53 protein-coding genes (2 of these 53 only partly in view) are annotated in these 57,001 nt (G+C 65.0%); 26 read left to right on the top strand and 27 right to left on the bottom strand.

Features of this window, described 5'->3' with window-relative positions; all coding sequences use genetic code 11:
• Positions 1-844, top strand: partial view of a UxaA family hydrolase gene (locus OSH05_RS03675; RefSeq protein WP_266352042.1) — the 3' portion only. The gene continues 356 nt to the left of window position 1, outside the view; 844 of the gene's 1,200 nt are visible here — the last part of the coding sequence; its start codon lies beyond the left edge, outside the window; it ends in the stop codon at positions 842-844.
• 10 nt (positions 845-854) lie between these two features.
• A complete protein-coding gene (locus OSH05_RS03670; protein ID WP_104217526.1) occupies positions 855-1,502 on the top strand; it encodes an RraA family protein in 648 nt (215 codons plus the stop codon).
• Here OSH05_RS03670 and OSH05_RS03665 read toward each other — a convergent pair whose 3' ends face one another.
• Positions 1,503-2,453, bottom strand: coding sequence for a GGDEF domain-containing protein (locus OSH05_RS03665; protein WP_407660341.1), 951 nt, complete (start codon positions 2,451-2,453; stop codon positions 1,503-1,505).
• 206 nt (positions 2,454-2,659) lie between these two features.
• Between OSH05_RS03665 and OSH05_RS03660 the strand changes: the two genes are divergently transcribed.
• Positions 2,660-4,591, top strand: coding sequence for a hybrid sensor histidine kinase/response regulator (locus OSH05_RS03660; protein WP_266352339.1), 1,932 nt, complete (start codon positions 2,660-2,662; stop codon positions 4,589-4,591).
• Between the two features lie 7 nt (positions 4,592-4,598).
• On the opposite strand, the gene OSH05_RS03655 is transcribed toward OSH05_RS03660, so the two are convergent.
• The 5 genes from OSH05_RS03655 to OSH05_RS03635 form a co-directional block, all read right to left on the bottom strand.
• Positions 4,599-5,699: an alpha/beta hydrolase gene (locus OSH05_RS03655; protein ID WP_266352041.1), complete on the bottom strand. Its 1,101-nt coding sequence runs from the start codon at positions 5,697-5,699 to the stop codon at positions 4,599-4,601.
• Positions 5,700-5,809: 110 nt separating this feature from the next.
• A complete protein-coding gene (locus tag OSH05_RS03650) occupies positions 5,810-6,895 on the bottom strand; it encodes a Gfo/Idh/MocA family protein (RefSeq protein ID WP_104217527.1) in 1,086 nt (361 codons plus the stop codon).
• A gap of 61 nt (positions 6,896-6,956) precedes the next feature.
• Entirely contained in the window at positions 6,957-7,721 is a 765-nt protein-coding gene (locus OSH05_RS03645; protein WP_104217528.1) for an ATP-binding cassette domain-containing protein, read from the bottom strand.
• Complete coding sequence (locus tag OSH05_RS03640; RefSeq protein WP_104217529.1) at positions 7,718-8,719, bottom strand: ABC transporter permease; 1,002 nt, start codon at positions 8,717-8,719, stop codon at positions 7,718-7,720. The genes OSH05_RS03645 and OSH05_RS03640 overlap by 4 nt, the downstream gene beginning before the upstream one ends.
• A complete protein-coding gene (locus OSH05_RS03635) occupies positions 8,716-9,708 on the bottom strand; it encodes a sugar ABC transporter substrate-binding protein (protein WP_104217530.1) in 993 nt (330 codons plus the stop codon). Before OSH05_RS03635 ends, OSH05_RS03640 begins: the two co-directional genes overlap by 4 nt.
• Between OSH05_RS03635 and OSH05_RS03630 the strand changes: the two genes are divergently transcribed.
• The 8 genes from OSH05_RS03630 to OSH05_RS03595 all read left to right on the top strand — a co-directional run bounded on the left by OSH05_RS03630 (position 9,707) and on the right by OSH05_RS03595 (position 16,312).
• Positions 9,707-9,841 (top strand): hypothetical protein, encoded by a 135-nt coding sequence (locus OSH05_RS03630; RefSeq protein WP_266352040.1) that lies wholly within the window; start codon positions 9,707-9,709, stop codon positions 9,839-9,841. The two genes, OSH05_RS03635 and OSH05_RS03630, sit on opposite strands and share 2 nt — an antisense overlap.
• Before the next feature lie 412 nt (positions 9,842-10,253).
• Positions 10,254-11,066, top strand: a complete 813-nt coding sequence (locus tag OSH05_RS03625; RefSeq protein WP_104217531.1) for a sugar phosphate isomerase/epimerase family protein — start codon at positions 10,254-10,256, stop codon at positions 11,064-11,066.
• A gap of 33 nt (positions 11,067-11,099) precedes the next feature.
• Positions 11,100-12,176 carry a Gfo/Idh/MocA family protein gene (locus OSH05_RS03620; RefSeq protein ID WP_104217532.1) on the top strand — a complete coding sequence of 359 codons (1,077 nt, stop codon included), beginning with the start codon at positions 11,100-11,102 and terminating at the stop codon, positions 12,174-12,176.
• Positions 12,176-12,997, top strand: coding sequence for a sugar phosphate isomerase/epimerase family protein (locus tag OSH05_RS03615; RefSeq protein WP_104217533.1), 822 nt, complete (start codon positions 12,176-12,178; stop codon positions 12,995-12,997). The genes OSH05_RS03620 and OSH05_RS03615 overlap by 1 nt, the downstream gene beginning before the upstream one ends.
• Positions 12,997-13,824, top strand: coding sequence for an alpha/beta fold hydrolase (locus OSH05_RS03610; protein WP_104217534.1), 828 nt, complete (start codon positions 12,997-12,999; stop codon positions 13,822-13,824). Before OSH05_RS03615 ends, OSH05_RS03610 begins: the two co-directional genes overlap by 1 nt.
• On the top strand, positions 13,821-14,546 hold the full coding sequence (locus tag OSH05_RS03605) for a ribulose-phosphate 3-epimerase (RefSeq protein WP_104217535.1): 726 nt from the start codon (positions 13,821-13,823) through the stop codon (positions 14,544-14,546). The genes OSH05_RS03610 and OSH05_RS03605 overlap by 4 nt, the downstream gene beginning before the upstream one ends.
• A gap of 1 nt (position 14,547) precedes the next feature.
• Entirely contained in the window at positions 14,548-15,483 is a 936-nt protein-coding gene (locus OSH05_RS03600) for an ROK family protein (protein ID WP_104217703.1), read from the top strand.
• 7 nt (positions 15,484-15,490) lie between these two features.
• Entirely contained in the window at positions 15,491-16,312 is an 822-nt protein-coding gene (locus OSH05_RS03595) for a DeoR/GlpR family DNA-binding transcription regulator (protein WP_165801463.1), read from the top strand.
• A gap of 33 nt (positions 16,313-16,345) precedes the next feature.
• Here the strand turns inward: OSH05_RS03595 and OSH05_RS03590 are convergent, their stop codons facing one another.
• From OSH05_RS03590 to OSH05_RS03575, 4 genes are all read right to left on the bottom strand, one after another.
• Positions 16,346-17,227 (bottom strand): carbohydrate ABC transporter permease, encoded by an 882-nt coding sequence (locus OSH05_RS03590; RefSeq protein ID WP_104217537.1) that lies wholly within the window; start codon positions 17,225-17,227, stop codon positions 16,346-16,348.
• Between the two features lie 83 nt (positions 17,228-17,310).
• Positions 17,311-18,588 (bottom strand): extracellular solute-binding protein, encoded by a 1,278-nt coding sequence (locus OSH05_RS03585; protein WP_104217538.1) that lies wholly within the window; start codon positions 18,586-18,588, stop codon positions 17,311-17,313.
• A gap of 75 nt (positions 18,589-18,663) precedes the next feature.
• Complete coding sequence (locus OSH05_RS03580; protein ID WP_104217539.1) at positions 18,664-19,461, bottom strand: carbohydrate ABC transporter permease; 798 nt, start codon at positions 19,459-19,461, stop codon at positions 18,664-18,666.
• Positions 19,462-19,476: 15 nt separating this feature from the next.
• Positions 19,477-20,607 (bottom strand): ABC transporter ATP-binding protein, encoded by a 1,131-nt coding sequence (locus OSH05_RS03575; RefSeq protein WP_104217540.1) that lies wholly within the window; start codon positions 20,605-20,607, stop codon positions 19,477-19,479.
• Positions 20,608-21,110: 503 nt separating this feature from the next.
• Between OSH05_RS03575 and OSH05_RS03570 the strand changes: the two genes are divergently transcribed.
• Positions 21,111-21,911 (top strand): BtpA/SgcQ family protein, encoded by an 801-nt coding sequence (locus OSH05_RS03570; RefSeq protein WP_104217541.1) that lies wholly within the window; start codon positions 21,111-21,113, stop codon positions 21,909-21,911.
• Between the two features lie 57 nt (positions 21,912-21,968).
• Here OSH05_RS03570 and OSH05_RS03565 read toward each other — a convergent pair whose 3' ends face one another.
• The 5 genes from OSH05_RS03565 to lsrA all read right to left on the bottom strand — a co-directional run bounded on the left by OSH05_RS03565 (position 21,969) and on the right by lsrA (position 27,865).
• Positions 21,969-23,222 carry a class II aldolase gene (locus tag OSH05_RS03565; protein ID WP_104217542.1) on the bottom strand — a complete coding sequence of 418 codons (1,254 nt, stop codon included), beginning with the start codon at positions 23,220-23,222 and terminating at the stop codon, positions 21,969-21,971.
• Between the two features lie 76 nt (positions 23,223-23,298).
• Positions 23,299-24,330, bottom strand: a complete 1,032-nt coding sequence (gene lsrB, locus OSH05_RS03560; protein WP_104217543.1) for an autoinducer 2 ABC transporter substrate-binding protein LsrB — start codon at positions 24,328-24,330, stop codon at positions 23,299-23,301.
• 13 nt (positions 24,331-24,343) lie between these two features.
• Positions 24,344-25,345 (bottom strand): ABC transporter permease subunit, encoded by a 1,002-nt coding sequence (locus OSH05_RS03555; RefSeq protein ID WP_104217544.1) that lies wholly within the window; start codon positions 25,343-25,345, stop codon positions 24,344-24,346.
• On the bottom strand, positions 25,342-26,370 hold the full coding sequence (locus tag OSH05_RS03550; protein ID WP_104217545.1) for an ABC transporter permease subunit: 1,029 nt from the start codon (positions 26,368-26,370) through the stop codon (positions 25,342-25,344). Before OSH05_RS03550 ends, OSH05_RS03555 begins: the two co-directional genes overlap by 4 nt.
• On the bottom strand, positions 26,363-27,865 hold the full coding sequence (gene lsrA, locus OSH05_RS03545) for an autoinducer 2 ABC transporter ATP-binding protein LsrA (protein WP_104217546.1): 1,503 nt from the start codon (positions 27,863-27,865) through the stop codon (positions 26,363-26,365). The genes OSH05_RS03550 and lsrA overlap by 8 nt, the downstream gene beginning before the upstream one ends.
• Before the next feature lie 239 nt (positions 27,866-28,104).
• On the opposite strand from lsrA, the gene OSH05_RS03540 reads away from it, so the two are divergent.
• The 3 genes from OSH05_RS03540 to OSH05_RS03530 all read left to right on the top strand — a co-directional run bounded on the left by OSH05_RS03540 (position 28,105) and on the right by OSH05_RS03530 (position 30,986).
• Positions 28,105-29,058: a sugar-binding transcriptional regulator gene (locus OSH05_RS03540; RefSeq protein WP_104217547.1), complete on the top strand. Its 954-nt coding sequence runs from the start codon at positions 28,105-28,107 to the stop codon at positions 29,056-29,058.
• 4 nt (positions 29,059-29,062) lie between these two features.
• Positions 29,063-30,625, top strand: coding sequence for an autoinducer-2 kinase (gene lsrK, locus OSH05_RS03535; RefSeq protein ID WP_104217548.1), 1,563 nt, complete (start codon positions 29,063-29,065; stop codon positions 30,623-30,625).
• A 61-nt stretch (positions 30,626-30,686) separates the two neighbouring features.
• Positions 30,687-30,986 carry an antibiotic biosynthesis monooxygenase gene (locus OSH05_RS03530; RefSeq protein WP_104217549.1) on the top strand — a complete coding sequence of 100 codons (300 nt, stop codon included), beginning with the start codon at positions 30,687-30,689 and terminating at the stop codon, positions 30,984-30,986.
• A gap of 16 nt (positions 30,987-31,002) precedes the next feature.
• On the opposite strand, the gene OSH05_RS03525 is transcribed toward OSH05_RS03530, so the two are convergent.
• Positions 31,003-31,623, bottom strand: a complete 621-nt coding sequence (locus OSH05_RS03525; RefSeq protein WP_266352039.1) for a TetR/AcrR family transcriptional regulator — start codon at positions 31,621-31,623, stop codon at positions 31,003-31,005.
• A gap of 114 nt (positions 31,624-31,737) precedes the next feature.
• Positions 31,738-32,682 (bottom strand): nucleoside hydrolase, encoded by a 945-nt coding sequence (locus OSH05_RS03520; RefSeq protein WP_104217551.1) that lies wholly within the window; start codon positions 32,680-32,682, stop codon positions 31,738-31,740.
• A gap of 100 nt (positions 32,683-32,782) precedes the next feature.
• Between OSH05_RS03520 and OSH05_RS03515 the strand changes: the two genes are divergently transcribed.
• The 5 genes from OSH05_RS03515 to OSH05_RS03495 all read left to right on the top strand — a co-directional run bounded on the left by OSH05_RS03515 (position 32,783) and on the right by OSH05_RS03495 (position 38,020).
• On the top strand, positions 32,783-33,796 hold the full coding sequence (locus OSH05_RS03515; RefSeq protein ID WP_104217552.1) for an isopenicillin N synthase family dioxygenase: 1,014 nt from the start codon (positions 32,783-32,785) through the stop codon (positions 33,794-33,796).
• A 53-nt stretch (positions 33,797-33,849) separates the two neighbouring features.
• Positions 33,850-35,160 (top strand): NAD(P)/FAD-dependent oxidoreductase, encoded by a 1,311-nt coding sequence (locus tag OSH05_RS03510; protein WP_104217553.1) that lies wholly within the window; start codon positions 33,850-33,852, stop codon positions 35,158-35,160.
• 173 nt (positions 35,161-35,333) lie between these two features.
• Positions 35,334-36,194 (top strand): ABC transporter substrate-binding protein, encoded by an 861-nt coding sequence (locus tag OSH05_RS03505; protein WP_104217554.1) that lies wholly within the window; start codon positions 35,334-35,336, stop codon positions 36,192-36,194.
• A gap of 81 nt (positions 36,195-36,275) precedes the next feature.
• A complete protein-coding gene (locus OSH05_RS03500; RefSeq protein WP_104217555.1) occupies positions 36,276-37,220 on the top strand; it encodes an amino acid ABC transporter permease in 945 nt (314 codons plus the stop codon).
• Positions 37,221-37,267: 47 nt separating this feature from the next.
• Positions 37,268-38,020, top strand: coding sequence for an amino acid ABC transporter ATP-binding protein (locus OSH05_RS03495; protein WP_165801477.1), 753 nt, complete (start codon positions 37,268-37,270; stop codon positions 38,018-38,020).
• A gap of 178 nt (positions 38,021-38,198) precedes the next feature.
• Here the strand turns inward: OSH05_RS03495 and OSH05_RS03490 are convergent, their stop codons facing one another.
• The 9 genes from OSH05_RS03490 to OSH05_RS03450 form a co-directional block, all read right to left on the bottom strand.
• On the bottom strand, positions 38,199-39,311 hold the full coding sequence (locus tag OSH05_RS03490; protein ID WP_266352038.1) for a hypothetical protein: 1,113 nt from the start codon (positions 39,309-39,311) through the stop codon (positions 38,199-38,201).
• Between the two features lie 271 nt (positions 39,312-39,582).
• Positions 39,583-40,821 (bottom strand): metal-dependent hydrolase family protein, encoded by a 1,239-nt coding sequence (locus OSH05_RS03485; protein WP_104217557.1) that lies wholly within the window; start codon positions 40,819-40,821, stop codon positions 39,583-39,585.
• Positions 40,822-40,951: 130 nt separating this feature from the next.
• Positions 40,952-43,921 (bottom strand): FAD-dependent oxidoreductase, encoded by a 2,970-nt coding sequence (locus OSH05_RS03480; RefSeq protein WP_104217558.1) that lies wholly within the window; start codon positions 43,919-43,921, stop codon positions 40,952-40,954.
• A gap of 2 nt (positions 43,922-43,923) precedes the next feature.
• Positions 43,924-44,820, bottom strand: a complete 897-nt coding sequence (locus tag OSH05_RS03475; protein WP_207778688.1) for a dihydrodipicolinate synthase family protein — start codon at positions 44,818-44,820, stop codon at positions 43,924-43,926.
• Between the two features lies 1 nt (position 44,821).
• Positions 44,822-45,889: a phosphotriesterase family protein gene (locus OSH05_RS03470; RefSeq protein WP_104217560.1), complete on the bottom strand. Its 1,068-nt coding sequence runs from the start codon at positions 45,887-45,889 to the stop codon at positions 44,822-44,824.
• A complete protein-coding gene (locus OSH05_RS03465; protein ID WP_323181353.1) occupies positions 45,886-46,680 on the bottom strand; it encodes an amino acid ABC transporter ATP-binding protein in 795 nt (264 codons plus the stop codon). Before OSH05_RS03465 ends, OSH05_RS03470 begins: the two co-directional genes overlap by 4 nt.
• The gene (locus OSH05_RS03460) at positions 46,677-47,420 is read right to left on the bottom strand and encodes an amino acid ABC transporter permease (protein WP_104217561.1); all 744 of its coding nucleotides are present in this window, start codon (positions 47,418-47,420) and stop codon (positions 46,677-46,679) included. The genes OSH05_RS03465 and OSH05_RS03460 overlap by 4 nt, the downstream gene beginning before the upstream one ends.
• Positions 47,421-47,496: 76 nt before the next feature.
• Complete coding sequence (locus OSH05_RS03455; protein WP_104217562.1) at positions 47,497-48,360, bottom strand: ABC transporter substrate-binding protein; 864 nt, start codon at positions 48,358-48,360, stop codon at positions 47,497-47,499.
• 52 nt (positions 48,361-48,412) lie between these two features.
• Positions 48,413-49,735 carry a M20/M25/M40 family metallo-hydrolase gene (locus OSH05_RS03450; RefSeq protein WP_104217563.1) on the bottom strand — a complete coding sequence of 441 codons (1,323 nt, stop codon included), beginning with the start codon at positions 49,733-49,735 and terminating at the stop codon, positions 48,413-48,415.
• A gap of 386 nt (positions 49,736-50,121) precedes the next feature.
• Between OSH05_RS03450 and OSH05_RS03445 the strand changes: the two genes are divergently transcribed.
• Positions 50,122-50,901 carry a DUF1989 domain-containing protein gene (locus OSH05_RS03445; protein ID WP_104217564.1) on the top strand — a complete coding sequence of 260 codons (780 nt, stop codon included), beginning with the start codon at positions 50,122-50,124 and terminating at the stop codon, positions 50,899-50,901.
• 28 nt (positions 50,902-50,929) lie between these two features.
• On the opposite strand, the gene OSH05_RS03440 is transcribed toward OSH05_RS03445, so the two are convergent.
• A complete protein-coding gene (locus tag OSH05_RS03440; RefSeq protein WP_104217565.1) occupies positions 50,930-51,607 on the bottom strand; it encodes a GntR family transcriptional regulator in 678 nt (225 codons plus the stop codon).
• 570 nt (positions 51,608-52,177) lie between these two features.
• On the opposite strand from OSH05_RS03440, the gene OSH05_RS03435 reads away from it, so the two are divergent.
• The 5 genes in view from OSH05_RS03435 to OSH05_RS03415 are tightly spaced (at most 18 nt apart) and all read left to right on the top strand, a layout consistent with a single transcriptional unit that may run on beyond the window.
• Positions 52,178-53,758, top strand: a complete 1,581-nt coding sequence (locus OSH05_RS03435) for an ABC transporter substrate-binding protein (RefSeq protein ID WP_104217566.1) — start codon at positions 52,178-52,180, stop codon at positions 53,756-53,758.
• Between the two features lie 18 nt (positions 53,759-53,776).
• Positions 53,777-54,829 carry an ABC transporter permease gene (locus OSH05_RS03430; protein WP_104217567.1) on the top strand — a complete coding sequence of 351 codons (1,053 nt, stop codon included), beginning with the start codon at positions 53,777-53,779 and terminating at the stop codon, positions 54,827-54,829.
• Positions 54,826-55,707: an ABC transporter permease gene (locus OSH05_RS03425; protein WP_207778689.1), complete on the top strand. Its 882-nt coding sequence runs from the start codon at positions 54,826-54,828 to the stop codon at positions 55,705-55,707. The genes OSH05_RS03430 and OSH05_RS03425 overlap by 4 nt, the downstream gene beginning before the upstream one ends.
• The gene (locus OSH05_RS03420) at positions 55,707-56,696 is read left to right on the top strand and encodes an ABC transporter ATP-binding protein (RefSeq protein ID WP_323181352.1); all 990 of its coding nucleotides are present in this window, start codon (positions 55,707-55,709) and stop codon (positions 56,694-56,696) included. The genes OSH05_RS03425 and OSH05_RS03420 overlap by 1 nt, the downstream gene beginning before the upstream one ends.
• Positions 56,693-57,001, top strand: partial view of an oligopeptide/dipeptide ABC transporter ATP-binding protein gene (locus tag OSH05_RS03415; RefSeq protein ID WP_104217568.1) — the 5' portion only. It continues 639 nt past the right edge of the window; 309 of the gene's 948 nt are visible here — the first part of the coding sequence; the start codon lies at positions 56,693-56,695; its stop codon lies off the right edge, out of view. Before OSH05_RS03420 ends, OSH05_RS03415 begins: the two co-directional genes overlap by 4 nt.

Genomic DNA, 57,001 nt, shown 5'->3' with positions numbered 1-57,001 from the left:
CCGCGCCTTCATCGCCGAGCAGCGCGCGATCCTCGACGCCGCGCCGACGGTGCCGATGGATCCGAGCGAACTCGTCATCGGCACGGTCTGTGGCGGTTCCGACGGTACCTCCGGCATATCCGGCAATCCGGCGGCCGGCCGCGCCTTCGACCTGTTTGTCGAGGAAGGGGCGGCCTGTATTTTCGAGGAGACCGGCGAACTCATCGGCTGCGAACACATCATGGCCGACCGCGCCGCGACGCCGGAACTGGGCGTCGAACTCGAGGCCAGCGTCGCCAAGGCGGCGCGCTATTACGCGACGCTCGGCTATGGTTCCTTCGCCGCCGGCAACGCCGATGGCGGGCTCACGACCATCGAGGAGAAGTCGATGGGCGCCTACGCGAAGTCGGGCACCTCGCCGATATCCGGTCTGATCAAGCCCGGCGACGTGCCGCCGCGCGGCGGGCTCTACCTGCTCGACGTGGTGCCGGACGGCGAGGTTCGGTTCGGCTTCCCGAACATTAACGACAATGCCGAGATCGTCGAATTGATCGCCTGCGGCAGCCATGTCGTGCTGTTCGTCACCGGCCGCGGCTCTGTCGTCGGCTCGGCGATCTCGCCGGTCGTCAAGATCTGCGCCAATCCCGAGACCTACCGGCGCATGGAGGACGACATGGACGTCGATGCTGGCCGGATCCTGGAGGGGAGGGCGGGACTTGCTGAAGTGGGTCAGGAGATCCACGATCTGGTGCTGTCGCTGGGGGCCGGTGGCCGCACCAAATCGGAGGAACTGGGTCACCAGGAGTTCGTCCTAACCTACAAATCGTTCGAGCCGATCGGCCCCGCCTGCCTGCCCGCCGCCTGAGGAGACCACCTTGCCGACGATCACCGAGCGCCTCGAGGCCTGCTATACGGGCGTCGTCCACGACGTCATGCGCGCGATGGGCCTCAAGGCTTTCACTTTGCCGGCCGATCTGCGGCCGATCCACCCGGAGCGCACGCTGGCTGGCCCGGTATTCACCATTCTCGGCAAGGTCGACGTCTCGGCGGACCCGCATGAAACGCTGCTCGCCTGGACTGGGCTGCTCTCCAAGGCGCCGGCCGGGTCGATATGGACCTGCCAACCCAATGATGACCGCGTCGCCCATATGGGCGAACTCTCCGCCGAGACGCTGAAGAACAAGGGCGTGCGCGGCTGCGTCGTCGATGGCTATGCGCGCGACGTCAATTTCCTGCTGCAGATCGGCTTCCAGACGTGGTGCCGCGGTCATACGCCGCGCGATATCGTCGGCTATTGGCTGCCGGTCGCGACCGAGGTCGAGATCGAAATCGGCGATGTCGTCATCGCGCCGGGCGACTATCTGGTGGGCGATCGCGACGGCATGATACGCATCCCGGGCGCCATCGTTCTTGAAGTCGTCGAGAAATCGGAAGCGGCGATCGCGACCGAGAATCTGGTCCGCAAGGCGATCCTCGAAGGCATCGATCCGCAAGAGGCCTATCTGCGCTACGGCAAGTTCTGATCAGCCGCTGGCCGCGGGCGGGTGCGGCGGATTGTAGAGGCGGATGCGGTTCCGACCGCCGAGCTTCGCCCCATAGAGCGCATTGTCGGCCCGGCGGATGACATCCTCGGGATGATCGCCCGGCATGGCCTCGGCAAGGCCCGCGGAGAAAGTGTAGCCGACCTCCGGCAATTCGGGCACGGGCCGCGCCCGCCGCGCGACGGCGAGCATGCGTTCGAGGATCAATGCCGCCTGATCGGGCGGCGTTGCCGGCAGCACCAGCACGAATTCCTCACCGCCAATGCGCCCGAAGCAATCGCCGCGGCGTAACTGATCCTGCATGCGGCGGGAAAAATCGCGCAGGAGGATGTCTCCCGTTGCATGGCCATAGTGGTCGTTCACGTCCTTGAAATGATCCAGGTCGAACAGGGCCACGCACCCGACGAAGTCATCCAGCCCCCGCGGCGTCTCGACCATCGCCGTGATGCGTTCGGTCACGAAGCGCCGATTGGCAATTCCGGTGAGTTCGTCCGTATAGGCCGCACGGATGGCGAGATCGCGATCCTGCCGCACGGTGCGCTCGTCGGCCCGGATCGACGTCACGTCGCTTGCGATGCACAACATCCAGCCATCCGGACGCACCGTCTCCGCCATCCAAATCCAGCGCCCATCGGCGAGGTCGGTTTCATAGGCCCGGAAGCCGACCTTGCCGCGACGCGACTGGGTCGAGGTCAGCCAGGCGTCGAAATCTGGATTGAGGATCACCGTGCCACGGCCTGCACGATGGTTGCGCCGCATGATTTCGGACCAGAGTGGTGTTTCTTCCGGCTCGATGAAGAACGCGCTTCGGAAGGCGGCATTGGCGATGCGCAGGCGATCGGACGGATCATAGGCGGCCACCAGAACCTGGGCATCCTCGACGAGCCCGAACAGCAATCCGCGAACATCCACCGCCGAAAGCAGGTCCTTCACCACTCACCCAGTACGCTGACATGAATTGCATTCTTGCCGCCCTCGCATGGGCTGGTCAAGTTTTGCGACCGGCGAGGCCGCATATTGCTTGTCGCCGCGGCGGCGCGCCGGAACCCGGATTGTCCCCACGCGTTGATCGAGTGGCAGGTTCGGGCTAAGCCGGGTCAGGATGGCGTCGGCAGGGCGATCGGTACGGAGTGCCCAACATTCAATCCTCAGTCCTCAAAGATGCCCCTGCGAACGATGAGAGCCGCTATCGGCTCCTGGTCGATTCGATTGCGGACCACGCCATTTGCATGCTGGATGTCGACGGCCGGGTGGTCAGCTGGAATCGCGGCGCGGAACGTATCAAGGGATATCGTGCGGACGAGATTATCGGTGAGCATTTTTCCCGCTTCTACGTCGCGGAGGATCGTCAGTCCGGGCTGCCGGCGCGCGCCTTGGCCGAGGCTGAGCGCGAGGGACGTTTCGAGACCGAAGGCTGGCGTTTGCGCAAGGATGGGACGCGCTTCTGGTGTCATGTCATTCTCGATCCGATGCGTTCTCCTGACGGCGAACTGATCGGCTATGCCAAAATTACAAGGGATCTGAGCGAGCGCCGTGAAGCAGCCAGCGCCCTGCTTCGATCGGAAGAAGAGTTTCGTCTTCTGGTACAGAGCGTTACGGACTATGCGATCTACAGGCTCGATCCCATCGGCCGCGTTGCGACGTGGAATCCCGGCGCCGTGCGCATCAAGGGCTATGCGCCGGAGGAGATCATCGGACGCAGCTTCTCCCTGTTCTATACGCCCGAGGATCGGGCGGCGGGCGAACCCGAGCGCACCTTGTCGATCGCTCGCCGCGAGGGACGCTTCGAAAAAGAGGGCTGGCGCCTGCGCAAGGATGGCACGCGGTTCTGGGCCAATGTCGTCGTCGACCCGATCCGTGACGATGCCGGCGAGATCGTCGGCTTCGCCAAGGTGACGCGCGACATCACCGAGCGCCGCTCGGCACAGCGTGCATTGGAAGAGGCGCGCGAGGCGTTGTTTCAATCCCAGAAGCTGGAGGCGATCGGCCAACTGACTGGCGGCATCGCCCATGATTTCAACAATCTCCTGATGGCGATCCTTGGCAGCCTCGATCTGCTCCGCAAGCGCATTCCCGACGATCCCAAGCTCATGCGCCTTGTCGAGAATGCAACGCGCGGCGCGCTGCGAGGTTCGGCGCTGGTGCAGCGCATGCTCGCCTTCGCCAGGCGGCAGGTGCTCGATACCGGGCCGGTCTCGCTGGCAGAGCTCGTTGGCGGCGTGGCTGAACTCCTGGAGCGGTCCATCGGGCCGTCCATCGTGATCGAGCAGCGTTTCCCGGCGGGACTCCCGCAGGCCAACACCGACGCCAACCAGCTCGAATCGGCGCTGATCAATCTTGTGGTCAATGCGCGCGATGCCATGCCCCAAGGTGGCTCCATCGTCATTTCGGCGCGGGAGGCGAATGTCGGGAACGACGAGGATGTGTCGCTGCGAGGCGGGGCCTATGTCGTGCTGGCGGTCGAGGATTCCGGCGAAGGAATCGACGAGGCGACGCTGCTGCGGGTCATGGAGCCGTTCTTTACCACCAAGGGCCCGGGCAAGGGCACGGGCCTTGGCCTGCCGATGGTTCGCGGCCTTGCCGAGCAATCTGGAGGCACGTTGAAGATTCGTTCGGAGACCGGAAAGGGAACCGTGGCCGAGATCTGGCTGCCGCGAGCCCTGGGCGAGGCGTCTGAGGAGGGGCCGATCGAGGCGGAGGCGCCTCCGATCCGCCGCCTCCGCGTTCTGGCCGTCGATGACGATTTCCTGGTGCTGATGAACACCGAAGAAATGCTGTCCGAACTCGGACATGATGTCGAGGCGGTGAATTCCGCCGCCGAGGCGCTCGACCGCCTGCGCGCCAGCGCTTTCGATCTCGTCGTCACGGATCAAGCCATGCCGGGCATGACCGGCATGGAAATGACCAGGGCGATTGTGGCGGCAGGCCTCTCGATCCCTGTGGTGCTGGCAACGGGCTATTCGGATGTGCCGCCGGATCCGGAACTTAACCTCGTCCCTCTGAGCAAGCCGTTCCGCGAGCGCGATCTCGCCGAGGCGATCGATCTGGCGTTGCAGGCAAGGCCGGCCTGAATCGACGTCATGCGGCGAGGTGCCTGTCGAAGAAGCGGGCGATCTCGCCGAAGGCTTCCGCGGTCTCTGGCACGAAAGGCGTCAGGAACTGCGCGTGGCTTTGTGCCTCGAACACCTGCAGCGCAGCATCGATGCCGGCCTCGCGCAGCTTTCGGTGCGTGCGCACAGTGTCGCTGAGCAGGAGGTCTCGCGTCCCGGAGGTCAGGATCGCGGGCGGCAATCCGGCGAAGTCGCCATGGATCGGCGAGATCAGCGGATCGGCAAGGTCCGCCGAACCGGCATAGAGCTTGGCCGCGGCGCCGACCCATCCCTCGAAGGAGACCAGCGAATTGTCGGTGAACTGGTTGGCGAGGATCGAATCGCCTTGGCCCTGCAGATCGACCCATGGGCTGCCGGGGGCGATCACCGCCGGAAGCGGCAATTTTTCGGCCTTCGCCCGCAAGAGCGTCGCCAGTGTCAGTCCGCCACCGGCCGATGTTCCGAACATGCCCATCCGGCTCGGGTCATGCTCGGCAAGGAGAGACTTCCAGACGGCGAGGGCGTCGTCGAGCGCCGCTGGAAAAGGATGATCCGGCGGCATCCGGTAATCGACCGAAATGACACGGAAGCGGCCATAGCCCGCCATGAGCATGCCTTCGCCCGCACCGATCTCGCCGGGAAAAAGCACATAGCCACCGCCGTGAAAGTGCACCAGGAGACGATCCCGATTGGCCTTAGGCAGGGGATCCGGTGTCGAGATGAAGACGGGGACGCCGGCGATCCGGCTACGCTCTAGGCGCACCCCGAGCCGCTGGCGGATGGCTTCCAGAGCCGGACCGGCGCCCTCGCTCGTTGCCTTGACGAGCGACCGCCAGGCCTCGTCGGAGCCCGGTATCGCGTCCCAGCCGGGCGGCAGCGGAGCGCCGACGACCGGACGCAACTCGGCGCTTATCGTGTCCGGGACAGGAAGCCGGTGGGCCGGGATTTCGCGCGCGACACTGGCTGCGCCTCCTGTCCGTGCTATGGCGGGCGCGACACCGGCGAGCCACATCGGCGCGAACAAGAGCGCGGCCGAGCCCAGCATCATGCCGCGACGTGATGCGTCCAAGCCCTTCAATTCTGCCGACATGGGAGCCCCTTTGCGCCGATTACAATCCGGCGCAAGGCCGGTACGTGATCATAGGCGCAAGGTCGCAGGCCGCGAAAGCGTCGATCGCTCGCCGCCCGAACGGCCTGCCTTCAGGCGCCACCGATCTCGCGCATCTTCTCGATCGCCCGGGCCATGAGCGCCAGATCCTTCCTTGAGTCCTGGAGGTCGGTCAGCGGCTTCGTCCCGTTGAGGATGTGGCCGTGGAAGACGACGAGTTCGTTCGAGAAGGCGTCGGCATAGATCGGATCGAAACTGCGGCTGACCGGGCCGGTGGGGCTGGCCTCGGTGATTTCCAGCCGGGTCGGCAGGCTGCGGATATAGGGCGTGTCGTAGATGATGCGCACGCGCTTGGTATTGGAGCGCACCTCGATCATCGCGTCGAACAGGCCGAGATCGTCGACGACGGCGTCATAGTTGCAGACGAAATGGCCGTAGTCGAACATCACGCTCGTATTGGCGCCGCCATTGGTGCGATGCGCGGCGAGAACATCCCTGGGCTCGCCGATCAGGCCGCGCATCGCCGAGAGATGATGCGAGGAAAGCGCCGTCAGCCCGCGATAGGCGCGGACCAGGCTCGGCGAGGCGTCGGTCCCGACGACCTCGCGGATCAGCGTCTCCCGCGCGATCGCGCCGCTCTTCAGCAGTTCCGGGTCGATGTCGTCCGGATAGAGGATGTTCTGGCTCTTCGAAAGGAAGTGCCGTCCCTCGGAGATGAGATCGAAGATGCGCGCATGGGTGATCTCGTTATGCGCCGGGAGTTCGGCCTTGGCCGCGATATAGGCCGAGGCGTAGCGGCGCATATAGGCGACGAAGAGCGTCTTCTTGTAACCCTCGCTGACCGCCAGCAACTCATCGACCTCGCGCACCGTGAGGCAAGCGGGCTTTTCCAGCAGGATGTGCTTTCCGGCAAGGACAGCCTCGCGCACGAACCGGGCATGGGTGTCGTCGGAGGAGAGGATGAAGACGACGTCGATCCCGGGCGAGCGGATCAGCGCCTCTGCCGACTCATAGGCCTGCGCTTGCGGATTCTGCGACGTCGCGAGGTCCACCAGCTTCTTCGAGACGTCGAAGACGCCGGCAACGCGCCAGCGGTCGCGCTGGTCGCGCAGGACGGGCAAGTGGATCGACTGGGCGACTTCGCCGAGGCCGATGAGGCCGACATTCAGGATGGTCACGGGGAAAGCTCCGCGGGCGGGGAAGGGGAGAGCGCCGCGCCGGCCTGGCGCGGCCGCCGGATCATTGGGCGCCGGTGACGAGCGCGACGAGTTCGTTGCCGCTGGTCTCGGCGGCGCGGACGGAGGCGACGACGCGTCCCGCGCGCATGACCCAGACCTGGTCCGAAAGGCGTCGGACCTGATCGAAATTATGGCTGACCAGGATGACGCTGACCTTCTCGTCTTTGAGCTTGCGGATCAGCGCCTCGACATTGGCGGTTTCCTGGACGCCGAGCGCGGCCGTCGGCTCGTCCATGACGACGAGCTTGGCCCCGGCACCCACGGCCCTGCAGATCGAGATCGCCTGGCGCTGGCCGCCGGAAAGCCGCCGCACGCGCTGCGTCACCGCCGGAACGTTGATCGAGAGCCGCTCCAGCATCTGCTGGGCGCCGCGTTTCATCGCGCCCCGGTCGAGGAAGCGGAACGGCCCGATGCCGCGAACGATCTCACGGTTCAGATAGAGATTCTGCGCCACCGTGAGCTCGTCCACCAGAGCGAGGTTCTGGTGCACGGTCTCGATGCCGGCCTTGCGCGCTTCGTCGGGGGTCGAGAACGGATTCTCCTTCCCGTCGAAGCGGATCGTGCCTTCGCTCGGCTGGTGGACGCCGACGAGGCAGCGGATCAGCGTCGACTTGCCGGCGCCATTGTCGCCGATGACCGCTGTCACCTCGCCGCGCCGGGCGAAAAAGGAGACGTCCGCCAGGGCGCGTACGGCACCGAATTGCTTGCCGAGCTTGCTGCAGGAGAGCACGGCATCCTTGGGGATCTCGCTCGGAACAGGGCTCATTTCTGGTACCGCATGACGAGGGCCGCGAGGACGACGATGAAGCCGACCGCGAGCGGTTGATAGAAGGCCGATACGCTGAGCAGCGTCAGTCCGTTGACCAGCGTCGTCAGCATCAGTGCGCCGAGCAGCGGGCCGAGAATGCTGCCGCGTCCGCCGAACAGGCTGACGCCGCCGAGCACGACCGCCGCCACTGAATTGAGCAGGAGATTGGTGTTGATCGTCGGTTCGGCGGATCCGATGCGGGCGACGAGCAGGATTGAGGCAATGCCGCCGCAAAGGCCCGAAATCGTGTAGGCGGCGATGCGGATGCGGTTGGTGCGGATGCCGAGCGAGCGGGCAGCTTCCTGCTGACCGCCGGTCGCCATCAGATGGATGCCGAAGCGCGTGTGATAAAGGACGATATGCGAGACGATCGCGACGGCGGCGGCGATCAGGAACGGATAGCCGAAGATCCAGATCGAGCCGGAGGCGAGGTGCAGCAGGAACGGGCTGCCGACCATCGTCGGATTGCCGCCTGAAAGGATGAGCGCGAAGCCGGTTACGGCCGAGAGCGAACCGAGGGTGACCACGAAATCCGGGATCTTACCGGCGGTGATGAGCCAGCCATTGATAAAGCCGAGTCCGCTTGTCACGAGGAGCGCCAGCACGCAGGCCGGGAAGATGCCGTAGCCCGCCTGGTAGGTGAGCCCGAGGACGATCGCACCCAGCATCACCAAAGCGGCGAGCGACAGGTCGATGCCGGCGGTCATCACGACGAAGGTTTGGCCGATCGAAAGCACGATCAGGATGGCCGCGGCGAGCAGCAGAGCCTGGATATTGGGGAGGGTCAAGAAGACGGGCTGAAGGATCGAGAAGACGATGACGAGCCCGATGAGCCCGACCGCCGAAGCCCAGTCCGCCCAGAAGGACGGCGACAGGACAGCCGCCGCCCAAGATGGGCGGCGGCCTTCGGCTGTGCTTCGCGCCCCGACCGAGGAGGAGCGGGACGGCGTGTTCATTTGGCGAGGAGGTCGCGGAGGGCGTCGGGATAGTCGCCGCCGGGAGCCGGGAAGTTCTTGAGCGAGGCCGTCGCGTTGTCCTTGTTCACGACGAGGACCGGCGCGTCGACCTTGGCCGGCATCGTCGCTCCCTTGGCCGCGGCGACGCAGCCCTCGACGCCCATGGCACCCACGACATAGGGATACTGGGCGACGGTGGCTGCCATGCCGCCGGCTTCGACCGACTTCATGGCATCGACGATGCCGTCGAGACCGATGACCTTGACGTTCTTCTTGTCAGCCGCTTCCACGGCGCGCTGGATGCCGAGCGCCATGATGTCGTTGGCGGCGAAGAAGCCGGCGACATCGGGATGGGCGCGCAGAATGTCGGTCGCGGCCGTATAGGCCTTCTCGCGGTCCCAGTCGGCGGACACCATGACGACCGCCTCGAGCTTGCCTTCGGTCGCTTCCTTGAAGCCCTTGATGCGGGCGTTCGAGCCGAGATCGCCGACGATGCCGGCGACGAGCGCCACCTTGGAGCCCGCGGGCACCAGCTTCAGCATCTCTTCGCCGGCGAGACGCCCGGCGGCGACATTGTCGGTGCCGACATAGGTCGTGACGGAGAAGCCGGCCGCCTTGGCCTGCTCGGTGTCGACCTGGCTGTCGATGTTGATGATCGGCGTCTTCTTCTGGCCGACCGGCACCAGCGCCTGAACGAGGTTCGAAACGCTGATCGGATTGACGATGTAGCAGCTGAAATCCTGCAGGGCGAGTGCGGAGAGGCGATCCGCCTGGCCGGTCGCGTCGCCCATGTTCTGCGCCGCCTGGACGGTCAGCGAGACGCCAAGTTCCTTGGCTTTGTCTTCGATGCCCTTCTGCATGGTCTGGAAGAAGGGGTTGTCGAGACCCTTGATGACGGCAGCGACCTTCTCGCCTTCGGCATTGGCCGGTCCGGCGACCGACAGGGCTGCAAGGCTCGCGCCGAGCAGCCAACCCATGGAAATACGCATGAAGCTTATCCTCCTTCCCTCGGCATCGCGGTTCGGCGCCTTTGGCCCGGTCGCGGATGCGTTTATGGCAGCGACCCCACCCGATCTCGGCGAAAACGCGAAGATTGCCGGGCTGGAAGCCATGTTTTCTTGAACATGCGAGCCATTCTCCTCCGCTCGCCTCTGCTTTATGCGGCGACGTTCCGATGCTGTCAATCTATCGCGCGTTATTTTGCGTTATTGTGCTGCAATCTCGCATTTGCGTTGCTGCATTGCGGCAGAAATATTGTCGAATGCACCGCATGTGCAGCATTGAGATTCTACTTGCCGGCATGGTGGTCGGGGCATTGAATGGTCCGGAAATGGCGGGATTTGGCGGAATGTTGGAGGGCCAGGCTCGGTCGCATGGATGGCTTGCGAGCTCTCCCAGGATAGGGAGAGGATCATGGTCGCAAATTCATGCGTGTTTATGCGCATATATGCTTGACCATTGCGCGCGAACTGGCGCAACTAGGGCCGCAAGGATCGGGGCCGGCAAGAGCCTCGCGGGAGGAAGAGAGCGTGCAATGACCATTCGGGCCGGCTGTCAGACCTTTACCTGGGAAATGCTGGGGCCGCGCTGGACGGGGGGCGCCGACGATCTCCTGGCAGCGATTTCGGCTGCCGGCTATTCGGGCATCGAAATCACCGACACCATGATCGGCGACTATGCCGGCCGTCCTGCCGCCTTCGCTGAGGCGCTCGCGGCGCATGGGCTTGCGCTCGTCGCCTTTGCCTGCGGCTCGGCGTCCGGCTTCACCGAGCCCGCCGCAGTCGCGGAGGATCTGGAGATGGTCGAGCGGACGCTCGATTTCGTCGCCGCATTTCCGCGTGCCCTTCTTTCGCTCGGCAGCGCCACGGTCATGTCGCCCGGCGAATTGTCGGCCAAGTTCGAAGCCGCGGCGGCGTTATACAATGCCGCCGGCGAGCTGGGTCGCCGTGCCGGCGTCGATGTCGCCTTCCATCCGAGCTCGCATCACGGCACGCTGCTTTCGACGCGCCCCGACTATGATCGCATCATGGCGCTGACCGATCCCGCCGCCATAGGCTGGGTGCCGGATACCGGCCATATCCTGCGCGGAGATCAGGACATCCTGGATACGCTGAAGACCTATCTTGACCGCATCCGTTATCTGCATCTGAAGGATGTCGACGCTGAAGGACGCTGGGCGATGCTCGGCGAAGGCGTATGCCCGACCGATGCCGTGATCGAGAGCGTCTCCGCCGCGCCGAATTTCAACGGCTGGCTGGTGGTCGAGGAAGAATCGCAGACGGCCGCCTCCGACCCGGCGGCGGCTGTCGCCCGCAATCGCGAGACGCTGCGGAAATGGGTGCCGTAAGGCTCAACGCATGAACGCTGAAGGGCGTAGACGATGATCAAGAAGGAAGCGCGGCGGCTCAGGATTGGCGTCTTGGGTTGCGGCCCGATCGCGCAGTTCGCGCATCTCGAATCCTGCGTGAAAGCGGCGAATGCCGACCTCTACGCGATCTGTGATGCCGCGCCCGACCTGCTCGCGCGCATGGCGGCGACCTATGAGCCGGAAAAAACCTATTCCGACTATGACGCGATGCTCGCCGATCCGCAGGTCGAGGCCGTCATCGTCGCCATCTCCGACACATTCCATGTGCCGATGGCGATCCGCGCGCTCGAAGCGGGCAAGCATGTGCTTTGCGAAAAGCCGCTTGGCACGAATGTCGCCGAGGTTCTGGCGCTGCGCGATCTCGTCAAGAAGACCGGCCTCGTGCTTCAGGTCGGCCATATGAAACGCTTCGACCCTGGCCTTGAGGCGGCACGCGATTTTATCGACGACGGCATGGGCCAGCTCCTGGCGCTCAAGGCCTGGTATTGCGATAGCACGCATCGCTACACGATGACCGATGCGGTGCAGCCGAAGCCGATCTCCTCGAAGTTCGCGAAGAAGCCCAGCGTCGATCCGAAGTCCGATCTCGGTCGCTACTACATGCTGGCCCATGGCAGCCATCTCGTCGATACGGCGCGCTTCTTGTGCGGGCCGATCACCGAGGTGTGCGCCCGGCGGTCCGAGCGCTTCGGTGCCTATTGCTGGTTCGTCGAGACGGCGTTCGAGAATGGCGTGCTCGGCCATCTCGACCTGACCGTTGCCGTGCGCATGGACTGGTTCGAAGGCTTCCAGCTCTATGGCGAAAAGGGCAGCGTGATCGCAAAGACCTATAACCCCTGGTATTTCCGCGCCAGCGACGTCGAGATCTTCTCCGAGGTTGATGCCACCTACCGTCGGCCCCTTGGGGCCGACGGGCATTTTTTCCGGCGTCAGGTCGAAGGTTTTGCCGAAACCATTCTGGACGGCGTGCCGATGCGCGGTGCCGACATCGAAGACGGCCTCGCCTCGGTGCGGGCCATGGCGGCGATTGCCGAGTCGGTGCGGACCGGTGAAAGCGTGCGCGTCGCTGAATTTGCAGGAGAGGTTTGATGCGTCTCGGTATTTTCGCCAAGATTTTTCCCGGCAACAACGCTGGCGAAATGATGGCTGCGGTTCGCGCAGCTGGCTACGAATGCACGCAGTTCAACATGACCTGCGTCGATCTACCCGCCATGCCGGATGAAATCCCGGCATCGGCGATCGCGGAGATCGCCGCGGCTCGCCAATCCAGCGGCGTCGAGATCTCGGCGCTTTCCGGCACCTACAACATGATCCATCCGGATCCGGCGGTGCGGGCAACCGGTCTGCGGCAGCTCGGCGTCATGATCAATGCGGCGCGCGATCTGGGGGTGCCGCTCGTCACGCTCTGCACCGGGTCGCGCGATGCCGAGGACATGTGGCACCACCATCCTGACAATGCCACGCCGGAAGCCTGGTCGGACCTATTTACCGAAATGGAAAAAGCCGTCGCGCTGGCGGAGGCGGCTGGCGTCGACCTCGGCATCGAGCCGGAACAGGCCAACGTCATCACCTCGGCTTCTGACTCGCTGCGGCTGATCGGCGCCATGGGCTCCAAGCGGATCCGGATCATTCTCGATCCTGCCAATCTGTTCGAGCAGGCGGATCGCGACGAAGCGAGGGCCATCGTCGCCGCGGCGATCGACGCCCTCGCGGACCGCATCTCGATGGCGCATGGCAAGGATCGTCGGCTCGACGGCAGTTTCGCGACGGTGGGGACCGGCGTCGTCGATTTCCCTGATTTCATCACTCGGCTTCGTGCGGCTGGTTTCGACGGTCCGCTGGTTACCCATGGACTGACCGCCGAGGAAGCCCCCGGCGTCGCTAACTATCTGTCGGGTCTCCTGAGGTGATGGACACCACCAGCCTCCTCCGCGACGATGCGCTGCTGCGTGTCTTCGACAGCGGCAGCGGCTATCCGGTGGTGTTCCAACACGGCCTTGGCGGTGACGAGGCGCAGGCGCGCGGCAATTTCCCGGATGGCCCCGAATTCCGAAGGATTACGGTCGAATGCCGCGGGCAGGGGGCCTCCTGCGCCGGCAGCATCCGGCCCTTCTCGATCGCCATGTTCGCCGACGATGTCCTCGCGGCTGTCGACGCACGCGGCATCTCCCATTTCGTTGTCGGGGGCATATCGATGGGTGCCGCGATCGCGCTACGCGTTGCGATCCGTCATCCGGAACGGGTCGCGGCGCTGATCCTCGCCCGGCCCGCCTGGGTTCAGCAGCCGGCGCCCGAAAATATGCAGGCCTATGCGGAGGTGGCAAGCTGGCTGCGCCGTTTGCCGCCGAAGGGGGCGCGTGCCGCCTTCGCCGCATCGCCGATCGGCGAAAGGCTGAAGCGCGAGGCGCCGGACAATCTCGCCTCGCTGCTCGGCTTCTTCGACAGGCCCGATGCCAAGCTGACCGCAGACCTGCTTGCCGACATCGCCGCCGACGGCCCCGGCATTTCGGATGCTGACATCGCGGCGATCGCCGTGCCGACGCTGGTCATCGGCCACGGCATCGACATCGCCCATCCGCTCGCCTATGCGCAGGACCTTGCCTCGCGCATTGCGGGCGCGACCCTCGTCGAGATCACCCCCAAGGCGACGGACAAGGCCCGCCACACGGCCGAGTTCCGTTCCGCCGTTCAATCCTTCCTGACCCTAGTCATTCCTGCCATGGAGCCCCTGTCATGACCGCGCCCCGGACCGCCCTGAAAGGCTGGCTCGCCGCCCTGCCCAAGGACCGGCTCATCGCTGAATTCTCGCTCTGGTCGGCTGATCTCGCTAACCTCGAGCGGGATCTGGCGCGGATCGAGGCCCATGCCGATATCCTGCACGCCGATGTCGCCGACGGACGCTTCGCGCCATCCTTTCTCTTTTTCCCGGACCAATTGGCCCGTGTTCGCGCACTGACGGCAAGGCCGTTGCATGTTCATCTGATGGTCGAGGGCGATATCGTTCTTGACCAGATCCGCCAGTTCGCGGCCGCCGGAGCCGATCTGATCACGATTCATGCCGAGAACGGCCCGATCGTCGCCGAAGCGATCGAACTGATCCGTTCGCTCGGCTGCGAGGCCGGGATCGTGCTGCGCCTCGAAACGCCGGTCGAGGCGATCGAGCCTTGGGTCGGTCAGGTCTCGTTCGTGACGCTGTTGGGTACGGCAATCGGCGTCAAGGGGCAGGGCCTCTCCGAACAGGCGATCCCGCGGCTTCAGGCGGCGCGGACGATTCTCCGGGCCGCCGGCCGCGAGGGCGCGGTCGTGCTGGCCGCCGATGGCGGCATTCGCGCCGAGACCGTTCCGAAGTTGCGCGCGGGCGGCGCCGAGACCGTGGTTCTGGGATCGCTCGCCTTTGGCGATCCCGATCTCGCCGCCCGCATCGCCTGGCTGCACGGCCTTCCCGGTCCGGCCGCCTGACATGCGCACGGCGCTTGCCATCGATCTCGGCGGCACGGAAACACGGGCGGGTCTCGTCGGCGCCGATGGCCAGGTTCTGGTCGAGGCGCGCTCTCCCACGAACGCCGCCGGCGGACCGGACGCCGTGATCGGCGAGCTTGTGCGCCTGGTCGAAATCATACGGGAGGCTCGGCCGGACGCCCGGTCGGTAGGACTGGGCGTCGGCGCGCCGGGCCCGCTCGATTCGAACGCCGGAATCGCGATCGCTCCGCCGACGCTCGCCGGCTGGCACGACGTGCCGCTGGCCGCGCGCCTGCGCGAGCGGCTTGGCGTGGAAGTCCAGCTCGAAAATGATGCCAATGTCGCCGCGCTCGGCGAATGGCGGTTCGGCGCCGGTGTCGGCACCCAGTCGATGGTGTTTGCGACGATCTCGACCGGCATCGGTGGGGGCATCATCGCCGATGGTCGCCTGTTGCACGGCCGGCGTGGCCTGGCGGGCGAGATCGGCCATATGACGATCGCGGAGGGCACGGAGCGCTGCGCCTGCGGCGCGCTCGGCTGCTGGGAGGCGCTTGCCTCGGGTACGGCACTGGGACGCGAGGGCGAGAGGCTGGCGGCGTCCGGCGGTTCGCCGATGCTGCGCGCGATGGCCGGTACCGGGCCGGTCACGGCCCGCCATGTCGGCGAGGCGGCTCGTGCCGGTGATGCGGGTGCGCTGGCGCTCCTGGAGCAGGAGGCCCGCTGGCTCGGCGTCGGCATCGTGAATTTGCTGCATCTCTATTCGCCGGAGGTGGTGGTGCTCGGCGGGGGCGTTTCGCAGCTGCTGGACCTGCTACGGCCGGAGATGGAGCGAACGGTCCGGTTGCGCGCCATGTCCGCCTATCGCGACATTCCCATCGTCTCCGCGAAGCTCGGCGGCCATGCAGGCCTTGTCGGCGCCGCGAGCCTCGTGCTTTAGAGAGATAATGAGCAAGCGCGGACGACAACCACATGGCGAGGACGATGCGGCTTCCGGCCGTGGCGCGCTCCCGGCCCTGCGCCATAATCGTCTGATCGAGACGCTGCAGGAACATGGACAGGCGACCGTCAACGAACTGGTCGATCTCTTCGACGTTTCGCGCGACACGATCCGCCGCGATCTCGACCTGCTGGAGCGGCGCGGCCTGTTGGTGCGCACCCATGGCGGCGCCGTCAACAATGATCGTCTGGTACGGTTGGATTCGACGCTCGGCCGCCGCATGGACGAGCATGTCGACGCCAAGCGACGGATCGGCGAGACCGCGGCAACCCTCGTTCGCGATGGCGAGACGCTGATCATCAATGGCGGATCGACGGTCTATCATTTCGCGTCGGCCCTCGGCGACCGGCGCAATCTGACCGTCGTCACCAACAATCTTCGCGTCCCGCCTGCGGTTCCCGAGAGCGCAGTGCAGGCGATCCATATCCTTGGCGGCACCTATTGGCCGCAGTTTCAGGTGACGATTGGCACGATCGGCTTTTCGCCCGTCGCCGGCATCAATGTCGATACCGCCATTCTCGGCTGCACCGGCATCTCGGCCACCGGTGTATCGATGACCAAGCTCGACGAGGCTGCCCACACCTCCGGCATGGTCGACGTCGCAAAGCGCACCATCGTCGTCGCCGACCAGAGCAAGTTCAACGTCAAGGCCTTCGCCAATGTCGCGACGCTGGAGCGGATCGATCATCTGGTCACCGACCACGCTCCCCCGCCCGACCTGGCGGCCGCGCTCGACCGTGCCGGCGTTCATGTGACGATCTGCGGCTGAGGCCCGTCGCGAAGGCGCGGCCCGGAGCCGCCGTCAGCGCTGCCGTTCGAGGCTTGCGAAGAAGGCGATCGTCAGGCCGAGGATGATCAAGAGCAGCACGAAAGCCGCGGCGGCACCCTCATTGAGCGACAATCCCAGGAAAGCCCGCCGATAGGCGAAGAAGCTCAAGACTTCCGTCGACGTCCCCGGCCCGCCCTTGGTCAGCACATAGGGCAGGTCATAGGTACGGAATTCGTTGATGAGCTGGATTATGACGGCGATCGCCGCGACCGGGCGCAGCATGGGCAGCGTGATGTACCAGAACTGCTGCAGCGGGTTGGCGCCGTCGACTTCGGCGGCCTCGTAGGGATCGCGCGGCAGGGCGGCGAGCCCGGCGGCGAGGATCAGCACGACGAACGAAGTCTGCTGCCAGATGTCGATTCCCGCCATCGTCCACAGCGCCAGGTCGGCCGAGCCGAGCCAGTCGATGCGCGGCAGGCCAAACGTTTCCATGAGCTGGTTGGCGATGCCGAGATTGGGCTGCAGCAGCATGCGCCAGATCAGCGCCACGCTCACCGGCGACATCGCCATCGGGATGGTGAGCACGGCGAAATAGACCGGCTTCATCTTCACCGTGCGGTTCAGCATCAGCGCAATCGCGAGCCCGATGACGAATTCGCCGAGCACGGTGACGACCGAATATTTGATCGTCAGCCAGAGCGCACCCCAGAACAGCGGGTCGCTCATCACGACGGCGAAGTTCTTGAAGCCGACAAAAGGCTGAAGCATCGGCTTCAGCAGCGTCAGCGACGAGATCGAGATCAGCATCGCATAGACGAGCGGGAAACCCATCACGACGGCGAGCGTCAGGAGACCCGGAAGGGCGAACGCCCAGCCATTGCGCCAGTCGCGATCGGCGAATGCAAAACGGTGCATCGCTGGGCTTTCCTACTGATCGTCGTGGGAGACATTGGGTGCGCCGCCTTGGGACGGCGCACCTTGGGCGTGGCAGTTCCGGTTTACTTCGCCAGCAACTGGCCGAGGCCGTCGGCCGCCGCCTTCAGCGCCTCTTCGGGCTTGGCCTGGCCGCCGGCGGCGAGCGAGAGCTGCGCGCCGAGCACGTCCTCATACTGCGCCGAATAGGCGAAGATCGGGAACGACTTGCCGGAGGCAACCACGTCGAGGCCGGTACCGTAGAAGGGGTACTTCTTCAGCACGGCAGCATCGGTGTAGACGTCGCTGCGCACCGGAGCGTGGCCTTCGAGCGCGCGCTGGACCGACACCTTCTGGCTCTGCACCCACTGGATGAAGGTCCAGGCTGCCTTCTGGGATTCTTCCGACGTGTTCTTCGGAATGCCCCAGCCCCAGCCGCCGCTCTCGCCATGCCCGCCTGGCATCACGGAGAGCGCCACCTTGCCGGCGACTGCCGGGCACTTCTCGGCATTGTCGATCTGCGGCAGCATCCACCAATAGGTGACCATGCTGAAGGCCTGGCCGCTGCACATCAGCCGCATCGTGTCGTCGAGCGTCGCCGACAGCGCGCCCTGCTGCGCGCCGTTCTGGACATTGTCGGCATAAAGGCTGAGCGCCTTCACGCCAGCCGGGCTGTCGAGCGCCACCTTGCGGTCCGCGCCAAGATATTCGCCGCCGGCCGAGAACAGGTAATTGGAGAACTCCATCGAGTTCGGATCGCCGCGCTGGCCCTGCATCGCCGCACCGGCGACACCGGCATTCGCCTTCATGAACTTCGACAGGCGGACATAGTCCTCCAGCGTCGTCGGCAGCGCCAGTTCCGCGCCCGTCTCTGCCTTGAAGGCGGCGGCGAGCTTCGGATCAGACAGGAGGTCCGTCCGGTAGATGAGACCCATGGAGTAGTTATACATGGGGATCAGCGGCAGCTGATCGGCCGTCTGGCCGAGCAGGTCGAGCATCGAGGGGATGAACGGCTTCAGATCATAGCCCGACGCTTCGACGAACGGCTTGAGGTCGGCCAGCCAGCCCGCGGCCGGAAACTCGCCGGCCCACAGGAAGTCGACTTCGAGGACGTTGTAGTAGCTTTCCGGCGAGACGAGCTGGGCGACCAGCTTGTCGTGCATGTCGCCATAGCCGATCTTCTCGAACTCGACCTTGATGCCGGTTTCCTTCTCGAATTCCGGCAGCAATCCCTCGATGATCTTGGTTTCGGGGACGTCTTCCATCAGAGCGCGGAGCGTGATCGTGTCCGCTAGGGCCGGATGCGCGGTCGCGAGCATGGTCGCACCGAGCAGGGCCATCGTCAGGGCATGCTTCATCTTCATGTCGTTCTCCTGTTCCTTCTTGGACGGGTCTTTTTCAGCCCGCTTGACTGGCTCATGCCGGACGGCATGGCGGGATCACTTCACGCTGCCGAAAGTGAGGCCCTGCACGATGAAACGCTGGATGAAGCGCGAGGCGACGACCAGCGGCAGGACGGCGAGCACCACGCCGGCGGAAACCTTGGCTATCTGGACACCATTGGACGTTTGAAGCGAGGCGAGGGCGACCGGAACCGTCGCAGTCTTCGGCCCGCTCAGCACCAGCGCGAACAGGAACTCGTTCCACGTCAGGATGAAGCCGAGCACGCCCGCCGCCGCGAGGCCCGGCAGCGATACCGGCACGACGATGCGCCAGAACGCGCCCCAGGCAGTGGCCCCGTCCGTCATCGCGGCCCATTCCAGATCGACCGGGATGCCTTCGAAGAAGCCCATGAGGATCCAGATCAGGAAGGGCAGGTTGATGGCGGAGTAGACGATGATCAGCCCGGTCAGCGAATTGGTGAGCCCGAGCATCCGGAACAGCGCGAAGGTTGGCAGCACGATGGCGACCGGCGGCAGCATCTGAGTCGCCAGAACGGCGAAACGGCCTCCCCGGCCACTGGTCTTGAACCGCGCGAAGGCATAGCCAGTCATCGCCGCGAAGGGCAGCGCCACGATGACCGAGCCGATCGCGACGATCAGGCTGTTCAGATAGGATTGGCCATAGCGCGTCGAGGTGAAGAGCTCGGTATAATTATCGAGCGTCACCGCCGGCAGCAGATCGGACGAATAGGACATCGATTCGGGCAGGAAGCTCGTCCTGACCACCCAGAGCACCGGCAAGAGGATGACGGCGCAAACGATGAGAAGGCCGAGGTGAAGTCCGATGCGCCTCATGGCTGCCTCCTCACCTCAATTTGCCAGCGGGCCGAGGCGCGGCCGCGGCAGCGCCCTGGTCGTCTCCGGATCGAACAGATGCATCGGCCGCGCATCGACATACAGCGTCACCTTGGCCCCGACCGGCGCGGTGAAGTGCCGGCTGAGCCGCGCGGAAATCTCCACCGGCTTTTCGCGGCCGATCTGGCCGATCAGGATGTTCTCGACGCCGAGCGCTTCCAGCGCGACGACGGTGACGTCCAGTTTCTGCCGGCCTGGCTGGGCGTCCTCGTGCAGATCCTCCGGCCGGATGCCGCAGATCACATCGCGCCCGGCCTCTGGAGCATAGGCGGCGCGATGCATGTCCGGCACGTCGACGGCGAGGCCGTCGGCGACCACGGAAAGGCCACCCTCGGTATCGCCCTTCAGGCGCGCTGGGATCAGGTTCATCGGCGGGGTCGCGAGAAAACGCGCGACGAAGGTGTCTACCGGGTCGGCGTAGACTTCGAGCGGCTTGCCGACCTGGATCATGCGGCCGTCGCGCATGATGCAGATCCGGTCGCCCATGGTCATGGCCTCGACCTGGTCATGCGTCACATGGACGATGGTGCGGCCGAGCCGGCGATGCAGCTTGACCAGTTCCAGCCGCATTTCGGCGCGGAGTTGGGCGTCGAGGTTCGATAGCGGCTCGTCGAGAAGGAAGGCGACAGGATCGCGGACGATGGCGCGCCCGAGCGCGACGCGCTGGCGCTGGCCGCCGGAAAGTGCGGCGGGCTTGCGGTCGAGATAGGGTGTGAGGCCGAGAAGAGTGGCCGCTCCCTGGATCTTCTCGCCGATTTCGCTGGCCGCGACGCCGCGCATCTTCAGCCCGAAGCCCATGTTCTGGCGCACGGTCATGTGCGGGTAGAGCGCATAGGACTGGAACACGACGGCGATGTTGCGATCACGCGGCGCCATGTTGGTGACGCTGCGCCCGCCGATCTTGAGATCGCCCGAGCTGATGCTCTCAAGCCCGGCGATCATGCGAAGCGTCGTGGATTTCCCGCAGCCCGAGGGCCCAAGGAAGATCATGAACTCGCCGTCCTCGATCTTCAGATCAACGTCGCGAACGCCATAGGCGCCGTTGGCATAGAGCTTGGTGACGCGATCGAGCTCAATGGACGACATTAATGTTCCTCTGGTCGCTCGCCTCGGCGCGATCCGGCACGCTGGGGCAATCTTGCTTTCCGCTGCCATTCACAAGGCAGGCCTTCGCGGCAAGCGCTGGATAGTAAAAGGACAAATTCGAACATTGCAAGCGATAAGATCGAGGGTCGGGAGGCGGCATTCGTCCGGACTGGGAATCCGGAATCATGCGGTCCTGCGCGAATGTCATTCGCACATACTCACGACCTACCAGCTCACAATTGCGCCCCGCCGTCGGGTGGAGGCGGCGGGGTTCGCCCGGTGCGGCCATCGTCAGTCTCGTCATATCAACAGAAACGCACAAATCGGCGATTTGTATGTTTGAAATTGTTTGCCATCTGCGCTACGAGGCGGGAGAATAAGGTCCGGCGCCGGATGCCCGTTGCTGCCCGGATTGTCTCATGGGCGCGGAACGATGCAGCGCTTCTGTAGCCCCGGTCCCGCCTGCGTGGCGCATGCTTTCGTCCCCAAGAGGAGTCGTTCCGATGGTTTTCGAGTGTTTCGGCGAGAAGAAGAAGGTCGTCATCGCCATGGCCCATATCGGTGCGCTGCCCGGCGCGCCGCTCTATGATGCCGATGGCGGCCTCGACAAACTGATCGAGGGCGTCCTCGCCGATGTCGAGAAGCTGCAGGCCGGCGGCGTCGATGCCATCATGTTCGGCAACGAGAATGACCGTCCCTATGTGTTCAAGGGAACGCCCGCCTCGATCGCCGCGATGTCGGCCATCGTGCAGGCGGTGAAGCCGTCGCTGAAGGTGCCGTTCGGCGTCAACTATCTCTGGGATCCGGCCGCCAGCGTCTCGATCGGCGCGGTCACGGGCGCAAGCTTCGTGCGCGAGATCTTCACCGGCCTGTTCGCCTCGGACATGGGCCTCTGGGAGCCGGATGCCGCCGAGGCGCTGCGCCTTCGCCGCGACCTCGGCCGAAGCGACATGAAGCTGCTCTTCAACATCAATGCCGAATTCGCCCATTCGCTCGACCAGCGGCCGATCGAATTGCGGGCGAAGAGCGCGGTGTTCTCGTCGCTCGCCGACGCGATCCTCGTCTCCGGTCCGCTGACCGGGCAGCCGGCCGACCAGTCACATCTGCGCAGCGTCGCCGAGACGGTGAAGGACGTACCGGTATTCGCCAATACCGGCGTCAATATCGACAATATCCGCGACATATTCTCGGTCGCGAGCGGCGTCGTGATCGGCACCCATTTCAAGGTCGACGGCAATACGTGGAACGCCGTCGAAGCCGGCCGCGTCGCCCGCTTCATGGATGTGGTGAATTCGATCCGCTGATCGGGTCGATCCTTCCTTCCTTTCCGCGCTGGCTGTTCGGTGCGGAAAGGAAAGACTTCAGCCGGACAAAGCCACCTTCAGCTTCGCCTGTTCCAGCGACCAATATTCCATGTCGAACAGGTCAGCCTCCGAGATCGGCTTGAAGCGGCCATAGGCTTCGGCGCTGTTCATCACCCGCGCCGATTGCTCCAAGAGGTCCGCCGCGATCCGGGCCGCCTTGGCGTTTGCGCCGAGCCCGATCACGCCTTCGCCGAGAACGAGCACCGCGCGCGGATAGGCGTCGAGCATCGTTTTCGGCTCGCTCGCGCGCGCCGCGTTGCGTTCGAAATAGTCGGTGTAGCGCTCGATATATCCGGCCAGCGCCTGGTCGATCTCGGCGGAAGTCGCGCCGGCCGGGATGACGAGCGGAAATGGCTTGATGCGGATGACATGATCCGGCGTGACCGTGCCGCGCGAGACAATTTCGCCAGCATCGGCCTTGGCCGCGTGGCGGCGGATTGCCGGCGTCGATCGAAAATCCATCGCCAGTCCCTTGGCGAAGGGCGAGCCGCCCTGCGACAGCGCCGAGCCCAGCCGCTCGAGAAGTCCGGCATCGCTGTCGCGGTCGCTAGCCTGCGGTCCATCCGGCGTGGCGCCCGCGCGGGCGAGTTCCGCCTCCGCCAGCGTGACGAATTCGATCATCAACTCATAGGAAGCCTTCGCCGTCGCCGCGAAGGTGAAGAGGCCGTGGTTTTCCAGCCAGAGGCCCTCGCAATCGGGGTTCTCGCGAAATATGCGGTCGCCCTCGATCGAGAGGTCGAAGCCCGGCATGACATAAGGAACATAAGCGAGGCGGGAGCCATAGATCCGCGCGACCGTCTCGCGCATGTCGGCCTGGTTGGCGAGCGCGAGGATGGCCGTCGCGTGAGTATGATCGACGAAATTGAAGGGCAGGTAGGCGTGCAGCAGCGCCTCGACCGACGGATTGGGCGAGGTCGGGTCGAGAAGGTTGGCGCGCAGCAGCGCCACCATCTCCGGATCGGAAAGCTTGCCGCCGGAGCGGGCGGGAAGCAGTGGCGCGATGCGGACAGCGGGCAGGCCCGGCGCCTCGATCGTGTCGAGATCCCAGCCGCTGCCCTTGACGTGCAGGATGGCTTCGCCGCCGCTATCGACCTTGACCGAAGTATTGCCGCCGCCATGCAGGACGAGATCGGGATCCTGGCCGATGAGACGCGACGTATAGATGCGAAGCCCGAGGGCTTCGCTCCAGCCGGCCCCGACGGCGTCCTGGATGAAGCGGTCGGCGTCTTGGCTGTTCCAGCGGCTCTGCATGAAGGTCGATCCGTCGTCTTGATACGAAGACGGGGCGGCCCCGCGCGGGCCGCCCCCTGTTTCGGGTCGGAAACTATCAGAAATTGAAGTTGCCGATATTCTCCTTGGTGAACACGGTGCGTTCGGGCAGCAGCACGATGCCGTTGCCGTCAGCCTCGTAGTCATAGCCCTGGACGCTGTTAGGCGAGACGGTCACGGTGCCGACACCGGGGATCTCCAGCTTGTCGCCGACCTTCATCGGACCGTTCTTCAGGACGTGATCTGCGACATAGACCGAGATCTTGCCCTGCTGCGTCACGTCCCAGAGGCCGAACTGCTTGATCGTGCCGCGCTCGACATAGGGGCGCATGACGTTGGGCGTCGAGAATCCGACGATGGTGACGCTGTCGGCGCGCTTCAAATTCTCCGCCGCCTGGGCCGCTGCCGGCAGGGCGTTGGCGTCGGGGGCGATGATCGCGTCGAGGTCGGGATAGGTCTGCAGGATGCTTTCGGCCGTCTGCAGCGACTTCTGCGCGTCATTATAGCCATATTGGGTGGTGACGATCTCCCAGCCCGGATGTTCGGCGGCGATCTTCTTCTTCGCAGCTTCCGCCCAGGCGTTCTGGTCGGTCACGGTCGGGCTCGAATAGAAGAAGGCGATCTTGGCCTTCTCCTTGGTGACGTCCTTCGCCGCCATGTCGACAAGCAGGCCGCCGAGCTGATCCGGGGTTCCCTGGTTGATATAATAGCTGCGGCAATCCGGATTGACGTCGCTGTCCCATGTCATCACTAGCACACCGCGCTCCTTGGCACGCTTCAGCGCCGGGCAGAGGCCGTCGGGCGAGACCGAGGAGATGACGATCGCGTTGTAGCCCTGGTTCACATAGTTGTTGATGAACTGGACCTGAGCCGAAACGCTGGGCTCGGTCGGGCCGTCATAGGTCACCTTCGCGCCGAGTTCCTCGCCGGCCTTGACCGCGCCGGCGCCGCCGCTGGTGAAGAAGCCGACACCGACCAGCTTGGGAATGAAGGCAATCTGCGATTCGGCGCTGGCCGAGCCGGCGGCGAGCATAGTGCCGGCCAGGATGGTTGCCGCCATCATGGCGGATTTCAGCATTTTCTTGGTCATTCTCGTTTCCTCCTCAAGATGCCGTGGACCGGGCATTTCTCTTCTGCCGGGCGACAGCGATGAAATCGGCCAGCACTGCGCTTCCGTGGCGCAATGCGACCGCCACAACCAGCAAACCTCCCGAAAGTGCGCTGGAAATCTGGCTGGGAACTCCGCTCGCCTGCAGCCCTTGCTGCAGGTAGCCGATGACAAAGGTGGCAAGCAGCGTCCCGACGATGGAGCCCTGGCCGCCATAGATGGAGGCGCCACCGAGAACGGCCGCCGTGACAGCCGGCAGCAGCGTCGCGGCGCCGAGATCGACACGGGCCGAGCCGAAATAGGCCGACATGACGAGGCCGGCGATCGCGGCGCAGAGGCCCGTGACGACATAGGTGATGGTCTGGACCCGCACGACCGGGAGGCCCGAATAGCGCGCCGCCTCTTCGGACTGGCCGACAAGAAACACCATCCGGCCGAAGCGGGTGAAATGCAGCAGCACGACGAGCACGGCGGCAAGCGCCAGAAAGATGGCGAGCGGCGCCGGCAGGCCGAGAAATTCGGCATAGCCGAAGGCGGTGAAGCCCTCCGGGAAATTGCCGATCCCCTCATAGCCGCCCGCGCCGACCATGCCGGAAAGCACGGTCGCCCCGCCCTGGAAGAGGTAGAGGCTGCCGAGCGTCACGACCAAGGGCTGGATCTTGGAGAGATGCACGACAGTCGCATTGAGCAGCCCGGCCAGCGCGCCGGCGATCAGCGCCAGGCCGATCGAGACGGGAAGGGGAATCCCGAAGAAATTCGAGACGCCGAAGACGATCGCGCACAAGCCGATCGAGGCCGCGAAGGAGACGTCGATGCCGCCGGCGATGATCACCAGCGTCAGCGGCAGGGCGACGATGCCGATCTGCACGAAATCCGACGTGCCATAGATGAGGTTGGCGACGTTGAGGAAGCGCGGATTGACGATGCCGAAGATGGCGAGTTCGGCCACCAGCATCGCGAACAGCGCGGTTTCCCAGCGTAGGAGGGGGTGTTTCATCGGCTGGCCTCCGCAAGGCGCGGCGTGGACGGGGTCTCCGGCTGCGGGGTGCGGGCATGGACGGCGTAGCGGCGCGCGCGGATGCGGCGGTCGATCGCGAGGCGGATACGGCCATCGAGCAGGAGCACGGTGAGCAGGATGGCGCCGGCGATGAAGTCGTTCCAATAGGCGGGGATCTTCAGGAAGACGAGTGCGCTGTCGATCGAGGTCAGGAAGATCGCCGCGGTGAAGACCCCCGCGACCGAACCGGTGCCGCCGAGCAGGCTGACGCCGCCCAGCACATTGACGGCGATGGCCTTGAGTTCGACGCCGTTGCCCGCTTGGTTGGGGATGAAGCCGATCTGGGCGGCGAAGATGATGCCGGCCACCGAGGCGCAGGCGCCCGCCGCGACGAAGGCGAGGAACTGCACTCGCCGTACCGGCACGCCGAGATGGCGCGCCGCCTCGCGATTGTCGCCGACGGCGTAGAAATAGCGGCCGAACTGCGACTGTCGCAGGAAGATCCAGGCGAGCGCCAGAATGGCAAGCGTCACCAACGCCAGCAGCGAGACGCCGAAGTCGAGGCCGCCCGCGAGCGCCTTCAATTCCTGTGGCAGATCCTCGATCCAGCGGCCGCCGGTCGCGATCAGCATGATGCCGCGATAGAGCCCGAGCGTGCCCAGCGTCGCCACGATCGAGGGAATCCCCAGCAGCGCGACCAGCGCACCATTGAGTGCCCCCGCCGCCAACCCGGTGAGCAGGCAGAGCGCGATGGCGAGCGGCAGGCTGACGCCGGCGTTCATGGCAAGGCCGAGCACCGCCGCGCTGAGGCCGAGGATCGAGCCGCTCGACACGTCGATGTTGCGCGTCAGGATCACCAGCATGGTGCCGAGCGAGATCATCAGCAGCACGAGGCTGTTGGAGAGGATAACCGAGGCGGTGGCGAGCGATAGATAGCCGGGCGCGGCAAGGCCGATCGCCATGCAGGCAATCGCCATGACCAGGACGAGCACGATGGCGCGGTGGCGCGCGACGAGACTAAGCATGAGGGGTCTCCGCGGCGCCGAAGGCGAGGCGCGCAATGGCGTCGACGCTGATGTCGTGGGTGAGTTCCCCGCCGAGCCGGCCAAAGGCCATGACGCAGACGCGGTCGGCCAGAAGCTCGATCTCGTCGAAATCGGAGGAGATCAGCACGACCGCGACACCGTCGGCGGCGAGCTGGCGGATGAGGCCGTAAATGTCATTGCGGGCGGCGACGTCGACGCCCCGTGTAGGCTCGTCGAGAATGAGCACCTTGGGCTTGGCGGAAAGGCACTTTGACATCAGCACCTTCTGCTGATTGCCGCCCGAGAGCGCCTTGGCGGCCTGGCCGGCGCCGGTGCAGCGTATGCCGAGGCTGCGCTGGAACTCGCCAAAAAGGCTGCGCTCCTGCCGCGGACGCAGAAGGAACGGCAGTCGGTGCGTAAGATAGGACGAGGTGTTCCAATAGAGGGGCGCCTCGAGAAAGAGCCCGTTCTGCTGACGGTCCTCAGGCAGGTAGACCAGCCCGGCCTCGATGCAGCGCTTCGGCGAGCGGCCGCGAAATTCGGTGCCGTCGAGATGCACCGATCCGCCGCTGGATGGTCGGAGGCCGAACAGCGTCTCCGACAATTCCGTCCGGCCGGCGCCGACGACGCCCGCGAGCCCGAGCACTTCGCCGGCCCGCACATCGAAGGATACATCGCGGAAGCCTTCGCCGCTGAGCCCACGAATGGAAAGGCGAACCGGCCCGGCCTTGGCGGTGGTCCGCGTCGCCTCGCCCGCCACTAGGTTGGCCGGAACCGCAACCCGGCTCATCGCATCGATGATCTCGGCGTCGCTGAAATCACCCAGCGGACCGCTGAGGACGATGGCGCCGTCGCGTAGCACGCTGATGGTGCCGCAGATCTCTCGGATCTCGCGCAGCTTATGCGAAATGAAGAAGATGCCGACATCCTGCGACTGCAGCTTGCGAACGCGCTCGAACAGGGCACGGACCTCGAACGGCGTCAGCGCCGAGGTCGGCTCGTCCAGGATCAGCACGCGCGCCTCGCGGATCAATCCGCGCAGGATTTCGACCACCTGGCGCTCGGCGATTTCGAGCGTCGCCGCCTGGGCATCGAGGTCCAGCGTCACGGAGAGCTCGGCAACGAGTTGCTCGACGCGGCGGCGCAGCGAGCGCGGCGAGGCTTTGAGCCCGAGGCAGATATTCTCCAGCACCGACTGGTTGCCGAGGATATGCGCTTCCTGCGGAACGAGATAGAGGCCGAGCTGCTGGGCCAGCGCCGGCGACGCCTGCGTCAGCGGCCGGCCATGGATTTCGACCGAGCCGGAATTGGCCGCGATCAGTCCGGAGAGAATTTTCATGAGCGTCGACTTGCCGGCGCCATTGCCGCCGAGCAGGGCATGGACCTCGCCACGTGCGAGCCGCAGCGACACGCCCTTGAGGACGGGCGCGGCGCCGTAGGATTTCCAAATGTCGGTGAGCAAGGCGGCTGTCGTGGCCGCTGGTTCCGCGCTCATTCCTCACCTGTTCATATGTTATTCGTTCCTATCATGTGATCACAACGATTGAGGGTCGTCAATATGCTCACGACAGGGTTGATCTCGACTCCCTCCATATGCTGCAGCGCAATGCTGAGATTTATAGAGAAATCCAGCATTCCATGGATATGGGTATGGTAGGGATCATCCGGGCATTGACGGATCAAATGTCTTTGCGATATTCATTTGATCAAGCCACACGAGGGATCGGGCGCAGAATGGGTTCGGAAACCGGCGACTGGAGCTATGCGGAGGCCGATGAGGAAATCCTCACGCGCATCGCCTGGTACTATTACAATGATGGCCTGACGCAGAACGAGATCGGCGAAAAGCTGAACATGTCGCGCATCAAGGTGTCGCGACTGCTCGAAAGCGGCCGTCGCTCGGGCATCATCCAGGTCCGGATCAATTCCCGCTATCAGGGCTGCCTGTCGCTGGAGCGCGAGATCCAGAGCCGCTACGGCCTTCTGGAAGCCTATGTCGTGCCGGAACTGCCGGGCCAGAGCGCCAGCGATCGGCTTGGCCAGGCGGCGGCGCAGTTCCTGATGCAGAGGTTGCAGCCGGACGATCTACTCGCCGTCGGCTGGGGCGCGACGGTCAGCAATGCGATCCAGCGCCTCGGCCATCTCGCCAATGAGCGCAATATCGGGCTCGTCAGCCTGACCGGCGGCGTCGGCACCTACGTCGACGGCATGCGCACGGCCAATTGGGGCAGCAGCGTCCATCTCGTCCCGGCGCCGCTCGTCGTCCGCGATCCGGCCGTCGCGCAGAACCTGTCCCTCGAGCCGGCCGTCGCCAATCTGCTCGACATGGCGCTGAACGCCTCGTTTCAGCTCGTCGGCATTGGTGAACTCTCGGCGACGTCGACGGTCGTGCGGTCGGGCTATGTGACGCCGGACGAAATCGAGCCGCTCCGCCGCAAGGGCGCGGTCGGCGACATTCTCTGCCAGTTCCTCAACGAGAAGGGCGAGGTCCTCGACCTGCCGCTGCATGACCGGGTGATCGGCGTGAAGCTCGCGGCGCTGTCGAAGGCGGAGAAGGTCGTGGCTGCCGCGGGCGGGCTGCAGAAGGTGCAGGCGATCCATGCCGCGCTCAAGGGCCATTTCGTCGGCATCCTGATCACCGACGAGACCACCGCGCTCGGCCTGCTGGAACTTGGAAAACAGGAATAACGCCATGGCCGCAGGCTGTCTCCTCGCGATCGATGCCGGAACCGGAAGCGGACGGGCTGTCCTGTTCGACGCTCATGGCCATCAGCTCGCCGCTGCCCAGCATGAATGGTGGCACAAGCCGGATCCACGCTTCGAAGGCTCGATGGATTTCGACGTCGAGGGCAATTGGTCCCATCTTGCCCGCGCCATCCGCCAGGCGATCGCCAGCGCCGGAATATCGGCGTCGGATATCGTCGCGGTCAGCGCCACCTCAATGCGCGAGGCGCTGGTCGTCTATGACGAGGGCGGCAACGAGATCTGGGCATGCGCCAATGTCGACAGCCGCTCGAACAGCGAGGTTCGGGAACTGAAGCAGGCCTTTCCGGGCCTGGAAGAGCGGATCTATGAACGCTCCGGCCAGACCTTCGCCCTCGGCGCGCTACCGCGGCTGCTCTGGCTCCAGCGCAACCTTCCGGATGTCTATCGTCGCATGCACCGGATCGGCATGTTGTCGGACTGGGTCCTCGCCCGCTTGTCGGGCGTGCTCGTCAGCGAGCCGTCGAACGCGGGGACCACCGGCCTCTTCGATCTGAAGAGCCGCCGCTGGCTGCCCGAGGCGATGGCATGGGCGGGCCTGCGCGACGACATCTTTCCCGAGATCGTCGAGCCGGGAACGCCGATCGGCAAGGTGACCGCGAAGGCTGCCGAGGAGACCGGCCTTACGCCCGGCACGCTCGTCGTCGCCGGCGGCGGCGATTGCCAGATCGGCACGGCCGGCCTCGGCGTCGTCAAGCGCGGCGACTGCGCCGTCCTCGGCGGAACCTTTTGGCAGCAGATCGTCAATGTCGACCAGACGCTGACCGATCCGTCGATGGATCTGCGGATCAACCCGCATGTGATCGAGGGGCTAAACCAGGCGGAGGCGATCAGCTTCTTCGTCGGCCTCGTCATGCGCTGGTTCCGCGACAGTTTCGGCGCGGAGGAGGTGGCCGCTGCCGGTCCGAACGGCGATGCCTACAGCCTGCTCGAACAGAAGGCGGCGCATGTTCCGCCAGGCGCCCATGGCATCATCCCGATCTTCTCGGACGTTATGCATTACGGCAAATGGTATCACGCCGCGCCGTCGCTGCTGAACCTCTCGATCGATCCCGAAAAGTCCGGCAAGGCGGCGATCTTCCGCGCGCTGCAGGAGAATGCGGCGATCGTCGCGGCCCGCAATCTCGCCGCGATCTTCCGCCTTTCCGGCCTCGCCCCGACGCAGATCGTCTTCGCGGCCGGGGCGGCCAAATCCGCGCATTGGGCGCAGATCCTTTCCAGCGCGACCGGCCTGCCGGTGGTGACGCCGGTGGTCAAGGAGGCGACGGCCATGGGCTGCGCCGCCGCTGCCGCCATCGGCGCCGGCCTGCTGCCGGATTTCGTCTCCGCCGCCGAAAACTGGGTCCGCTGGGACCGCCACTTCGAACCCGATCTGGCGCACAAGGCCATCTACGATGAGGCTGGCGAGCGCTGGGCGCACGCCTATGCCGTGCAGCGCCAACTGGTCGATGACGGCGTCACGCGCTCGATGTGGAAGGCCCCCGGACTTTAGGTCGACGGCCCCTAATCGCGGTTGTCCGGCCTTGTCGAAAATCTGTCTCAGAGGAATGCGAATGCTAATTCAGATGGTCACTATAGTCGTGAAGCCGGGCCATGCCGACGAATTCATCGATGCGTTCCGCATCAATTATGAGGGCACACGCCAGGAGCCGGGAAATCTGCGCTTCGACGTGCTACGCGATCCGGACGACGGCAATCGCTTCCTGATCTACGAGGTCTTCGCCTCCGAGGCGGCGCTCGATGAGCATCGGCGGACGCCACACTACCAGACATGCGTCAGCCTGATCGATCCGATCATCAGCGGCCCGCGCACCAAGGTATTCTACAACGCCGAAATGGCGGACTTCCTATAGGGATTGCATCGAAGGCCTAGTCGGGCCGATCCCCGAGCGGGCCGAGCAGCACCTTGCCATAAAGTGGCTGGTAGCGCTTGCGGTCGGCAGGCGCTTCCTTGAACGAGAGCGCGTAATAGCCGATCTGGTGGAAATAGGTGATGCGGGCGCGGACCAGACTTTCATCGCCGGTGTAGCCCATGGCGCGAAAGGCCCGCGTCAGCAGCGAGATCCTGAGTTCGTCAACCGCTGCAACTTCGTTTGCCAGCTGGAGTGAGGCCCGCGACCAATCCCGAACCGCGAGATCCAGCAACGGCCGGAACGGCGCTTCGTCGACCCAGATTCGTACGATCCGTTCGAAAAAGGCGAGGCCGTCCGGATCGTCTGCCTCCGCCAGTGTCTCGAACGGCCGGCAGTTGCAGGCTCGCCATTCCTCGAGCAAGGCCTCGTGCAGATCGGCGAGGCCGGCAAAGTGGAAATAGAAGCTGCCGCGTGTGACGTTCAGCTGCCGGGCGAGTACGTCGATCTTCACATCGGCGATGCCGCGCGTTTCCAGAACCCGCCGCGCCGGTGCGATCCAGCTATCCCGGCTCAGCGTCTGCCGCCGCGGCTCGCGTGCGTCTGTGCCGATGTCCTGGGTTGGGTCGCTTTCAGACAAGATGCGCCTCTGCCGCTTCTTCATCCTCGCATGGAACCATAGCGAAGTGCGCTTCGGCGGGAAGCGTTATTTCGCAGCTGCGAGACGGGCGCCGCGAGCCGATCGGCATTGCCGTCAGGGCAAGGTTCCGATCCGCTCCAGCATCAGCGCGAAGAAGGGCGCCGGATCGATCCGTCGGAGCACGTTGCAGTTCTTGCGCCGGCCGGTGACGTGCCACCAGTCGACGATCGTCATGCCGATCGTCTCCGGCGAGACGATGTCGATGGTGACGTTGCAGAGGCGCTGCTCATAAATCTCGGGCGCCAGGAGATAGCCGGTGACGCAGGCATCGTGGATCGGCCGGGCGCTGGTCGGGAATTTGAAGCTGCCATATTGGCGGTAGAAATCGGCCATGTTGGCCGCCTCGATCGCCGAGCGTCTGCCGGTGGCGCGCAGCCTGTCGAGCCATTCCACGGTCATTTCTGCCGTATAAGTGCAGTCGATCGGGCACATGGTGACCGGCGCGCCGGACTCGAACACGATATGGGCCGCGTGTGGATCGACGAAGATGTTGAATTCCGCCGCCGGGGTGGCATTGCCGCCCTGGAAGAAGCCGCCGCCCATCAGCACGACCTCGCGGATGCGCGGAATGACCCGCGGCTCCATAATCATCGCCATGGCGAGATTGGTCATCGGCCCAAGGGTGCAGACGGTCAGTTCGCCTTCCGGCGCCGCCATCAGCGTGCGGACCAGATAGTTGACGGCATGTTCGCTTTGCAGTGGCGTCACCGGCGTGGGGAGATCGGCGCCATCCATGCCGGTCGGGCCGTGAACATATTCGGCGGTCTTCAGCTTCTTGACCGTCGGGCCGGGGCATCCGGCATAGACCGGGATGTCGGGCCGGCCGGCGAGCTCGAGGACCTTGAGCGCGTTCTCCGAGGTCAGCGTGAGGGGAACATTGCCGCCAACCGTCGTGATCCCAACCACTTCGAGCTCCGCGGGCGAACCCAGCGCGAACAGGATGGCGAAGGCGTCATCCTGGCCCGGATCCGTGTCGATGATGATCTTGCGCGGTGCCACGGTGTCGCCTCCAGGGTTGTGGGAACGGGCGCCGGCTATTGCCTAGCGAATGGAGCGAGCATACAGTTCTGTATCTTATGTTCAAGGTGGGATGGTTGCCATGAATGCCGAGGCGCGCGGGGACTTCTCGCAGATTCCGATCCTCGATGTTTCGCGGCTTTACGACGGCGATCCGGCCGCCATCCGCGATGTCGCCGAGACGCTCCGCGGCTATCTGGAGACGGTCGGATTCCTCTATGTCGCCGGCCACCGCGTGCCGCGCGCCGATGTCGAGGCGGTGCGAAGCATGAGCCGGGCTTTCTTCGCCCTGCCGGACGAGCAGAAGCTCGAACTGAAGATCGACAAGAATTTCCGTGGCTATCTGCCTTTCAACGGCTCGACCATCGTCACGTCCTCGGTCGCCAAGGTCAGCAAGCCGAACCAGAGCGAGTCGATCTTCTTCATGCATGAAGTCGCTCCGGACGATCCGGAGGTCTTGGAAGGCAAGCCGCTGCAGGGGCCGAACCAGTGGCCGGACGAGACGCGTCTTCCGGGATTCCGCCAGACCATCGATCGCTATGTCGCCGAGATGAGCGAATTGGCGAGAAGTCTCGTGCGGGCGATCTCGATCTCGCTCGGCATGCCGGAATCGAGCATGGACCGTTACTTCGAGAAGCCGACGACGTTTCTCCGCCTCCTGCATTACCCGACCCAGCCGGAGGAGGCTGGCCTGTTCGGTTCGGCGCCGCATACCGACTACGGCTACATCACGCTGCTCGCGCAGGACGATGTCGGTGGGCTTGAGGTCAAGAACAAGGCCGGCGACTGGATCCCCGCGCCGCCGATCCCCGATACCTTCGTCATGAATGTCGGCGACATCCTCGCCCGCTGGTCGAACGACCAGTTCGTGTCGACGCCACACCGGGTCATCAACCGTTCTGGCCGCGAGCGCTATTCGCAGCCCTTCTTCTTCGATCCATCGATGGACGAAATGATCGAGGCGCTGCCGCCCTGCATCCCGGCGGGAACCGAGCCGAAATACGCGCCCGTGCTCTATGGCGACTATCTGATGGAGCGCATCGACAAGAACTATCACTACCGCAAGGCCGGGACTGTGCCGCCCTCCGGCGCGTGAGTCCGTCGATTCCTGTCCGCCGATGTGAGATGGATCGCCAGAGAGGTTGAAGTTTGGGGCCGCCCGTCGATCCCGTCGGCTCTGCCGACACGCTGCCCGCATCTGCCGATGTCGTCATCGTCGGCGGCGGCATCATTGGTCTCAGCACGGCGCTTTTTCTGGCGCGCGAGGGCCATTCGGTCGTCGTTTGCGAGAAAGGACGTTTTGCCGGCGAGCAATCGAGCCGCAATTGGGGCTGGGTGCGCCGCATGGGCCGCGACCCGCGCGAATTGCCGCTTGTCGTCGAAGCGATGCGCCTTTGGGGCGAGATGGAGCGGATGGTCGGCCGCGATGTCGGCTTCCGCCGCACTGGTATTCTCTATCTGTGCGAGACCGATGCCGACATAGCGCGGCATGAGGCGTGGATGGCTCGCGCCGGGGACTATGCCGTCGACACAAAGATCATTTCCGGCGCGCCGCTGGCCGATCTCCTTCCCGGCGCCACGCGCAGTTTCAAGGCCGCGCTCTATACGGCGAGCGATGGCCGCGCCGAGCCGCAAAAGGCCGCGCCGGCCATCGCCGCCGCCGCGGCGGACGCCGGCGCGGTCCTTCTCGCCGATTGCGCCGTGCGCGGGATCGAAACCAGCGGAGGCCGGATTTCCGCCGTCGTCACGGAGCGCGGAACGATCGCGGCCGGCCATGTCGTCATCGCCGGCGGAATCTGGTCCAGCCGGCTCTGCCGCACCTTAGGGCTGCGCCTGCCGCAGCTTGGCGTCCGCTCGTCGGTGCTGCGCACCGGCCCGGTTCACGGCGGTCCGCTGGGCGCTGCCTGGGGGCCGGGTTTCGCCTATCGCAGACGGCTCGACGGTGGCTACACGATTGCCGATGGCAGCCGGAGTCTGCACGACATCGTTCCCGATAGTTTCCGCTTCCTGGCCGATTTTCTGCCGATATGGAAGCTCGAATGGCGCAGCCTTGGCCTGGCCCTGGGTGCGTCCTTCTTCGCCGAACTGCGGGGCAATTCCAAAGGCGTCTTCGAACGAACACGCGTATTGGATCCAGAACCGCATGTCGCGCAATTGAACCGAACTTATGCAGCGCTGAAGGCGGTCTTTCCTGTCTTCCAGAACGTGCCCGTGTTCCAGCAATGGGCGGGCATCATCGATGCGACGCCCGACGCTGTTCCCGTGATCTCGACGGTCGCCAGCCATCCAGGCCTCGTGATCGCGACGGGCTTTTCAGGCCACGGCTTCGGTATCGGACCGGGGGCAGGGCGCCTCGCCGCCGACCTCGTGACCGGCAAGGCGCCGATCGTCGATCCGCGGCCGTTCCGCTATGAGCGCTTCATCGACGGAACGCGGTCGCAGCCGACGACGGGGGTGTAAGCTATGGTCGTGTCACACGAGACAGTCATCGGCGCGCGTCATCCACTATCTTGTTCCGATCCAGCACCGACCGGCAGAGTGCGGGCCAGATCGCAGAACGCCCTTCCGCCGATGGGTTGGCGCCGAGGGCAGAAGACGACGGACTTCCAGAAACCTTGCAGAGGAGAACGCATATGAACCGGTATTTGAGGCATTGGGCAGGGCTCGGGCTTGCCGTCGGCGTCACCGCATGGAGCTTCGGCGCGATCGCGGCCGATGTTCCGAAATCCCCCGAAGTGGCGGAGACCGGCACGCTGGTGATTGCCAATACGCTCGACTACGCGCCGTTCGAATATCTGGATGCCGACGGCAAGCAGACCGGCATCATCGTCGAACTGGCCGGCGAGGTCGCCAAGCAGGTTGGCGCCAAGCTCGATATCCAACGCACGCCGTTTCCCTCGATGATCCCCGGCCTCGCTTCCGGCCGCTTCAAGATCGCCTGGGAGACGTTCTCAGCCAATCCCGACCGGCTCAAGCAGGTCGATTTCGTCATGTTCCTGAAGGCCGGCATCGCCGCTTCCACCTCGCCGGATAAGGTCGCGTCCTTCACGGGCGATCAGCCGCTCTGCGGCAAGCGCGTCGGTGTATCGGCCGGCACGGCTTCCGACTTCCTCGTCGATAAGCTGAACGAGGCCTGCAAAGCCGCCGGGCTACCGGCGATCGACAAGTCCGTCTTCAACGCCTCGACCGACATGGTGCAGGCGGTCCTTTCCGACCGCATTGACGCGCGCCTCGATGACGCGACCGCGTCAAGCTATTTCGAGGTGACGAGCGGCGGCAAGCTCGTCGTCCTGCCGCAGCTCTATGACGTCGCCCCGCTCGGTCTCGCCGTCGCCAAGGGCGACAAGGGAACCCAGGACATGATGGTCGCGGCGCTCGCCGCCATGTTCAAGGACGGCACCTACCAGAAGGTTCTCGACAAGTACGGCATGGGCAAATACGCGATTCAGGAGCCCTACCTCGTCGACAGCATGGACAAGCTGCGCCAGGAATAGAGTCTCCCGCGTCGGTGTCGGGGGTCCTGCGGCTTCCGGCACCGATCCACTCAATCCTACGTTTCCGGAGAGCCACCGCGGATGAGCATGGCCGAGTCCAATTCGACCGAAGAGCGGCCGGCCGACCTCCCCGTCGAGGAACTCGTCGTCGTGCCCCGGCGGCAATATGGCATATGGGTCGGCGTGGCGCTGGCGCTGCTCTTCGCCTTCCTGCTCTTCCGCGCGCTCGCGACCAATCCGGCCTTCGACTGGGCCGTCGCCTGGGGCTATCTGTTCCATCCCTCGATCATGCGCGGGCTCGGCAACACGCTGCTGCTCACCGTCGTCATCATGGCGTGCGCCATCGTCGTCGGCACGATCGTCGCCATCATGCGCGTCTCGCCGAGCATCGTTCTGCAGAGCTTCGCCAGCGCCTATGTCTGGTTCTTCCGCGGCGTACCGGCGCTGATCCAGCTCATCTTCTGGTTTAACCTGTCGCTGCTTTTCCGTACCGTCTCGCTATCGTTGCCCTTTGTAGGGACTGTGTTCTCGGTGAAGACCAACGACTTCATGACGCCGTTCGTCTCAGCGGTGGTGGCGCTGTCGCTGTGCGAGGCGGGCTATCTGGCCGAGATCATCCGTGCCGGCATCAAATCGGTGCCGAGCGGCCAGTCGGAGGCGGCGAGCGGGCTAGGCATGTCCTATGGCCAGATCCTGCGCCGCATCATCCTGCCGCAGGCGATGCGCTTCATCGTTCCGCCGACCGGCAACGAGGCGACCAGCCTTCTGAAAATGACGTCGCTCGTCACCTTCATCGCGGTCGACGACCTCTTCTATACCGCGCAGAGCATCTATGCCCGCACCTTCGAGACCATCCCGCTGCTGATTGTCGTGGCGTTCTGGTACCTGTTCGTCGTGACGGTGATGTCGATCGGCCAGCATTTCCTCGAGCGTTATTACGGGCGCAGCGACAAATTCAGCGAAAGCCCGGTCGAGCGGATTCTGCGCGGCATCTTCTCCTTCCGCCGTGCCGGAGTGCCGTCATGATGCCGAAGGAAGAAAACCAGAAGCGCTTCGGCGCGGCGCCGGATGCGATGGTGTTCGCGCGCGGTGTACGCAAATCCTACGGGCCGCTGGAGGTGCTGAAAGGCATCGACATGACGGTGCCGGCGGGCTCTGTCGCCTGCATCATCGGGCCGTCCGGCTCGGGCAAGAGCACGTTCCTGCGCTGCATCAACCATCTGGAAAAGCTCTCCGGCGGCATCCTGCTCGTCGATGGCGATTTCGTCGGCTACGATCTTCGCGACGGCAAGCTTTACGAGGTCAAGAACAGCCTGCTCTGCAAGCGGCGCGCCGATATTGGCATGGTGTTCCAGTCGTTCAACCTGTTCTCGCACATGACGGTGATGGAAAATCTGATCGAGGCGCCAACGCGCGTCCGCGGCGTGCCGGTGGCCGAGGCGAGGGCCAAGGCGGCGGTCCTGCTGGAGCGTGTCGGACTTTCCGACAAGCTCGGCCGCTATCCGCGCGAACTCTCCGGCGGCCAGCAGCAACGCGTCGCCATCGCCCGCGCGCTGGCGATGAACCCGAAAGTGCTGCTTTTCGATGAGCCGACCTCGGCGCTGGATCCTGAACTCGTCGGCGAAGTGCTGCAGGTGATGCGCGATCTTGCCGACAGCGGCATGACCATGGTGGTGGTGACGCATGAGATCGGCTTCGCCCGCGAGGTCGGCGACCAGCTTGTCTTCATGGATCAGGGCGTCATCGTCGAACGCGGCGCGCCCCGCGAAATGATTGCCGATCCGCAATCGCCCCGCACCCGCGAGTTCCTGTCGCGCGTCCTCTGACGGTTTTCCGTACGATGCTGCATCACTCGCCCTGGCGAAGGCCAAGGCTTGTCGATCCTAAACAGCGCGAAGGGTGGTCAGGCCAAACCGTGTGAGCCGGCCTGACCACCTTCGAGCGTCGTGGTCAGGTTGTTGGGTCGTCAAGCCGGCCGGTTGCCCGCGCTGGCTTGACCGTCCTCTATGGCAGGTCGGCCAGCGAGGCCGCTCCCGGTCCGGGCGTCACCAGGGTCGGCCACTGATGCGAACCGAACGGCACCTTGGGCGGCAGGAACGTCGTCATGCCTCGCGCCTTGGTCTCGGCGACGATCGAATCGCGCGCATCGCCCCCCATCAATTCGTAGTCCATCAGATGCGGGCTGCCGAAGAAGGTCTCGCCGACGGTTCGGTCGGCGATGATCCGCGTCAGCGAATCCAGCATGTCCTGCGGCGTCGTGGTGAACGAAACCGTTTCGATGAGGATCAGCCGGTCGTTGATGTCCTCCGGGGTGAAGAACTGCGCCAGGACGCTGAAGAGTACATTGTTCTGGCGCGCGACATAGATCGTGTTGCTCGCGGCATAGACCTTGGCCCAATCCGGACCGAGTTGCTGCTTCCAATCGGCTAGCACGCCCATCCAGTGCTTGACCTGCGTGTCCGCGGCCCATCGGATGTTGAGCTTCAGCAGGTTCTTCTGCTTCTGCGCGAATTCCTGCACCGATGCGAAGGAGATGACGTTGGCGGCGATCGACTTGTCGATGAAGTCGATATTCTCCTGGATCAGGGCGCGGTTGTTGGCGCGCCATTCCTCGGGCATCGATGTGGAATCGAGGCTGTCGAGCGCGGCCTTCAGCTGGACGCGATAGCCGAGGACCGGTGCCTGCCAGGACGTGTCGCCGACTTTGCCGATATGCGGCCCGACGACGACGCCCAGCGCCATGACGCTGTGGCCGACGGATTTCAGCAACTGGTAGACTTCGGGAACCGGCGGCCCCTCCAGCGGCGGCTGGCCCGGCCGGTAGAGGATGAAGCGTCCGCCGGCACCGGAGAAGAGCCCGAGGATCACCGGATGCTGTGCGAGGATGCTCGACTGCACGAGCTTTCCGGCGCTGTCATAGAGCGTGAACATGCCTGTGTTCAGCGCGAGAACGTTCTGCTTCGCGGTATCGGCGGGCGTCGGCACGGTAGCGCCGACGATGACGTCCATATAGGCAGGAACGTCGGACTGGGCCCACGCGCCGGTTGGAGCGGAAAGCGCGGTGAAAGCCAATAGAGTCGATACTATCAACGCCCGACCGCCGCGATATATTTTCATGATCCGTTTTTCTCCCTGATTCTTGAACTTATTGTCTGAAGTTGATTTCAGTTACAGTAAGGACCCTCAATCTACCAGCATGCCTTTAATTTTCTGAAGCGAGATTTTGGAAATTTGAAAGGACTCGATATTCAAACCGGACAATAGTCACGCGAGCGCGCCGCAACATTGATGCGCCAAAACTGTTCTGTTCCTTTTCAGAACAGGGACGAGGCGCATCGGGTCCAATTGGCAGGATCTCGGCCGCTGCGATCGCCGCCGTGCTTCTGGCTCAGTGGCCGAAAAGACCGTAGTCGTCCCGGACGGCGCGTCCGGCCTGCAGGACTGCGGCGACACGGCTCGCATGCTGCGAGAAGCATTCCAGCCCATCGAGCGGGTTGGCGTCGACGACGATCAGATCGGCATGGGCGCCGGCCGCGATCTCGCCTACCAGCCCCTCCATGCGCACGATCTTCGCATTGTTGATTGTCGCATGGCGCAGCGCCTCGGCCGGCCCGCACACCTTTTGGTGGATGAGCAATCCGTCGGCTTGGTAGCTCTTGGGCGACCAGCACAGATCTGTGCCATAGCCGACATTGACGCGATTGCCGAGCGCGACCTCCAGCGATTTGAGCCCGCTCGCCATTACCTCCGCATTCTTTTCCTGGTTCTCCTCCGACCAGCCGAAGCCCATTCCGTATTTGGCGTCCGCCTCATAGGTGATGAGCGTCGGCACCAGATGGGCGTCGCGGTCGCGCATCAGCTTCGCGGTCTCGTCGGTCAGGAAATTGCCATGCTCGATCGATCGAACGCCCGAGCCCACGGCGCGGCGGATGCCGATGTCGCTATAGACATGGGCCATGACATAGCGTCCGGCACGGTCCGCCTCGTCGGCGATCGCGGCGATCTCCTCCAGCGAATATTGCGGATGCACCAGCTTGTCGCCCGGGGAGGAGACGCCGCCGCCGGCCATGATCTTGATCTGGTCGCAGCCCTGGCGGATGTTCTCGCGCGCCGCCTTGCGCACTTCATCGATACCATCGGCGATGATGCCGACTCCGCCTAGAGCGGCGCTGCAATTGCAGGTTTCGGCACGGCCGCGATGGTCGCCATGCCCGCCGGTCTGCGACAGGATGCGGCCGGAGACGAACATGCGTGGCCCTTGGAACAGCCCCTTCTCGATGGCCGCCTTGTGCCCATAGTCGGCGCCGCCCGCGTCGCGAATGGTCGTGAAGCCGCGATGCAGCATGCCGATGAGATGCTGCCCCGCGCGGGCCGTCATCTCGGAAGGCAGGATCGTGCGCCCATCGTTGAACTGACCGATGAACACGTGCGCGTGGCAGTCGATCAGGCCGGGCGATAAGTAGCGGCCGCCGAGCGGGATGCGCCTCAGCGCCGGATCGAGCAGCCTTTCCTCGGTGATGGCGACGATCTTGCCGCTGCCGATGGTCACAGCCCGGTCTCGCAGGATCCTGCCGGCGACGACGTCGACTACATGGACCCCGGTCAGGGCATAATCAGGATTTGGCATCGGTCTCCACCCTCATCGTTTCTATCCTCGCGCGGGCAGACGGAGCTGCCACGCCATATCTCGTCGAGCCTCGCATCCTGCCTGCCTGTGCGGGAAATCTTGCTGACGCGGATCCGACGAGACACCACAGTCATGCCGGCGCCGTCTGAAACCGCGCCAGCGTGAATCCATCGATCGCCTGTCTCCCCGGCCTGCCCAGCACGCAGTCCGCCGTGATCTGACCCAGCAACGGTCCAAGCGTATAGCCATTGGCCGAGGCGGCTATGAACAGGCCCGGCATGCCAGGCACCTCCCCAAGAAGCGGCGCGCCGTCGATATTGACATTCATGGCCGCCCAGCTCCTCAGGAGATGCAACCCGGCGAGGCTGGGCACCGTGCGTTCCGCCACCCACAGATTGCCCTCGATGCTTGAGCGGAAGATGCGCGCATAGCCGGTGGCTGGATCCGTGCCCGCTGTCCAGGCGCCGCCGATGATCAAATTGCCATTCGTCGACTGCTTCATGGTCAGATGCCGATCGGCATGGGCGACGAGCTGCTTCAGGATCGGCCGCGTCGGCTCGGTCACCAGCATCTGCAGCGGCGCACCGGAGATGGGCAGTTCGACGCCGACCATGCGCCCGAGATGACGGGACCAGCCGCCGGCGGCTATCACGACACGGCGCGCACGGATTGTTGTGTCGTTCGTGGTGACAGCGTAGGCGCCCGCTTCAGGCTGGATCGCGACTACGTTCTGGCCAGCCGCGAAGCGCACGCCCCGGCGCTGTGCTTCCGCGACGAGGGCCGGCGTCGCCTTCATCGGGTTTATCTTGCCTTCCTGGGGACAGTAGGACGCGACGACCATGCAGTCAGAAATCTGCGGCGCCAGTGCTTCGATCTCCGAGCGGCCGATCACCTCGACCTCGATGCCCATGCTCCTCTCGGCTTCGACCTTCTGGCGCAGAAACGCAGTCTGATCGCTGTTCTCAGCGACCATCAGGCCGCCGGTTGTGGCAATCTCGAAATCGCCGCCAAGTTCGCTCTCAAGCGTCTTCCAGAGCGCCACGGCATCCCGTTGCAGCGGGATCGTGCGCAGCGCCGGGCTGCCGCCGGCCATGGCCTTCCGGCCGAAGTCCCAGGAGAGCAACTGCACATGCAGGCTGCCAGCATTGCCGCCGGACGCCTGGCTGTTCGGCGCGGCGCGGTCGATTACGACCGTTTCGATGCCCGCTTCCGCTGCGAACAGGGCTGTCGACGTGCCGATGATGCCAGCGCCGATGACGAGCAGGTCGATTTCGCGCGGAATCGGATCGGGCGGCGGCATGTGTGACGGCGCAAGCCGCGTCTCGACCTCGCGATGACCGCCCCATTCCGCTTTTTCGCGTTCGAGAAGAATGGCCGGCACCGGCTTTTCCGGCGCCTGTGGCGCGAAGAGATCGGCGGCGGTCGCATCATCGGAAAGATTGCCGCCGCGCAGCAGCTTCAAGGCCGCGCCAGCGCAGTACCGGCCCTGGCAGCCGCCCATGCCGAGGCGGGTCTGTCGCTTCAGGCTGCCGAGATCGGTCACGCCGCTGTCCCGGAGGCCGCGGATCGTGCCGGCGGTGACATTTTCGCAGCGGCAGACGAGAGTCGCATCCCCTGGTGCCGGTGCCGACGGCGCTTCGAACAGCCGCCAGAGATGGTGCTGGAAGCGAACCGCCCGCGCCCGGCGATGACGCGCGGCCGCCGCCGCGGCGGCGCTACTGCCATCGGAACGCCCCGCCGCCTTAAGGATGGCAGCGGCCGCGACGATACCCGCAGCCTCGGCGATGACGCTGCCGCCAATGCCGCCGGCATCGCCGGCGACCCATAGGTTGCCGGTGCCGGCCCGCCCGTCTTCGGCAAGAACGGGGGTGGCAAAGCCTGTGCGCGCGTCGACCGTGACGGGGCAGCCGAGCATGCGCAGCAGACCCGTCGACGGCAGAAAGCCATAACCGAGGCAGACGGCGTCGACATCAAACATGCGGGTCGGATCATCCGTTGCGCCCGGCATGGCGCCCGTGGGCGCCGCGATGGCTCGCGCCACTTGTACCTCGCCCTCCAGCGCGACGATGCGCGTGCCCTGATGCAGCGCGATGCCTGCTTTCGCGAGCCCCAGGCGCAGCCGCGCCCCGGCCAAAGCGAGCCGAGGATCGGCGGCCATCATGCCGAGCAGGGCCGCGGCTCGTCGCGGGCTCGATGGTGTCCCGCTCTCCAGCACGGCGACGACATGGCCGCCGCCCCGCGCGATCTCCAGCGCGAGCTGCCAGTTGAGCGGCCCGTTGCCGGCGACCAGAACGCGCGTTCCCGGTGCCACGCGATAGGCTCGGGCGAGCGTCTGCGCCGCGCCGGTGGTCATCACCCCCGGCAGCGTCCATCCGGGTACCGGCCAGGGTCGCTCGTAGGCGCCCGTCGCGACCAGAATGGCGTTCGCCCGCAGCACATAGGCCCCTCCGGGCGCTTGGATGCCGAGTTCAACGCCGTCGGGGGTGGTCGTTGCCTGCCAGACAGTCTGACCCGATCGGATCTCGGCGCCGCTGGCGAGGACTTCCTGGACGAGCCTGCGACCGGCGGCAAACTGAGCGTCCTCGCCGCCGCGTCGAAAGCGATGCGACGGGGCCAGCGGCTTGAAATATTGTCCGCCGGGCTGCGGGCGCTCGTCGATCAGGATCGCGCGCAGACCGTTCCCGGCGAGCAGGCGCGCGGCCGAAAGTCCCGCCGGACCGGCACCGATGATGACGATGTCGCAGGTTTCAACGGGCATTTCGGCCTCGGGCCGGCTGCCGAGCGCGCTCAAGGACGCTGTCGCCGGATCATGCCGGCGGACATTCATGCCGGCCTCTACCTTCACCATGCAGGCGCGCTGGCCGCCGCGTCCGTCGATCTCGACCAGACATTCCTGGCACACGCCCATGCCGCAGAAGACGCCGCGCCGCTCGGCCGGACCTGCCTGGCGAAGACCCGTCTCACCCGCTGCCGTCAATGCGGCGGCGACTGTCTCGCCGGCTCTTGCAGGTACGGCAGCGCCTTCAAATCTAAACGCAATCGTTTCGCCAGCCGGCTCGATGGCAGGTCCGCCGAGTCGCCGGTTGGCCGCCTCGGCCAAGGTCAGGTAGCCCTGCCGATCACGACGCCCGCTTTCGCCAGGGCCTCGGCGACGACCGGCAGTTCCGCCGAGGGAAGCGGCAGGCGAGGGGGGCGTGGGTCGCCGACGGAGCGTCCCATCATGGCGAGTGCCGCCTTGGTGCCGGAGACATAGCGATGGCCGGCGACGAGGCGGATGACAGGCAGCATCCGGTGATAGAGCGCCTTCGCACCGTCATAGTCCCGGTGATCGGCCCAGAGCGAGAACAGCTGCGCCATTTCCTTCGGCATGATGTTGGAGCCGACCGCGATCCAGCCCGCCGCACCCTCCAGGAACGATTCGAAGCCCATGATGCCACCGAAAACGGTCATGCGGTCGCCGCAGAATTCGAGGATGTCGCGGATGCGCGTCACATCCATCGTCGATTCCTTGATGTAGCGGACATTGTCGATCCGGCTCAGCCGTTCGACGATCCGCGGGGTCAGGTCGACATTGGCGGTCGCGGGGTTGTTGTAGATCATGATCGGCAAGCCGATCGCGGCGCCGATGCGCCGATAGTGCTCGAACAACTCGTCCTCGGTCGGCGTCGAATAGAAGGGCGGGATGATCATCACGCCGTCGGCGCCAAGCGACTCCGCCTGCCGCGAATAGCGGATCACGTCGTCGGTCGATTCCGCGCCGGTGCCGATGAGGACCGGCACGCGGCCCGCGGCCTTGCGGATCACGGTTTCGGCGACGGCGGCGCGCTCGTCGTCGGTCATCGAGAGGAACTCGCCCGTCGAGCCGAGCGGCACCAGGCCGTGAATGCCCTCGGTGATCTGCCAGTCGACAAAGTTCGCCGTCGCCGCGAGATCGACCCTGCCCTCGGTGTCGAAGGGCGTGATCATGACGGTGTAGGTCCCACGAAATTCTTTGGTCACCTTAGCTTTCCTGTAAGGGTGCCGGATCCGCGAACGCGAGGTGGCGCAGCGGATTGCGGCGGAGCAATTGGTCGATATCGGTTTCGGCGAGGCCGGCCCGGCGCATGAGAGCGGGCCCGTTTCTGAGAAGATGACCATAACCGTGCCCGCCCCAGCGCGTCATCCGCGTGCAGGTACAGACGTCGTGGCTGACGAGGATGCGGGAGCCGAAGCCCTCGGCGGTCAGGTCGCGGATGAGGGCGAGGCGCTGCAGATCGGTCGGAAGTTCGATGTCGCCGAACCAGTAATGCGACTGCTCGATGCCGAAGAAGTCCCATTCGACGTTGACGCCCGTCGCCAGCAATTCGCGCACCCTCTCGCCGCCGGGAAAGGTCCGGTCCATGTGGCAGATGACGACGCGGCGAAGATCGGCTCCGGCCTCGGCGAGGATGGCCGCGATCTCGAAAGGCGCATCGGGATGGCGACCGGGATGGACGCTGATGGCTGCCCCGGTGATCCGGCTCGCCCGCGCCGCCGCCTGGAGTGCGCGCCGCTCGAACGGGCGCAGCGGCCAGGAGCAGCCGATCTCGCCAATGAGCCCGGCTCTCACGGTCGTTCCGTCGAGGCCGGCCTCGACCTCGCGCACGAAGCGCGCCGTCAGCGCTGCGAGGTCGAGACTCAGCGTCTCCTCGTCGAGATAGTCGGCGCAATAGGTGCCGGCGGAAGCGACGACGTGCACGCCGGAGGCATCCGACGCCTGTCTCAGGCCTTCCGGATCGCGCGCGAGACCGCCGGTCGACTGATCGACCAGAAGGTCGCCGCCATCGGCACGAAAGGCGATCAGCTCCGCCGCGGCGACGCCGGGATCGGTCTGACGGGCATTGTTCCGATTTTCGTTGGAGCGATAGTCGATCTGCCAGCGGTTCTCCGGCGTGATCGGCGGGTCGGTGACGCTGCCACGGTTCGCCGGGAGCACCAGGTCGAACAATAGATGCTCGTGGAAAGCGACGCGGCCGATCGCCGCCGCCGCCATGTCACCGCGCACCGTTCGGACGCGGCCAGTCGGCTCGCCGTCGCTTGCCGGGTTCATGGCAGCACCTTGGACAGGAATTGCCGGGCGGCCTCGCTCTTCGGGGCATTGAAGAACAGGTCAGGCGTGGCGTTCTCGACGATCTCGCCTTCGTGCATCAACACGATCCGGTCGGCGGCGGCCCGGGCGAAGCCCAGTTCATGCGTCACGACGATCATGGTCATGCCGTTTTCCGACAGGTCCGTCATCACGTTGAGCACCTCGCGGATCATCTCGGGATCGAGCGCCGAGGTCGGCTCGTCGAACAGAAGCGCCTTCGGTCGCATCGCCAGCGCCCGCGCGATGGCGACGCGCTGCTGCTGGCCGCCCGAAAGTTGGCGCGGATAGGCACTCTCCTTCTCCGGCAATCCAACCCGCTGCAGCAACTCCCGCGCATAGGCGACGGCCCCGGCGCGCGCCTCGCCGCGGACATGGATCGGCGCGGCCGTGATGTTGTCGAGTACCGTCAGGTGCGGGAAGAGATTGAACTGCTGGAAGACCATGCCGAGATCCCGGCGTTGACGGGCAACTTCCGCTTCCTTGAGTGGAATCAGCCTGCCCGCCACCTCCCGATAGCCGATCAATTCGCCATCGGCATAGATGCGACCGGCATCTATGGTCTCGAGATTGTTCATGCAGCGCAGCAGCGTGCTCTTGCCGCTGCCGGAGCGGCCGGCGATGACGACGACCTCTCCCGCCCCGACGGTCAAGGAGATATCGCGCAGCACCGGATTGCCATGGAAGGATTTGCGGACGTTCTCGACCCGGATCAGGCCATCGCCGCCGGTCATGTCGGCTGGGGTCGGTGTCATCGCGCCGGCCCTCCCGTCATCTCGCCGTCCAGCGCGGCAGCACCGGTCGCAGGCGGGGCCATCGCGGCGCCGAACGGCTTCTCGTATTGCGCTTCGATACGCTTTTGCACGAGCCCCCAGGCCGATGTCATCAGGAGATAGTAGATCGCCGCGACAATATAGACTTCCAGCACGCGGAACTCGATCTGCGCCAGTTGCTGGGCGTGTCGGAGCAACTCCTCCATCGAGATGACCGATACCAGGGACGATGTCTTGAGCATGCCGAGAAACTGATTGCCGAGCGGCGGAATGATGATCCGCGTCGCCTGCGGCATGATCACGATCCGCATCATCTTCCAGAACGTCATGCCGAGGGCGCGCGCTGCATCGTTCTGGCCGCGGTCGACGGAGAGGATGCCCGCCCGCATGATCTCGGCGAAATAGGCCCCCTCATTCAGCGCCAGTCCGATGATGGCCGATTCGACGACGCTGAAGCGGATGCCGATCTGCGGCAGTCCCGCATAGATGATCACCAGTTGGACTAGAAGCGGCGTGCCGCGCCACAACCAGATGTAGAACTGTGCGATCGCGCGCAGCGCTCGGTGCCGCGACATCTTCATGAGCGCGGCGCCAAGCCCGAGCCCGATGCCGATCGCCATCGAAACGACGCTGAGCCAGACGGTCGTCCAGGCACCCTCGAGCAGATAGGGGCTTACGAGGAACTCGAAGAATGCGCTCCAGCTCCATGCCAACGTCGCCATCTCCGATCACGCAAAAAAGGGGGGAGCGGCGCGCGAGCCGGGTTGATCGGCCCGCGCGCCGGGGAAACGAAAGCCGTCAGGGCTTGAAGTAATAGGCGAACGTGCCCTTCCACTGCGGCCAGGCGTCGATCTTGGTCGCGCCCGTCTTGTCCATCAGCTTCGCGTAGGTACCGTCCGCCAGCATGGCGTTCAGCGCGCCGACAACCGCCTCGGCCAATGCCGGCTCGATGGTGGCGAAGGCGCCCGGGCTGCCTGGATAGAGGCCGGTGACCGCCATCGTGAACTTGCCCTGCTCCTGGTAATATTTGCCGACCGAGTCACCCGCGAATACCGCCGCGATCTGGCCTGCGCCCAGAGCGAGGAACGTGTCGCCATAGGTGTTGAAGACGCGGATATCCATGGCCGGCTTGCCGGCCTTCACCTGCTCGTCGTTGATCTCGCGCAGCTTCTTTTCCTCGAAGCCGCCGATCTCGACGCCGACCACCTTGCCGGCCAGGTCCTCGGCCGACTTGACGCCGAGCGGGTTGCCGTCGGCGACGATGAGTGCCAGCGCATCGACCTGATAGGGCACCAGCTGCATGATCTTGACCCGGTCCTCGTTGTAATAGAGGCCGGTATTGATCATGTCCCAGCGCTTGGTCTGCAGGCCGGGGATCTGCACCTCGAAGCTCACATTCTGGAACACCGGCTCGAGGCAAAGCCGCTTCGCGATCTCGTTGCCGAGATCGACATTGAGGCCCACGAGCTTGCCGTCCTTGTCGACATATTGGGTCGGCGGGATGGTGGCGTTGATCGACATCACCAGCTTGCCGGGCTGTGACAAGGGCAGGCCCGACGGACAGTCGGCCGCTTGCGCTAGCGACGGCAAGGCCGCGGCCAGCAGCGTGCCGAACGACGCAATAGCGCCGAACGCTAGCTTCCTCAGGGTCGGTTTCGTCATGCTGGGAACTCCTGTTGCCGATGGGATAGGCTGGATCAATGGCTATGCGGGGTCATTTCGGGGGATCGGTCGGACCGGCTCCGCACCAGGCGATGATGCTGGCCGCCGTCACCTTGACGGTGCGGAGATAGTCCTCGACATCGACCCATTCGTCGTGCCGGCCCGTCTGGGTAAGGTCGCCGCAGAGCGGGCCGAGGCCGACGGTGGGAATGCCTTTCTGGACGAGCGGATTGCGGATGTCGCTCGATGTGTGCATCGCATTGACATGCGGCGTGGTGCCGGAAACGGCTTGGATCGCGGCGCTCACGCTGACATAGAGCGGATGGGTGGCGGGAACTTCGGTGCCGGTAACCCCCGACAGCCAGCGCAGGGTTGGGCGGTTCTCGCGCAAGAACGGATCCGCCGCGATGACCGCTTCGAGCGCGGCCTCGACCTCGGCCTGGACGGCGTCGAGCGTCTCGGGCGGCGGAAACGAGATCGCTCCGGTGAAGCTCAGCCGGGTCGGCACCCGCGTCGATTCACCCGGCTCGCCGAATTTCAGGGCGGAGATGAGGATATTGGTGGAGCGACCGACGGCGGCGTCGAGCAGCGGGTGGCGGATGCGGGTCGCGCGCTCGGCGTCGAGCGCCCGCAGCGCATCGATCAGCAACTTGGCCTTACCGAAGGGATGGATGGCCAGATGGGCGAAGGCCGTATGGCCCGGCTCGGTCGTGTCGGGCGAGCGTCCCATCACGTCGACCGTGAAGATCAACTGCCCGGATGCCAGCGCCTTGATCTCCTGCATACCAACGCCCGACTCGGCCGGATGCAGATAGATCGCGCCATCCGCGCCCCAGCCATGATGCAGCACTGCCGCCACGCCGCGGGCATGGCGCTTGCTGGGCGTGCTGGCGATCACCACGTCGCCGGAGAGGGCGATTCCGGCCTTGCGGATCGCCTCCATCGCCGAGATGCCGGCGGCCACCCCGGCCAGATCGTCGGCCACGCCCCAGCCATGGAGGCGCCCGCCATCGATTGCGCCGGCGAACGGGTCATGCTGCCATGTTGATACGTCGCCGATGGGCTCTCCGTCGGGATGGGCAAACAGGATCAGGCTGCGCCCGGTCGAGACTCCCTCAAACGTTCCGACGACGCTGGTGCGCTCGCCATGGACGATCGTGCTTTCCGATGCGAATTCCTGCACAACCGGAACCTGCGACGGCTCGTAATGCAGCTCGTCGACGCGCGCGCCGAGGGCGGCCAGCCGGGCGGCGACGGCGGCCTGCACGGCAGCTTCGCCCTGCGGCTGCAGGCGGATTAGCGTCTGCAGGAAGCCGATGACGCCGTCAGGGTCGTTGTCGATGCCGTTGAGCGCCGCCTGCGTGGCCGAATCCATCGATAATGCCCTTCAAAGTCCGGCGCCACGACTGCTAGCGCGATTGTCTTTGACCGCTACAGAACACAGTCGGTATACAATGACAATGCAATCGGAATGCCAAATGGCGGCAGTGCCTGGCTCGAAGCCTGCGCGGCCCGGTGGGCGGAGAGAGACAACTACATGATAATGAAGGACTATCGTTCGGAGTCGGTCTTCAGCTTGTCCGTCGCAATGCCGATATCGATCCGAAAGCCGGTGGCTTATTCGATTACCGCCATCGCCTTGTGGCGATATCCAAGGCAGAGTGTGCACCAGATGACGCCAATTCAGGCACGCCGCTCGCCACCACCACCAGGACCAGCCAGCGCCGCCGTTGGCGTTCCGGCCAACAGGGAATTCCGACCATGAAAGCCGAGTGGTATGTTCCGCGTCCGCCCTTTCCGAAGGCGTTCTTCGACGCCTTGCACGAGCATCGGGGAACCTTCGAACGTGACCGGAAATTCACCATCACCGTCGAAGAGAAGGCCAGCGCCTTTGTCGTCAAGCGTGGCCAGACGTTCCGGATCATCTGCGAGGCAGGTCCGCAGATCGCCGATCTGTGCATCTGGAATGCGCATGACACCAGCGAGCGCTTTGCCAACGAATATACCCTGACGCGCGAGGGCATCTGGCTCGCGCGCGACATGCGTCTATGGAGCAGCCTGCCGCATCTGCGCCCGATGATGACGGTGATCGAGGACACCGTCGTCAACAAGCCGATCCATCCGGGCGCGCGGCATCACTACCTGTTCGGCGCCCATTGCAATCCGCATGTCTGGTACTGGGTCACGGGCGACCGCAACCACCCGCTCGTGACGCATGACAATTGCTACTGCAATCTGACGCGGGCGATCCAGCCCTATGGGCTTCAGGCCCGGGACCTGCATGACAACGTCAATCTGTTCATGAAATGCTTCGTCGACAGCGATAGCGGCCTGCATCCCTGGGAGATCACCGACGTCAAGCAGGGCGACTATGTCGAGTTCTATGCCGAGATGGACTGTCTCGTGGCCGTCTCGATCTGCCCGAGCGCATCCGGGCGCTACACCTATGCGGAGCAACTGGAGCCGACACGCCCGCTCGGCATCGAGATCTTCAACACCGGGCGGTTCTTGCCCGACTATGTCGATCCGCTCCAGCCATAGGCCGCGAAGAAGGCCGACTGCCGGACACTCAGGACACTGCTTTCACCGCGAATCGCACCAGCGATCGGATATGGGTGGCAACCGCCTTGCGCGTCGCCTTGGCATCGCGCGCCGCCAGCGCGTCGAGGATGGCCTCATGCTCGCGCGAATCGGGCCCGAGCCGATCCGCCAGACGCTCGATCTCAAAGAGTTGCGTCGTCACGCGCAGCGACACCAGCGTTTGCGCCATCACATCGTTGGCGCAGTTCCGGATAAAAAGGCTGTGCACAAGATCATCGGCCCGCCAATGCTCGATCTTGTCGTAAGGGACAGTCAGCTCGACTTTGCGGGCCTCGGCGCGGACGGCCTCGATCGCCTCGGCGCCGATGCGCGGGATCGCCAGCGCCGCCGCTTCCGGCTCGAGCACCTCGCGTACCTTGAGGCTTTGCAGATATTCCCTCAGTTCGACCCGGCGCACTTCGTAGGAGCGGCCAGGATGCTTCTTCAGCAGCTCCTCGCCTTCGAGCCGCTGCAATGCCTCGCGCAGCGGCGTTCGGGACACGCCAAGTCGTTCGGCGAGATGCTGTTCGACGATCGGATCGCCGCTTCGGAGTTCCCGCTCGCGAATCATTCGCGATATCGCCTGGTAGGCATGCTGGGCGAGGTTGCGCGTGGCCGGCGGTGCGTCGCCATCCCCTTGAGCCGGCTTCTCGTTCCTGAGCGACATACAGGTCGAATCCAAAGATAGGGACGACGACTCGCGGCGCATGGCACCACGCTCGCTACAAGCGAATATATCAGCCGTCTTCATAGACGCTATCGGAAATCCGACGGACACAAGCGGGCTTTCCGAACTCGAAACATCTCCCGGTTGTGGCGCCTCTCCGAACGGCGTCGAATGAGGCCCATGATTTACAAGGATAATTCTGTGTGCCTGAAGCTGCGGCGGTCACTGGTGACAAATTCGGCTTGCGGATAGTCTGCTTTTGCCGTGTTCTTCCATTGTGTACAGCTGGGATTGTTCAGCGGCCTTGCCGGACGGCAGCCCGGCGCTGCCGATCCTGCGCTGGGAGAATTCGCACCCGCCAGAAAACAGCATAAGCAGGTCCGGTGGTTGCCACAATCAAGGATAGCCGCAGTTCGAGCTGCGACGGCTATCGGGGGAATACGGAGCCAGAGCTTGGAACCGTCGGCTCGATCCAATGTCGGGGGACAGGCAGCCAATGGCTGTTGTTGAATTCGCGACCGTGCTCATAATCGGGCAACCGTGCACATAATCAACAAAGAGAGGGAAGCGATGATCATCACGAGACGAATGTTGGGTGTCCTGCCGCTGGCCATGGCCGCGGCCATGGCATCGACCGCCGGCGTCTGGGCCCAGGAGACGGCGACGCTGGTCGTGGACACAGCTTTCCAGCTGAAGACGGCCGACCCCGCGCGCGAATTCGAGCCGACCGCCAATCTGGTGCTGCACCCGGTCTATGAGACGCTGGTCACCTTCACGGGCACCGACCTGACCAAGGTCGTCCCGTCGCTCTCGGCGCTGCCGGTCGTCACGCCCGACGCAAAGAGCTTCACCTTCGCGCTCAACCCGGCCGCCAAGTTTAGCGACGGGTCGCCGGTCACGGTCGACGACGTGATCTTCTCGCTCAACCGCGTGAAAAACGTAAAGGGCAGCCCTTCCTTCCTGCTCGACGGCGTCACGATTGCGAAGGGTGCCAAGGACGGCGAAATCGTGCTGACGACCGAGGCGCCCGATCCCGGACTGCCGTTCAAGCTCGCCAATCCGGCGGTGGGCATCGTCAATGCCAAGGTGGTCAAGGCGAACCAGGGCTCCGCCGACGAAGGGGCCGACAAGACGGACCGCGCCGACAGCTTCCTCGCCACGACATCGGCCGGTTCGGGTCCCTATGTGCTCGAGAAATTCGACATGGCCGCCGAGGTCGTGCTGAAGAAGAACGACGCCTATTGGGGCGAGAAGCCGAAATACGACCAGATCGTCGTGCGCAATGTCGAGACCAGCGCGCAGCAGATGAACGTCATGCGTGGCGACAGCCAGATCGCGCTCGACCTGCGCCCCGACCAGCTCGACGCTATCAAGGATGCCGCCTACACGATCTCGGTCCCCAGCGCCGACGTCGTGTTCATGTTCACCAACGCGAATGCCGAGGTCTCATCCGTCGCGGCCAATCCGGATTTCCAGACCGCGGTTCGGCTCGCCATCGACTATGATGGCATCCTCAACATAGCGGGCGAGGGCGCGGTTCGGCCGGGCTCGATTATCCCGACCATGTTCGCGGGTTCGCTGCCGACCTCGGAAGGGCCCAAGCGCGATGTCGAGGGCGCCAAGGCCGCGCTCGCCAAGAGCGGCATCAAAGATCCGACCATCGAGCTTACCTACGTCTCGGATATCACGAAGAACGGCGTTTCCTTCGCCGATGTCGCCGCCAAGATGCAGGCTGATCTGAAGGAAGTCGGCATCACCGCCACCTTGAAGCCGTCACCGGTCTCCACTTTCCTCGACGACTACCGCGCCGGCACGCTGCCCTTCACCATCGTCTGGTGGGGCCCGGACTTCCCCGATCCGAGCGACTATCTCCTGTTCGGACCCGGCGAAAAGGTCGGTCTGCGCGCTGGCTGGAAGGCCGGCTCGTCGCCCGAGATCACCGAAATCGCCAAGAAGGCCGCGGTCGAGATCGACCAGACGACGCGCACCAAGCTCTATGACGAATGGCAGAAGAAGCTGAATGCCGAGGGCCCGTTCACCGGCCTGTTCCAGCCCGCTTTCTCGATGGCGAGTTCCAAGACGCTCGAGCCGGTTGAATACAATGCGATGTGGACGATCGATCTGACGGCGATCTCGCCCGCCAAGAAGTAACGGATCTTCGGTCCGGCAATGACAATCTTGCGCTCCGCCTGGTACGCGTTGCCGAACCTCGTCCGCTTTCTGGTGCGCCGGCTGCTGGTCGGCGCACTCCTGTGCCTCGGCATCACCTTCGTCTCCTTCGCGCTGACGCAGGTGGTGCCCGGCGACCCGGTCTCGGCCAATCTCGGCGACCGCGCCGCCAGCGATCCCGAGATCGTCGCCGCCTTCCGCGCCCGCTACGGGCTGGATAAGCCCATTCCCCAGCAATATCTGCTGTATGTGGAGCGGCTCTTTCACGGCGATCTCGGGGAATCGCAGCAGACCCACCGTCCGGTCACGACGGATCTGGCGCAATATCTGCCAGCGACGATCGAACTCGCCACGGCGGCCATGATCCTCGCCCTCGTCCTCGGTGTCTCGCTCGGGGTCGTGGCGGCGGTGTCGCGAGATCGCTGGCCGGACCAGATCATCCGCGTCGTCTCGCTCGCGGGCGTGTCCATCCCGACCTTCTGGCTGGCGCTCGTCACCTTCTATATTTTCTTCTTCAAGCTCGGCATCGCGCCGGGGGTTGGACGACTCAATCCGGGTGGCAAGGCGCCGCCGTCCATAACCAACATGTTCACCATCGACGCGCTGCTGACAGGACAATGGGGAACGCTCGGCACGGCGCTCAGCCATATCGTGCTGCCGGCAACCGTGCTCGCGATCTACACGATCGGTTCGATCACGCGGTTCACGCGGGCGGCCATGCTCGAATCCCTCAGCCAGGACTATGTCCGCGCTGCCCGCGCCAAAGGGTTGCCGGAGCGCACCGTTATTCTGCGCCATGCGCTGCGACCGGCGCTCGCGGCGATCGTTACCGTCGCCGGCATGGCCTTCGGGCGCATGCTGTCGGGCACGGTGCTGGTCGAATCCGTGTTCTCCTGGCCCGGCATCGGCCAATATGCCTACAAGAGCGCACTGGCGCTGGACCTGCGGGCCATCATGGGCGTCAGCCTCGCCGTCGCCGTCATCTATATCCTCGTCAACATGGCGGTGGATATCGTCTACGCCCTGATCGACCCGAGGATCCGGCTGGGATGAGCGACGTCGGCACCCCCATATTCCCGCCCGTTCCGACGCCGCGCCGTCGCTGGATGCGCCGTTCGGTCTGGACGCAGCCGCTCGGCCTCATCGGCGCCGCCCTGCTGGTCGCGATCGTGCTGATGGCGATCTTCGCGCCATGGCTGACAGCGCAGGGGCCGATCGACCAGGGCGCGAAGCGGTTCCTGGCGCCGTCGGCGGAACACTGGTTCGGAACCGACCAGCTCGGCCGCGACGTCTTCGCCCGCGTCATCTATGGCGCCCGCGTATCGCTGCCCTATGCGCTGCAATTGGTGGTGATGGCGAGCGTCATCGGCACGCTGCTCGGCGCCATCGCCGGCTATTTCGGCGGCTGGATCGACGGCGTCATCATGCGCGCCGCCGACCTGGTGATGGCGTTCCCGGACATCATCCTCGCCATGGCCGTCGTGGCGGCGCTCGGGCCCGGCCTGTTCAACGCGGTGCTGGCCGTGGTGGTGGTGAGCTGGCCGATCTATGCCCGCGTCGTGCGCTCCATGCTGCTCACCATCCGCGACGAACCCTACGTCCAGTCGAGCCGGCTGCTTGGCGTTTCGGCGATGCGCGCGCTCTGGGTTGATGTTCGGCCCAATGTGGTCGGTCCGCTTGTCGTTCTTTCGGCGCTGGAGTTCGGCCACGCGGTGCTGATCCTGGCCGGGCTTTCCTTCCTCGGTCTCGGCGCCCAGCCGCCGGCGCCCGAATGGGGCTCGATGGTCTCGGACGGCTCTAAATATTTCGACAAATGGTGGCTCTCCGTTTTCCCCGGCCTCGCCATCCTGCTGGTCGTGCTCGCTGCGAACTTCCTTGGCGATACACTGCGCGACGCGCTCGATCCGCGAACGGCGAAGGCGTTTCGTTGATGATGGACAGCGCGCCTCTCCTTGCCGTCAAGGGCCTGACCATCGCTCTGCCCACCGCCGAGGGGGGCCGGGCGTTTGCGGTCCGCGGTGTCGATCTTTCGATCGGTGAGGGCGAGATCGTCGGGCTCGCGGGCGAAAGCGGCAGCGGCAAGACATTGTCGGCGCTCGCCGTGCTGGGGCTGCTGCCGGCCGGCGCTTCGATCGGCGGCCAGATCCGGTTCGACGGCCGTGACCTCACGGCCGAAGGCGGGCAGGGCGCCGCGGCGGTGCGCGGGCGCGATGTCGCGATGGTATTCCAGGATCCGATGACGGCGTTGCATCCCATGCTGTCGGTTGGCCGCCAGATGACGGAGCATCTCGTCTTCCATCGCCGCATCGGCCAGGCGGAAGCTGACGCGACCGCGGTCGCGATGCTGGAGCGGGTGCGCATTCCCAATCCGCGCGCGGCGATGAAGCGCTATCCGCACCAGTTCTCCGGCGGCATGCGCCAGCGCATCGCCATTGCCTCGGCGCTGGCCGCCGGTCCGAAGCTCCTGATCGCCGACGAGCCGACCACGGCGCTCGACGTCACCGTGCAGGCCGGCATCCTGCGGCTGATCGAGAGCCTCCGGCGCGAGCTGAAGCTCTCCGTTCTCTTGATCACGCATGATCTCGGCGTCATGTCGGCGCTGGCTGATCGCGTCTATGTCCTCTATGCCGGCCGCGTCGTGGAGCGCGGATCGCGCGCCGACGTGCTGGCCCGGCCGCGCCACCCCTATACGCGCGGCCTGCTCGACGCGCTGCCGCATGGCAGTCCGGCGGATCATCCGCTGAGCGCTTTGCCCGGCGCCCCGCCCGCGATCGGTCGCTTTCCGTCCGGCTGCGCATTCCACCCGCGTTGCGGCTTCGCGCAGGATGTCTGCCGCGCCGATATTCCCGATCTGCTCGATGTCGGCGCCGGCTCCGCCATTGCCTGTCCCGTCGATCCGCTCGCGGCGGTGCCGGCATGAGCCTGCTCACCGTCCGCGATCTCGTCGTGCGCTATCGCGGCCATTCCGGTGTGCCGGTCACGGCGGTCGCCGGCTGCGATATCGATGTCGAGCAAGGCCAGATCGTCGCGCTCGTCGGTGAATCGGGTTGCGGCAAATCCTCGCTCGGCAAGGCGGCCGTGGGCCTGATCCATCCGGCTGGCGGCACGGTCAGCTTCGATGGCGAGCCGGTGGTTCCGCTCGGCCGCCGCGCCCGCCCGCTCGCGCAGCGGCGATTGCAGATGGTGTTCCAGGACCCGTTCTCCTCGCTCAATCCGCGCCGCAGC

The organism is Kaistia algarum, assembly GCF_026343945.1.
In the GTDB taxonomy this organism is placed as follows: domain Bacteria; phylum Pseudomonadota; class Alphaproteobacteria; order Rhizobiales; family Kaistiaceae; genus Kaistia; species Kaistia algarum.
This window is presented reverse-complemented; position numbering and strand designations above follow the sequence as displayed.

Bases quoted from the DNA above. Each gene is read 5' to 3' on its own strand.
- OSH05_RS03655 (WP_266352041.1), bottom strand. From the start codon at position 5,699: ATGTCGGCAGAATTGAAGGGCTTGGACGCATCACGTCGCGGCATGATG.
- OSH05_RS03645 (WP_104217528.1), bottom strand. From the start codon at position 7,721: ATGAGCCCTGTTCCGAGCGAGATCCCCAAGGATGCCGTGCTCTCCTGC.
- OSH05_RS03640 (WP_104217529.1), bottom strand. From the start codon at position 8,719: ATGAACACGCCGTCCCGCTCCTCCTCGGTCGGGGCGCGAAGCACAGCC.
- OSH05_RS03630 (WP_266352040.1), top strand. From the start codon at position 9,707: ATGAAGCTTATCCTCCTTCCCTCGGCATCGCGGTTCGGCGCCTTTGGC.
- OSH05_RS03635 (WP_104217530.1), bottom strand. From the start codon at position 9,708: ATGCGTATTTCCATGGGTTGGCTGCTCGGCGCGAGCCTTGCAGCCCTG.
- OSH05_RS03625 (WP_104217531.1), top strand. From the start codon at position 10,254: ATGACCATTCGGGCCGGCTGTCAGACCTTTACCTGGGAAATGCTGGGG.
- OSH05_RS03620 (WP_104217532.1), top strand. From the start codon at position 11,100: ATGATCAAGAAGGAAGCGCGGCGGCTCAGGATTGGCGTCTTGGGTTGC.
- OSH05_RS03615 (WP_104217533.1), top strand. From the start codon at position 12,176: ATGCGTCTCGGTATTTTCGCCAAGATTTTTCCCGGCAACAACGCTGGC.
- OSH05_RS03610 (WP_104217534.1), top strand. From the start codon at position 12,997: ATGGACACCACCAGCCTCCTCCGCGACGATGCGCTGCTGCGTGTCTTC.
- OSH05_RS03605 (WP_104217535.1), top strand. From the start codon at position 13,821: ATGACCGCGCCCCGGACCGCCCTGAAAGGCTGGCTCGCCGCCCTGCCC.
- OSH05_RS03600 (WP_104217703.1), top strand. From the start codon at position 14,548: ATGCGCACGGCGCTTGCCATCGATCTCGGCGGCACGGAAACACGGGCG.
- OSH05_RS03595 (WP_165801463.1), top strand. From the start codon at position 15,491: ATGAGCAAGCGCGGACGACAACCACATGGCGAGGACGATGCGGCTTCC.
- OSH05_RS03590 (WP_104217537.1), bottom strand. From the start codon at position 17,227: ATGCACCGTTTTGCATTCGCCGATCGCGACTGGCGCAATGGCTGGGCG.
- OSH05_RS03585 (WP_104217538.1), bottom strand. From the start codon at position 18,588: ATGAAGATGAAGCATGCCCTGACGATGGCCCTGCTCGGTGCGACCATG.
- OSH05_RS03580 (WP_104217539.1), bottom strand. From the start codon at position 19,461: ATGAGGCGCATCGGACTTCACCTCGGCCTTCTCATCGTTTGCGCCGTC.
- OSH05_RS03575 (WP_104217540.1), bottom strand. From the start codon at position 20,607: ATGTCGTCCATTGAGCTCGATCGCGTCACCAAGCTCTATGCCAACGGC.
- OSH05_RS03570 (WP_104217541.1), top strand. From the start codon at position 21,111: ATGGTTTTCGAGTGTTTCGGCGAGAAGAAGAAGGTCGTCATCGCCATG.
- OSH05_RS03565 (WP_104217542.1), bottom strand. From the start codon at position 23,222: ATGCAGAGCCGCTGGAACAGCCAAGACGCCGACCGCTTCATCCAGGAC.
- lsrB (WP_104217543.1), bottom strand. From the start codon at position 24,330: ATGACCAAGAAAATGCTGAAATCCGCCATGATGGCGGCAACCATCCTG.
- OSH05_RS03555 (WP_104217544.1), bottom strand. From the start codon at position 25,345: ATGAAACACCCCCTCCTACGCTGGGAAACCGCGCTGTTCGCGATGCTG.
- OSH05_RS03550 (WP_104217545.1), bottom strand. From the start codon at position 26,370: ATGCTTAGTCTCGTCGCGCGCCACCGCGCCATCGTGCTCGTCCTGGTC.
- lsrA (WP_104217546.1), bottom strand. From the start codon at position 27,865: ATGAGCGCGGAACCAGCGGCCACGACAGCCGCCTTGCTCACCGACATT.
- OSH05_RS03540 (WP_104217547.1), top strand. From the start codon at position 28,105: ATGGGTTCGGAAACCGGCGACTGGAGCTATGCGGAGGCCGATGAGGAA.
- lsrK (WP_104217548.1), top strand. From the start codon at position 29,063: ATGGCCGCAGGCTGTCTCCTCGCGATCGATGCCGGAACCGGAAGCGGA.
- OSH05_RS03530 (WP_104217549.1), top strand. From the start codon at position 30,687: ATGCTAATTCAGATGGTCACTATAGTCGTGAAGCCGGGCCATGCCGAC.
- OSH05_RS03515 (WP_104217552.1), top strand. From the start codon at position 32,783: ATGAATGCCGAGGCGCGCGGGGACTTCTCGCAGATTCCGATCCTCGAT.
- OSH05_RS03505 (WP_104217554.1), top strand. From the start codon at position 35,334: ATGAACCGGTATTTGAGGCATTGGGCAGGGCTCGGGCTTGCCGTCGGC.
- OSH05_RS03500 (WP_104217555.1), top strand. From the start codon at position 36,276: ATGAGCATGGCCGAGTCCAATTCGACCGAAGAGCGGCCGGCCGACCTC.
- OSH05_RS03495 (WP_165801477.1), top strand. From the start codon at position 37,268: ATGGTGTTCGCGCGCGGTGTACGCAAATCCTACGGGCCGCTGGAGGTG.
- OSH05_RS03490 (WP_266352038.1), bottom strand. From the start codon at position 39,311: ATGAAAATATATCGCGGCGGTCGGGCGTTGATAGTATCGACTCTATTG.
- OSH05_RS03485 (WP_104217557.1), bottom strand. From the start codon at position 40,821: ATGCCAAATCCTGATTATGCCCTGACCGGGGTCCATGTAGTCGACGTC.
- OSH05_RS03470 (WP_104217560.1), bottom strand. From the start codon at position 45,889: ATGAACCCGGCAAGCGACGGCGAGCCGACTGGCCGCGTCCGAACGGTG.
- OSH05_RS03465 (WP_323181353.1), bottom strand. From the start codon at position 46,680: ATGACACCGACCCCAGCCGACATGACCGGCGGCGATGGCCTGATCCGG.
- OSH05_RS03460 (WP_104217561.1), bottom strand. From the start codon at position 47,420: ATGGCGACGTTGGCATGGAGCTGGAGCGCATTCTTCGAGTTCCTCGTA.
- OSH05_RS03455 (WP_104217562.1), bottom strand. From the start codon at position 48,360: ATGACGAAACCGACCCTGAGGAAGCTAGCGTTCGGCGCTATTGCGTCG.
- OSH05_RS03450 (WP_104217563.1), bottom strand. From the start codon at position 49,735: ATGGATTCGGCCACGCAGGCGGCGCTCAACGGCATCGACAACGACCCT.
- OSH05_RS03445 (WP_104217564.1), top strand. From the start codon at position 50,122: ATGAAAGCCGAGTGGTATGTTCCGCGTCCGCCCTTTCCGAAGGCGTTC.
- OSH05_RS03440 (WP_104217565.1), bottom strand. From the start codon at position 51,607: ATGTCGCTCAGGAACGAGAAGCCGGCTCAAGGGGATGGCGACGCACCG.
- OSH05_RS03435 (WP_104217566.1), top strand. From the start codon at position 52,178: ATGATCATCACGAGACGAATGTTGGGTGTCCTGCCGCTGGCCATGGCC.
- OSH05_RS03430 (WP_104217567.1), top strand. From the start codon at position 53,777: ATGACAATCTTGCGCTCCGCCTGGTACGCGTTGCCGAACCTCGTCCGC.
- OSH05_RS03425 (WP_207778689.1), top strand. From the start codon at position 54,826: ATGAGCGACGTCGGCACCCCCATATTCCCGCCCGTTCCGACGCCGCGC.
- OSH05_RS03420 (WP_323181352.1), top strand. From the start codon at position 55,707: ATGATGGACAGCGCGCCTCTCCTTGCCGTCAAGGGCCTGACCATCGCT.